Source organism: Rhodococcus sp. SJ-2 (genome assembly GCF_053750035.1).
Map to the genome: position 1 here is coordinate 3,542,821 of NZ_CM132340.1, position 56,568 is coordinate 3,599,388.

The 56,568-nt window shown below is 65.5% G+C and carries 57 protein-coding genes, 1 tRNA gene and 1 pseudogene (2 of these 59 cut by a window edge); 47 read left to right on the forward strand and 12 right to left on the reverse strand.

The annotated features are described in order from the left end of the window. The 15 genes from ACSYG9_RS16675 to ACSYG9_RS16745 all read left to right on the forward strand — a co-directional run. Positions 1–179, forward strand: partial view of a GH39 family glycosyl hydrolase gene (locus tag ACSYG9_RS16675; protein ID WP_454839220.1) — the final stretch only. The gene continues 1,177 nt to the left of window position 1, outside the view; only the last 179 of its 1,356 coding nucleotides appear in the window; its start codon lies off the left edge, out of view; it ends in the stop codon at positions 177–179. Positions 180–375: 196 nt separating this feature from the next. Next, on the forward strand, positions 376–840 hold the full coding sequence (locus ACSYG9_RS16680) for a GyrI-like domain-containing protein (protein ID WP_454839221.1): 465 nt from the start codon (positions 376–378) through the stop codon (positions 838–840). After that, a complete protein-coding gene (locus ACSYG9_RS16685) occupies positions 837–1,262 on the forward strand; it encodes a hypothetical protein (protein WP_440123608.1) in 426 nt (141 codons plus the stop codon). Before ACSYG9_RS16680 ends, ACSYG9_RS16685 begins: the two co-directional genes overlap by 4 nt. A 45-nt stretch (positions 1,263–1,307) precedes the next feature. Beyond that, positions 1,308–2,129 carry a hypothetical protein gene (locus ACSYG9_RS16690; protein ID WP_454839222.1) on the forward strand — a complete coding sequence of 274 codons (822 nt, stop codon included), beginning with the start codon at positions 1,308–1,310 and terminating at the stop codon, positions 2,127–2,129. 56 nt (positions 2,130–2,185) lie between these two features. Then, positions 2,186–4,303 carry an Rv1355c family protein gene (locus ACSYG9_RS16695; RefSeq protein ID WP_454842977.1) on the forward strand — a complete coding sequence of 706 codons (2,118 nt, stop codon included), beginning with the start codon at positions 2,186–2,188 and terminating at the stop codon, positions 4,301–4,303. 12 nt (positions 4,304–4,315) lie between these two features. Beyond that, positions 4,316–6,223: a putative bifunctional diguanylate cyclase/phosphodiesterase gene (locus tag ACSYG9_RS16700; RefSeq protein ID WP_454839224.1), complete on the forward strand. Its 1,908-nt coding sequence runs from the start codon at positions 4,316–4,318 to the stop codon at positions 6,221–6,223. Between the two features lie 92 nt (positions 6,224–6,315). Next, positions 6,316–7,764 (forward strand): sugar transferase, encoded by a 1,449-nt coding sequence (locus ACSYG9_RS16705; RefSeq protein ID WP_440123611.1) that lies wholly within the window; start codon positions 6,316–6,318, stop codon positions 7,762–7,764. A 72-nt stretch (positions 7,765–7,836) separates the two neighbouring features. After that, positions 7,837–8,847 (forward strand): UDP-glucose 4-epimerase GalE, encoded by a 1,011-nt coding sequence (gene galE, locus ACSYG9_RS16710; RefSeq protein ID WP_440123612.1) that lies wholly within the window; start codon positions 7,837–7,839, stop codon positions 8,845–8,847. A gap of 102 nt (positions 8,848–8,949) precedes the next feature. After that, entirely contained in the window at positions 8,950–9,711 is a 762-nt protein-coding gene (locus ACSYG9_RS16715; protein WP_440123613.1) for a lytic murein transglycosylase, read from the forward strand. A gap of 139 nt (positions 9,712–9,850) precedes the next feature. Then, the gene (gene eno, locus ACSYG9_RS16720) at positions 9,851–11,137 is read left to right on the forward strand and encodes a phosphopyruvate hydratase (protein WP_169687755.1); all 1,287 of its coding nucleotides are present in this window, start codon (positions 9,851–9,853) and stop codon (positions 11,135–11,137) included. Positions 11,138–11,145: 8 nt separating this feature from the next. After that, positions 11,146–11,847, forward strand: a complete 702-nt coding sequence (locus tag ACSYG9_RS16725) for a septum formation initiator family protein (protein WP_440123614.1) — start codon at positions 11,146–11,148, stop codon at positions 11,845–11,847. After that, on the forward strand, positions 11,844–12,371 hold the full coding sequence (locus ACSYG9_RS16730) for a DUF501 domain-containing protein (RefSeq protein WP_454839225.1): 528 nt from the start codon (positions 11,844–11,846) through the stop codon (positions 12,369–12,371). Before ACSYG9_RS16725 ends, ACSYG9_RS16730 begins: the two co-directional genes overlap by 4 nt. Continuing rightward, positions 12,368–13,321, forward strand: a complete 954-nt coding sequence (locus ACSYG9_RS16735) for a Ppx/GppA phosphatase family protein (RefSeq protein ID WP_440123616.1) — start codon at positions 12,368–12,370, stop codon at positions 13,319–13,321. Before ACSYG9_RS16730 ends, ACSYG9_RS16735 begins: the two co-directional genes overlap by 4 nt. A gap of 112 nt (positions 13,322–13,433) precedes the next feature. Then, positions 13,434–14,624 (forward strand): lipase family protein, encoded by a 1,191-nt coding sequence (locus ACSYG9_RS16740; protein WP_440123617.1) that lies wholly within the window; start codon positions 13,434–13,436, stop codon positions 14,622–14,624. A 76-nt stretch (positions 14,625–14,700) separates the two neighbouring features. Beyond that, a tRNA-Leu gene (locus ACSYG9_RS16745) sits at positions 14,701–14,774 on the forward strand. Between the two features lie 245 nt (positions 14,775–15,019). On the opposite strand, the pseudogene ACSYG9_RS16750 reads toward ACSYG9_RS16745, so the two are convergent. Both ACSYG9_RS16750 and ACSYG9_RS16755 read right to left on the reverse strand, forming a co-directional pair. Then, positions 15,020–16,132, reverse strand: a pseudogene (locus tag ACSYG9_RS16750) (site-specific integrase); the annotation flags it as partial. Further along, positions 16,129–16,761, reverse strand: coding sequence for a helix-turn-helix domain-containing protein (locus ACSYG9_RS16755; protein WP_454839226.1), 633 nt, complete (start codon positions 16,759–16,761; stop codon positions 16,129–16,131). The pseudogene ACSYG9_RS16750 and the gene ACSYG9_RS16755, both read right to left, overlap by 4 nt. A 159-nt stretch (positions 16,762–16,920) precedes the next feature. On the opposite strand from ACSYG9_RS16755, the gene ACSYG9_RS16760 reads away from it, so the two are divergent. The 11 genes from ACSYG9_RS16760 (at position 16,921) to ACSYG9_RS16810 (ending at position 23,508) form a co-directional block, all read left to right on the forward strand. Then, the gene (locus tag ACSYG9_RS16760; protein ID WP_454839227.1) at positions 16,921–17,145 is read left to right on the forward strand and encodes a DNA-binding protein; all 225 of its coding nucleotides are present in this window, start codon (positions 16,921–16,923) and stop codon (positions 17,143–17,145) included. An 83-nt stretch (positions 17,146–17,228) separates the two neighbouring features. Beyond that, positions 17,229–17,732 (forward strand): hypothetical protein, encoded by a 504-nt coding sequence (locus ACSYG9_RS16765; protein ID WP_454839228.1) that lies wholly within the window; start codon positions 17,229–17,231, stop codon positions 17,730–17,732. Between the two features lie 2 nt (positions 17,733–17,734). Beyond that, positions 17,735–17,980 carry a hypothetical protein gene (locus ACSYG9_RS16770; protein ID WP_454839229.1) on the forward strand — a complete coding sequence of 82 codons (246 nt, stop codon included), beginning with the start codon at positions 17,735–17,737 and terminating at the stop codon, positions 17,978–17,980. Then, positions 17,977–18,387, forward strand: coding sequence for a hypothetical protein (locus ACSYG9_RS16775; protein ID WP_454839230.1), 411 nt, complete (start codon positions 17,977–17,979; stop codon positions 18,385–18,387). Before ACSYG9_RS16770 ends, ACSYG9_RS16775 begins: the two co-directional genes overlap by 4 nt. An 18-nt stretch (positions 18,388–18,405) precedes the next feature. Beyond that, on the forward strand, positions 18,406–19,674 hold the full coding sequence (locus ACSYG9_RS16780) for a hypothetical protein (protein WP_454839232.1): 1,269 nt from the start codon (positions 18,406–18,408) through the stop codon (positions 19,672–19,674). 160 nt (positions 19,675–19,834) lie between these two features. After that, a complete protein-coding gene (locus ACSYG9_RS16785) occupies positions 19,835–20,212 on the forward strand; it encodes a hypothetical protein (RefSeq protein WP_454839233.1) in 378 nt (125 codons plus the stop codon). A 285-nt stretch (positions 20,213–20,497) separates the two neighbouring features. After that, positions 20,498–20,722 carry a hypothetical protein gene (locus tag ACSYG9_RS16790; RefSeq protein WP_454839235.1) on the forward strand — a complete coding sequence of 75 codons (225 nt, stop codon included), beginning with the start codon at positions 20,498–20,500 and terminating at the stop codon, positions 20,720–20,722. Beyond that, positions 20,719–21,498 carry a hypothetical protein gene (locus ACSYG9_RS16795; RefSeq protein WP_454839237.1) on the forward strand — a complete coding sequence of 260 codons (780 nt, stop codon included), beginning with the start codon at positions 20,719–20,721 and terminating at the stop codon, positions 21,496–21,498. The genes ACSYG9_RS16790 and ACSYG9_RS16795 overlap by 4 nt, the downstream gene beginning before the upstream one ends. Beyond that, positions 21,495–22,178, forward strand: coding sequence for a hypothetical protein (locus ACSYG9_RS16800; protein WP_454839238.1), 684 nt, complete (start codon positions 21,495–21,497; stop codon positions 22,176–22,178). The genes ACSYG9_RS16795 and ACSYG9_RS16800 overlap by 4 nt, the downstream gene beginning before the upstream one ends. Before the next feature lie 94 nt (positions 22,179–22,272). Then, positions 22,273–22,884: a M50 family metallopeptidase gene (locus tag ACSYG9_RS16805; protein ID WP_454839239.1), complete on the forward strand. Its 612-nt coding sequence runs from the start codon at positions 22,273–22,275 to the stop codon at positions 22,882–22,884. A 117-nt stretch (positions 22,885–23,001) separates the two neighbouring features. Then, positions 23,002–23,508: a hypothetical protein gene (locus tag ACSYG9_RS16810; protein ID WP_454839241.1), complete on the forward strand. Its 507-nt coding sequence runs from the start codon at positions 23,002–23,004 to the stop codon at positions 23,506–23,508. A gap of 65 nt (positions 23,509–23,573) precedes the next feature. Here ACSYG9_RS16810 and ACSYG9_RS16815 read toward each other — a convergent pair whose 3' ends face one another. Together ACSYG9_RS16815 and ACSYG9_RS16820 are read right to left on the reverse strand one after the other, a co-directional pair. Continuing rightward, complete coding sequence (locus ACSYG9_RS16815; protein WP_454839242.1) at positions 23,574–23,735, reverse strand: hypothetical protein; 162 nt, start codon at positions 23,733–23,735, stop codon at positions 23,574–23,576. A 770-nt stretch (positions 23,736–24,505) separates the two neighbouring features. Continuing rightward, positions 24,506–24,658 carry a hypothetical protein gene (locus ACSYG9_RS16820; protein WP_440123618.1) on the reverse strand — a complete coding sequence of 51 codons (153 nt, stop codon included), beginning with the start codon at positions 24,656–24,658 and terminating at the stop codon, positions 24,506–24,508. Between the two features lie 213 nt (positions 24,659–24,871). Here ACSYG9_RS16820 and ACSYG9_RS16825 point away from each other — a divergent pair, with 213 nt between their 5' ends. Both ACSYG9_RS16825 and ACSYG9_RS16830 read left to right on the forward strand, forming a co-directional pair. Continuing rightward, positions 24,872–26,122 (forward strand): MFS transporter, encoded by a 1,251-nt coding sequence (locus tag ACSYG9_RS16825; RefSeq protein WP_454839245.1) that lies wholly within the window; start codon positions 24,872–24,874, stop codon positions 26,120–26,122. 96 nt (positions 26,123–26,218) lie between these two features. Next, entirely contained in the window at positions 26,219–26,692 is a 474-nt protein-coding gene (locus ACSYG9_RS16830) for a hypothetical protein (protein ID WP_169687748.1), read from the forward strand. A gap of 5 nt (positions 26,693–26,697) precedes the next feature. Here the strand turns inward: ACSYG9_RS16830 and ACSYG9_RS16835 are convergent, their stop codons facing one another. Continuing rightward, a complete protein-coding gene (locus ACSYG9_RS16835; RefSeq protein ID WP_440123620.1) occupies positions 26,698–26,856 on the reverse strand; it encodes a hypothetical protein in 159 nt (52 codons plus the stop codon). Between the two features lie 397 nt (positions 26,857–27,253). Between ACSYG9_RS16835 and ACSYG9_RS16840 the strand changes: the two genes are divergently transcribed. Continuing rightward, complete coding sequence (locus ACSYG9_RS16840) at positions 27,254–28,969, forward strand: hypothetical protein (RefSeq protein ID WP_440123622.1); 1,716 nt, start codon at positions 27,254–27,256, stop codon at positions 28,967–28,969. Between the two features lie 4 nt (positions 28,970–28,973). Here the strand turns inward: ACSYG9_RS16840 and ACSYG9_RS16845 are convergent, their stop codons facing one another. Next, positions 28,974–29,120: a hypothetical protein gene (locus tag ACSYG9_RS16845; protein ID WP_169687747.1), complete on the reverse strand. Its 147-nt coding sequence runs from the start codon at positions 29,118–29,120 to the stop codon at positions 28,974–28,976. Between the two features lie 216 nt (positions 29,121–29,336). Here ACSYG9_RS16845 and ACSYG9_RS16850 point away from each other — a divergent pair, with 216 nt between their 5' ends. Both ACSYG9_RS16850 and ACSYG9_RS16855 read left to right on the forward strand, forming a co-directional pair. Then, entirely contained in the window at positions 29,337–30,797 is a 1,461-nt protein-coding gene (locus ACSYG9_RS16850; RefSeq protein ID WP_440123623.1) for a SulP family inorganic anion transporter, read from the forward strand. Positions 30,798–30,846: 49 nt separating this feature from the next. Continuing rightward, complete coding sequence (locus ACSYG9_RS16855; RefSeq protein ID WP_440123624.1) at positions 30,847–31,041, forward strand: hypothetical protein; 195 nt, start codon at positions 30,847–30,849, stop codon at positions 31,039–31,041. An 82-nt stretch (positions 31,042–31,123) separates the two neighbouring features. Here ACSYG9_RS16855 and ACSYG9_RS16860 read toward each other — a convergent pair whose 3' ends face one another. Next, positions 31,124–31,324, reverse strand: a complete 201-nt coding sequence (locus ACSYG9_RS16860; RefSeq protein WP_169687744.1) for a CsbD family protein — start codon at positions 31,322–31,324, stop codon at positions 31,124–31,126. 183 nt (positions 31,325–31,507) lie between these two features. Here ACSYG9_RS16860 and ACSYG9_RS16865 point away from each other — a divergent pair, with 183 nt between their 5' ends. Further along, entirely contained in the window at positions 31,508–31,669 is a 162-nt protein-coding gene (locus ACSYG9_RS16865) for a hypothetical protein (protein WP_440123625.1), read from the forward strand. A gap of 30 nt (positions 31,670–31,699) precedes the next feature. Here the strand turns inward: ACSYG9_RS16865 and ACSYG9_RS16870 are convergent, their stop codons facing one another. Both ACSYG9_RS16870 and ACSYG9_RS16875 read right to left on the reverse strand, forming a co-directional pair. Continuing rightward, a complete protein-coding gene (locus ACSYG9_RS16870) occupies positions 31,700–32,713 on the reverse strand; it encodes a CorA family divalent cation transporter (protein ID WP_440123626.1) in 1,014 nt (337 codons plus the stop codon). A gap of 18 nt (positions 32,714–32,731) precedes the next feature. Beyond that, a complete protein-coding gene (locus tag ACSYG9_RS16875; RefSeq protein ID WP_440123627.1) occupies positions 32,732–36,229 on the reverse strand; it encodes a protein kinase domain-containing protein in 3,498 nt (1,165 codons plus the stop codon). A gap of 160 nt (positions 36,230–36,389) precedes the next feature. On the opposite strand from ACSYG9_RS16875, the gene ACSYG9_RS16880 reads away from it, so the two are divergent. From ACSYG9_RS16880 to ilvA, 6 genes are all read left to right on the forward strand, one after another. Beyond that, on the forward strand, positions 36,390–36,752 hold the full coding sequence (locus ACSYG9_RS16880; protein ID WP_440123628.1) for a hypothetical protein: 363 nt from the start codon (positions 36,390–36,392) through the stop codon (positions 36,750–36,752). Next, positions 36,743–37,873 carry a methyltransferase gene (locus ACSYG9_RS16885; protein ID WP_440123629.1) on the forward strand — a complete coding sequence of 377 codons (1,131 nt, stop codon included), beginning with the start codon at positions 36,743–36,745 and terminating at the stop codon, positions 37,871–37,873. The genes ACSYG9_RS16880 and ACSYG9_RS16885 overlap by 10 nt, the downstream gene beginning before the upstream one ends. A 137-nt stretch (positions 37,874–38,010) precedes the next feature. Next, positions 38,011–38,862, forward strand: coding sequence for a Bax inhibitor-1/YccA family protein (locus tag ACSYG9_RS16890; protein ID WP_454839248.1), 852 nt, complete (start codon positions 38,011–38,013; stop codon positions 38,860–38,862). A gap of 98 nt (positions 38,863–38,960) precedes the next feature. Next, positions 38,961–40,346: a cystathionine beta-synthase gene (locus ACSYG9_RS16895; RefSeq protein WP_440123631.1), complete on the forward strand. Its 1,386-nt coding sequence runs from the start codon at positions 38,961–38,963 to the stop codon at positions 40,344–40,346. A gap of 15 nt (positions 40,347–40,361) precedes the next feature. Then, complete coding sequence (locus ACSYG9_RS16900; RefSeq protein WP_454839249.1) at positions 40,362–41,513, forward strand: cystathionine gamma-synthase; 1,152 nt, start codon at positions 40,362–40,364, stop codon at positions 41,511–41,513. 71 nt (positions 41,514–41,584) lie between these two features. Continuing rightward, the gene (gene ilvA, locus ACSYG9_RS16905) at positions 41,585–42,808 is read left to right on the forward strand and encodes a threonine ammonia-lyase (protein WP_454839251.1); all 1,224 of its coding nucleotides are present in this window, start codon (positions 41,585–41,587) and stop codon (positions 42,806–42,808) included. 76 nt (positions 42,809–42,884) lie between these two features. Here ilvA and ACSYG9_RS16910 read toward each other — a convergent pair whose 3' ends face one another. After that, positions 42,885–43,883, reverse strand: a complete 999-nt coding sequence (locus tag ACSYG9_RS16910) for an ABC transporter substrate-binding protein (protein ID WP_454839253.1) — start codon at positions 43,881–43,883, stop codon at positions 42,885–42,887. A 120-nt stretch (positions 43,884–44,003) separates the two neighbouring features. Between ACSYG9_RS16910 and ACSYG9_RS16915 the strand changes: the two genes are divergently transcribed. The 6 genes from ACSYG9_RS16915 (at position 44,004) to ACSYG9_RS16940 (ending at position 52,415) form a co-directional block, all read left to right on the forward strand. Next, positions 44,004–45,731: an ABC transporter ATP-binding protein gene (locus tag ACSYG9_RS16915; protein WP_454839254.1), complete on the forward strand. Its 1,728-nt coding sequence runs from the start codon at positions 44,004–44,006 to the stop codon at positions 45,729–45,731. Then, positions 45,731–47,473 carry an ABC transporter ATP-binding protein gene (locus tag ACSYG9_RS16920; RefSeq protein ID WP_454842978.1) on the forward strand — a complete coding sequence of 581 codons (1,743 nt, stop codon included), beginning with the start codon at positions 45,731–45,733 and terminating at the stop codon, positions 47,471–47,473. The genes ACSYG9_RS16915 and ACSYG9_RS16920 overlap by 1 nt, the downstream gene beginning before the upstream one ends. Positions 47,474–47,486: 13 nt before the next feature. Beyond that, a complete protein-coding gene (locus tag ACSYG9_RS16925; RefSeq protein WP_440123636.1) occupies positions 47,487–48,122 on the forward strand; it encodes a TetR/AcrR family transcriptional regulator in 636 nt (211 codons plus the stop codon). Then, complete coding sequence (locus tag ACSYG9_RS16930; protein ID WP_454839255.1) at positions 48,112–48,969, forward strand: siderophore-interacting protein; 858 nt, start codon at positions 48,112–48,114, stop codon at positions 48,967–48,969. Before ACSYG9_RS16925 ends, ACSYG9_RS16930 begins: the two co-directional genes overlap by 11 nt. 29 nt (positions 48,970–48,998) lie before the next feature. Further along, on the forward strand, positions 48,999–50,924 hold the full coding sequence (locus ACSYG9_RS16935; protein WP_440123638.1) for an SEC-C metal-binding domain-containing protein: 1,926 nt from the start codon (positions 48,999–49,001) through the stop codon (positions 50,922–50,924). Between the two features lie 147 nt (positions 50,925–51,071). Next, on the forward strand, positions 51,072–52,415 hold the full coding sequence (locus ACSYG9_RS16940; protein WP_440123639.1) for an NlpC/P60 family protein: 1,344 nt from the start codon (positions 51,072–51,074) through the stop codon (positions 52,413–52,415). 66 nt (positions 52,416–52,481) lie between these two features. Here ACSYG9_RS16940 and greA read toward each other — a convergent pair whose 3' ends face one another. Together greA and ACSYG9_RS16950 are read right to left on the reverse strand one after the other, a co-directional pair. Beyond that, positions 52,482–52,976, reverse strand: a complete 495-nt coding sequence (gene greA / locus ACSYG9_RS16945; protein WP_132471639.1) for a transcription elongation factor GreA — start codon at positions 52,974–52,976, stop codon at positions 52,482–52,484. A gap of 226 nt (positions 52,977–53,202) precedes the next feature. Then, the gene (locus ACSYG9_RS16950; protein ID WP_440127683.1) at positions 53,203–53,631 is read right to left on the reverse strand and encodes a DUF4307 domain-containing protein; all 429 of its coding nucleotides are present in this window, start codon (positions 53,629–53,631) and stop codon (positions 53,203–53,205) included. 160 nt (positions 53,632–53,791) lie between these two features. On the opposite strand from ACSYG9_RS16950, the gene mca reads away from it, so the two are divergent. The 3 genes in view from mca to ACSYG9_RS16965 are tightly spaced (at most 19 nt apart) and all read left to right on the forward strand, a layout consistent with a single transcriptional unit that may run on beyond the window. After that, positions 53,792–54,670, forward strand: coding sequence for a mycothiol conjugate amidase Mca (mca, locus tag ACSYG9_RS16955; protein WP_169687731.1), 879 nt, complete (start codon positions 53,792–53,794; stop codon positions 54,668–54,670). Continuing rightward, positions 54,667–54,981 carry a hypothetical protein gene (locus ACSYG9_RS16960; protein WP_440123640.1) on the forward strand — a complete coding sequence of 105 codons (315 nt, stop codon included), beginning with the start codon at positions 54,667–54,669 and terminating at the stop codon, positions 54,979–54,981. The genes mca and ACSYG9_RS16960 overlap by 4 nt, the downstream gene beginning before the upstream one ends. A gap of 19 nt (positions 54,982–55,000) precedes the next feature. Next, positions 55,001–56,568, forward strand: partial view of a thioredoxin domain-containing protein gene (locus ACSYG9_RS16965; RefSeq protein ID WP_454839257.1) — the 5' portion only. Its footprint extends 424 nt past the window's final position; only the first 1,568 of its 1,992 coding nucleotides appear in the window; it begins with the start codon at positions 55,001–55,003; its stop codon lies beyond the right edge, outside the window.

Sequence of the window (56,568 nt, forward strand, 5' to 3'; positions counted from 1 at the left end):
GGCGGACGGTGCGGTCGGCGGACGGATTGCTCGCGCTCGAGACCGACCTCGCTCGCGTGATCGTCAATACCAGGGACACGACGACGAGTGCTTCCGTCGACGGCAGGCAGTTCGAGTGGTCGGCTTACGAGGTCAGATGGTTCACGGCGGCGGACTCGTGGGGTGGCACTGCGGGCTAGATCCCGCACTCTCGTCCGCATCTGATAGTAAAAAACTCATAAACTCAATAGCCGACTGGAAACATACTTCAGGTTGATTTCCAGGAACGTTTGAAACCGGGCGCTTTTGGACCTAATCTCGAATCGTCCCGGTATTGCGTGCGAAGGGTCGGGCAGCGCGCGTAGGGGAAGTTCGTGCTGCATGGAGGTACACCCGATGCCGTTCCGATTGATCGATCGTAAAGAAACCCTTGTCGCAGGCCTGCCCGTGAGGAGTCCACGCCGGGCGCTCGGCAAGGTGCGCGACCCGCATCTGGAGAAAGCGTGGTTCGCGGTCCTGAACGGAGAGACCACGGGTCCGCTCGCGTCGACCTACACCGATCACGCCGAGGAGGTCGGTTCCTATTACATTCAGACGGTCGGGTACTGCTGCGAGTCGCTCGACGATGTGCCCACCGGATACATGGTCTCTCGTCTGCCTGCGGGTACGTACGCCAAGTTCTCGGTAACGGGCGACGATTTCACCGAGATTTTCCCCCGATTGTGGGAGGAGGTCTGGGAAGCGGAGCGTCGCGGCGAGATCGAGCGGACCTTCACCGGGGACTTCGAATATTATCCGCATGCCTTCGGGGTCGACCTGTACGTGGCCGTTCGGCCTGCGAAGTACGGGGAACCGCAATGACATTCACCATTGTCAAAGTCGGTCCGTATCAGGTGGGAGGGCTCGTGGTGCCGGGTGCCGCGCCCGGGGTCCTCGGCCCTGCCGCAGACCTGATGAACTTCACCCTGGAGCGGCTCTGCGAACGCGGTGTCCGGGACATCACGGTGGTCTACGTCAGGCACCTCGAAGCGGGATGGTCCGCCGTCGCAGGATATCGCTGCGACAACATCGACGAGTTGACGATCGGAGACTCGCTGGTCAGAGTCTCCGAGAACTACGCAGCGCGGTTCGTGCCCGAGGGTGGATCATCCGATCGATGCGAGGATCTGTGGGATCAGGTCGAGGCTGCCGACAAGAGGGGCGAGATCACGCGAGCATTCACGGAGGAGATTCTCGTTCTTCCGGAGCGCGGTGAAGCCGAATTGTATGTGTCCCTGAGATGATTATTCTGCCTCGGAATTCCGGTAACGGTGACGAGTGGTGCCGGAATGGGTGACCATATCGGTGTAACCATGCCACCGGTCGTGGGCGAGCGCGAACGGCGGTTCGTCGAGGTCGTCGACGTGCGGGCGTCCGATGTGTGGTTGTCCGATGCGAAGCACGGCCGCCGAACGGAGGCCGATGTGGACCGCAGAGCCGAAGAGCTGTCTCCGCTGTTCGTGGGGCGAACACTCGAATTCCATGACGAGAATTCGGGATACCGTTTCGTCGCAGCGTCCCCGGCTGCGGAACCGGCTCTGTGGACGGAGTTCGTTGCCGGCGCGCTCACCGCGTACCGGAAGTACGGTGTCGAAACGGCTGTGGAATACGACAAGATCATCGACGGAATCTCGACGACGTATTTCTTCGCCGCCCTCGACGCGGAGGGCGCGGTGGTGGGAGGGTCTCGGGCGTTGGGGCCGTATCGAAGTGTCGACGACGCGCATCCGATGGTCGAGTGGACCGATCCGGTGCACCGGGCCGTGCTCCGCCGGGTGCTCGGCGAATGTCTCACCCACGGGCTGGTCGAATCCAAGATGGGGTGGGTAGCAGCCGGGGTTCCGAGACGACGACAACTGAGCACCTCGGTCGCGCGAACCACGACCTATTGCATGGAGCTCCTCGGTGCCAGATATCTCGTGGGCACTGCAGCCGACAACGCCTTGGAGATGTGGACGCAGTCCGGTGCTCGTATCGTCGAGAGCGTCCCGCCGTGTCCGTATCCGGATTCGCGGTACCGGACACGTCTGCTCCTCTGGGACGTCCTGGAGGGCAGATCATGCGAGCGGACTCGCGAGCTCGAGAAGCTCCTGACATCGGATGTCGGATGAGCGCGGGCCCCATTCCCGGCGGGAGGATCGCAGACGCAGAGCGCGGCGAGGACGAGATGCACACGGCGGTGCTCTTGTCCGAGGAACATTCGGACCATACGGTCGAACTCGAGCGACTGCGCGACGAGCTGGGGGTCGCGCTGGTCGATCGGTTGACGCAGCAGCGTGACGGACTGCGTCGTCTCGGTGGCCTCGCCGTTCCTGAGGAGGCGCCACGGTGGGCGTACTACCCGTGGCGGCGTACCGCGGTCCGGGTACTCGGACCGGTGTCGTTCCGGCGGCTGCGTCTCGATCGCAACCGAAACAAGATCACCACTGCCGAACAGGAGCGGCTGCAGGCCGTGACCGTCGGTGTCGTCGGTCTCAGTGTCGGGCATGCCGTGGCCCACACGCTCGCCCTCGAGGGTGTCTGCGGTGAGATCCGGCTGGCCGATTTCGACGGTGTGGAGTTGTCCAACCTGAACCGGGTGCCTGCCACTTTGCTCGATCTGGGACTCAACAAGGCGGTGGTCGCCGCGCGTCGTATCGCAGAGGTGGATCCGTACCTGCACATCGGGGTGTGGCCGGACGGCGTCGCGCCCCATACCGTGGGCGACTTCCTCGACGGTCTCGACGTCTTGGTGGACGAATGCGATTCGCTGGATGTGAAGGTGCTGTTGAGGGTGGAGGCAGCGCGAAGGCGGATGCCTGTCGTGATGCATACCAGCGACCGGGGTCTGGTCGATGTCGAGCGGTTCGACCTCGTGCCGGAGCGCCGACCGTTCCACGGGTTGCTCGGTGACATCGATGTCGAGGCACTTACGGGGTTGTCCAGCCGAGACAAGGTGCCGCACGTACTGCGAATCCTCGGTGCCGGCGAACTGTCGACGCGATTGGCCGCATCCATGCTGGAAATCGACGAAACGCTCGAAGCGTGGCCGCAACTCGCAAGCGACGTGGCACTCGGTGGCGCGACGGTCACCGAAGTGATCCGACGAATTGCGCTCGGGTACAACGTGGATTCCGGGCGCGGGCGGATCGACCTCGAGGAATCTCTCGGGCAGCTGGAACCACCGGATGCGGAAGCGGCCGAACCATCGGCGCAACCGACCGATCAGCCGGTGCCGACGGGGCCGGTCGACGCGCTGCTGCACGCGGCGGTTCGGGCGCCGTCCGGGGGTAACAGCCAGCCCTGGTCGATCACCGTCGAGCAGCGACGGCTCGTCTTCTCGATCGCTCCGGAGCCTGCTGCGGTACTGATGGACTTGCATCATCGAGGGAGCTGCATCGCGGTCGGGGCAGCTCTGTTCAACGCGAAAGTAGCCGCAGCGGCTCACGGAATCCTCGGTACGGTGAGACTGCCTACCGCCGACAGAATCGATTCGACTCGCCCCGTCGCGATGCTGGAATTCGGCGACGGTGCCGATCCGTACCTCTCGGAGCTGTACGGCCCGATGCTTGCGCGAGAGACGAACCGGCATCCCAGCGATGACTGCGATCTCACGGGCGGGGAGATCGCGGCGTTGCATGCAGCGGCGGCCTTGGAAGGCGGTCGGATCCAAGTCGTGACCGATCCGGCAGCGCTCGACGAGAGCGCCGAGATTCTGGCCGAGTCGGATCGGATCCGTTACCTGACCGGAGAACTCAGACGAGACATGCTGGGGGAGTTGCGTCGGCCCGGAAGCGAGAATGCCGACAGCGGTATCGAGGTGACCTCACTCGGGCTCGATGCAGCGGAGAGCGCCATGCTCGACGTCGTCCTGCGCGACGACGTCCTCGACCAACTCGACCACTGGGGGCTCGGCGGCGGACTCGGACGCATCACCAGAGACCGGGTACGAGGAAGCGCCGCCCTGGTGACGATCGTGACCGAAGGAGGCGCTGCACGCGACTACATCCGTGCAGGCACCGTGGTCGAAAGCGTGTGGGTGCGTGCGCATGCCCTCGGGCTTGCGGTCCAGCCGGTCTCACCGGTCTTCCTGTACGCCGACACGTTCGCCGACCTGGAGCGGCTGTCGCGCAGGCACGCCAGTGCCCTCGATGCGTTGCGCGAAAAGCTCAGCGTGTCGCTGGGAGTGGCGGACGACGACCGAATTGCGCTCGTCCTGCGGGTCGGGAGAACTCGGCACGCCGCAGAACGCAGCCGCCGCCGTGCGGATCGAGTCCGGTACAGGCACCGGAGTGGACAGAGCTGAAGGAGGACAGCGATGCCCGGTACGGAACATACGCTGGATGCGCTGGTCACCCGCATCGCCGCGCACCTGATGCCTGCCGATGCCGCCACTCAGGTGGTCGCGGCGCGGGAAGTGCTCCGCGAGCTTGTCGAACACTTCGGAGTCGACACCGCGTTCCTCCGGTACAACGACCATGACGCCGGTGCCACGCGTCTGGTCGCCGAATGGCCGCAGAGGCCGGTGATCCCGGATCCCGACCCGCTCGGGGTGATCTACTTCCACAATGCGGACCTGATCTTCGCGGCTTCCGCCACGATGAAGGAGCCGTTGCTGAGTCGCCCGCGCACGCAGGCGGCCTCCGACCCCGACTGGGAGGGGTACGAGCACCGGGTCTTCGAGGGGTCGGGGATGCCTAATGTGTCGGTGGCGGCCGTGCCCCTCGTTTCCGGACCGATCACGACCGGCGCATTGGGGCTGATCAAAGAAGGCGATCGGGCCTGGAACGACAACGAGGTCACCACGCTGAAATTGATCGCCGCATTGCTGACCCAGGTGCAGGCACGGATTCGTGCGGAGGAGGATCTGAGGTACGCGGCCTATCATGATGCGTTGACGGGACTTGCGAGCAGGCGCGCTCTGTTCGAGTATCTCGACGACCGATTGTGCGCAGGTAAGCCCGGTCCTGTCGGAGTGCTGTTCCTCGATCTCGATCGGTTGAAGGCGCTGAATGATTTTCTCGGCCATCGCGCAGCCGACACCTACCTGTGCCGGATCGCTCAACGTTTGTCGGACGGAAACGGACGTGACGACATGGTCGCGCGGCTGGGCGGCGATGAATTCGTGGTGGTGCTCGACGGTCCCGCGACACTGGACGAGGTGACCGGTCGGGCAGAAGCGATGCTGCAACATGTCGGAGAGTCCGTCGCTCTGGATGGCCAGACGGTCGGGCGCGGTGTGAGTGTGGGGGTCGCGCTCGGAGTACCCGGCGAGGTCTTGGCGGTCACTCTGCTCAGCCGGGCCGACCAGGCAATGATGTCTGCGAAGGCGCAGGGCGGCAACAGTGTCGGTGTGTTCACCGAAGACATGAACGATATGGGCGAGCGACGAACGATCATCGAGATGAACCTGCGCACGTCGATCGACGACGACCACCTGATGCTCGAATACCAACCCGAGGTCGATCTGCGCACCGGCAGGATACTGGGGCTCGAAGCGCTGGTGCGATGGAACCACCCGGTGCTGGGAAAACTGCAACCGCTGGAGTTCATCGAGGTCGCCGAATCCACCAACCTGGCAGGTGAACTCGGTGCCTGGGTGATCGATACTGCATGCGCACAGCTGGGACAGTGGAAGCGTGATTTCCGAGAACTCGACCTGATCATGAGCGTCAATGTGTCGCCGGTTCAGTTGGTTTCCATGGATTTCGACATCTATGTGAAGCAGGTTCTCGAGCAGTACGGTCTCCTCGGCTCGGAATTGTGCCTCGAGATCACCGAGAATGTGGTTGTCGGTGACCTGCGACGTACGCGGTCCACGCTCTCGAAACTCGAGCGGCTGGGAGTGCGGATCGCAATCGACGACTTCGGAACCGGATACAGTTCTCTCGGTCATCTCAAGTCCCTTCCTGTCGACACCCTCAAGATCGACAAGGTGTTCGTGCAGAATCTCGATCGAAGCGAAGGCGACAGGGTCATCATCGATTCGATCGTCGGGCTGGCCGCGTCCTTCGGGCTCGATGTGGTGGCCGAGGGTGTCGAATCCGTGGGGGCGGTGAGCTACCTTCTCGACGTGGGTTGTGTTCGTGCGCAAGGTTTTGTGATGAGCAAGCCGAAGGGGCCGGAGGAGATCGAGCGATTGCTGGAGGTTGGTGCGCTCGCGTTGCCGTGGAACGTCGATGGGGCCATTTCCCACAGGACTTTTCTCGGGGATGTTGCACGCTGAGTCGGACTTACGGTTTGTTATTGCGAATAAAACAGTCTCAAGGTACGGTTTGAGTGTCGGGGGTCCGACGGCTCCGAACAGGGGTGACCTTGATGTACAAGCGTATCGGCGGGTATGCCGCAGTCGCTGCCCCAGTACGAAACTCGACTGCTCCGGTTCGTGCGTTCGCGGCGCCCGGAATCGTCGTGCCCGACGGCATCGTGCGTCCCGCGCGATGGGAGCGTCGCTACGAAGTCTCGGTGCTGTCCTGCGACCTGCTCTGCCTCGCCCTGGCAATCCTCATCGTCGCCGTCGGATACCACCCGAACGACGCACTCACCGATGGGCAGGGGGTCGCCGTGCTCGCGATCTGCACCGTCGTCACGGTGCTGTCGGTTGCGTTTCAGAAATGCTGGGACAGAAGAATTCTGGGATCGGGCTCGGAAGAGTACCGCAGAATCGTCCGTGCCTATCTCTATGCGATTGCAGCATCGGCGATCCTTGCATACATGCTGGGTGCGGCTCAGGCCGGGATGTACATTTTCGGTGCGCTTCCGCTTGCGCTGGTGCTGACGCTCGCAACTCGAAAGATGATGCGGATCATAGTGTTGCGTCTCCGGAGTCGAGGAAGATGGCTGCGCTCCGTCCTCGTCGTCGGGAATGCGGAAGAGGTCCATGAACTCGTCGGTCGCACGAACGGACCGGAGAAATCCGGTTGGAAGGTGGAGGGCGTCTGCCTTGCTGTCGACGCGGAGGGAGACGCTCCACCCGCACCGCCGGTGGCGATAGACGACGTTCCGGTACTGGGAACCGACGCCGACATCCTCAGGATCGCCGAGATCCACAAGTTCGACGCGGTCGCACTGCTCCCGTCCGACAGGTGTTCGTGTGCGCGAATGCGGACGCTCGACCGCGACCTCGAGAGTGTCGGGGTGGATCTCATCATCGCCCCGATCCTCATCGACGTCGTCGGTCCACGCCTGCACATCTCGCCCCTTGCCGGTCTTCCTCTGCTGCAGGTGAGTGCGCCTCGGTACAGTGGCCCGACATGGGTCGCGAAGAACGTCGCCGACCGGGTGTTCGCATTGCTGCTTCTCATCGTCCTTGCGCCCGTGCTCGCACTCGTTGCTGCGACCATCCGATTCGACGGTTCGGGCCCTGTGCTCCTCGAGCGGGACCGGGTGGGGCGGGACGGTCGCGCATTCGCCGTGTATGCGTTTCGAGACGATCTCCGGACGGGCAGGGTCGGCAGGTTCCTTCGCAGGCACTCCATCGACGAACTACCCGAACTGTTCAACGTGGTGGGAGGCACCTTGGCGCTCGTCGGACCTCGGGTGCCACTCGAGTGCCGGTCCTGGTACGGCGGCCGAAGCGGGGCACACCGACTGGTCGTCAAACCGGGTTTCACCGGATTGTGGCGGATCGGCGGAGCCTGCAATCCCTCGTCGGAGGAAGCGGACCGGGCCGATCTCCGATATGTCGAGAACCGGTCGTTCGTGATGGATCTGTCGATCCTGTGCAGGACCTTCGGAGCTGTCCTCCATGGCAACCGAACATCCTGACCCGCCCGAATCGAACCGAGCAGTACAAGTTTTCGAGTACGTGCAACTCTCCTGGTATGAAGGGTGGTAGCCATGTTGTTGGTGACCGGAGGCGCGGGATACATCGGCACCCATGTCGTGCGCGCACTGCGATCGGGCGGCCGCGAAGTGGTGGTGGTGGACGACCTGTCGGCCGGACATCCGGAACTGCTTCCCGCCGGTGTGCCCGTCGAAGTGGGGAGCGTCCTCGACACGGATTTCCTGATGGACGTGATCGACATGTACGACGTCGATCAGGTGGTGCACCTCGCCGGCCGGAAAGCCGTGGACGAGTCCATCACCCGTCCCTCCTACTACTACCGGCAGAACGTGTACGGCATGCAGAGTGTCCTTGCGGCGATGGTCCGGATGGACGTACGGAGGATCGTGTTCTCGTCCAGCGCCGCGGTCTACGGCACCGTGGGCGACGCGACCGTCACCGAAGAAGCCGTGACCCTTCCTCAATCACCCTACGGGAGAAGTAAACTCATGTGCGAGTGGTTGCTTCGTGATATCGCTGCCGCCGATGGGCTGAGCTGGGCCGCGCTCCGCTACTTCAACGTGGCCGGCGCCGGAGGGAAAGAACTTGCGGACCGAGGCGTCCACAACCTCGTTCCCCGCGTGTTCCAGGCGATCGACCGTGGCGAGGCGCCCGCGGTGTTCGGCGACACCTACGACACACCAGACGGCACCTGTATCCGCGACTACATCCACGTCACCGATCTCGCCGACGCGCACGCCACCGTCGTCGACGCCATGGACGCCGAGGCCATGGGAACCGTCTACAACGTGGGCTGTGGGTGTGGTGCCAGCGTGCTCGACGTGATGCGCGCGGCACGCGAGGCGAGCGGTGTGCCGTTCGACTGGCGGATCGACGATCCCCGTCCCGGCGACCCGGCCCGAGTAGTTGCCGACGCCGGCCGAATCTACGCGGATCTCGGCTGGACGGCGCAGCACGACCTCGACGACATCGTCGGCAGCGCGTGGGAAGCCTGGACGGCGTCGAGGGCGGCCATCGAGACTGCGTCGGAACAGGACGCTGCACTCGCGGTGGGAGCTCGATGACCCCTCGGAGCCCCCACCGTCCGAGTCTGCGCGGGTGATCTTCGCGATCACCCGCGTAGGCGCGTTCACCTGCGGTTCTTCGGGAATGTGGAAGATGGAGATGTGTATCCCGCTCCACGACGTCGTCGCTCGGCCTGGCCGTTGCTCGTATTCAGCGCGTTGGTAGTGGTGGTGATCATCGCGGTGGGTTCCAACCTTCGTTCGCCCCAGCTGCCACGAATAGAGGTTCCCGACGGAGTTCCGCCGGGTCCCGGTGTGCCCGTGCCGCCCGTCGATTTCGAAGGTCCGGGCCGGACCTCTGCCCTCCTGCGCGACTGGGCAGAACCTCAGGCCGAGACACTGGGAATCCCGGTCGTCGCGCTGGAGGCATACGGGCACGCCGCGGCAGTTCTCGCCTCGACGAACAGCGAATGCGGACTGGCGTGGACCACCCTTGCGGGGATCGGCAGCGTCGAGAGCAACCACGGCAGACACGGGGGTGCACGTCTCGACGAGAACGGGACCGCGATACCCGAGATTCGTGGGATTCCGCTCGACGGCGGGCCCGGCCTCGCCGAGATCCGCGACACCGACGGCGGCGAGCTCGACGGCGATCCCGTCCTCGACCGGGCGATGGGGCCGCTGCAGTTCATCCCCGAGACATGGAAGAGCTGGGGTGTCGACGCGAACGGTGACGGTGTCGCCGAACCGGACAACATCGACGACGCAGCTCTCTCAGCGGGACGCTACCTGTGTGATCGAGGCGGGGATCTCACCACTCCGGAAGGCTGGACGAGGGCGTTGATGGCCTACAACTACTCGGGCGACTATCTCGCCCTGGTCCGCGACCGCGCTGCCGCATACAGCGTGGGTGTGCGGCCGTGAGGACAGACCCATCTGCCGAGTCGACGCTCCAGTCCTGCTCCGAGCGGCGCGCCCGTGCATCACTGCCTGGTAGTGACGGTTACGCTGTCCCCAGCGTGCAGACCCCGCAGCGTGAAGTCCATCGAAGGAGAATCAGCCAGTGGCCATCATTGAGCAGGTAGGAGCCCGCGAGATCCTCGACTCCCGTGGCAACCCCACAGTCGAGGTCGAGGTGCTGCTCGAGGACGGAAGTTTCGCCCGCGCTGCCGTGCCGTCCGGTGCCTCCACCGGTGAGCACGAGGCCGTCGAGCTGCGTGACGGCGGCGACCGCTACAACGGCAAGGGTGTCGAGAAGGCCGTCGAAGCCGTTCTCGACGAGATCGCCCCGGCCATCATCGGTCTGGATGCCACCGAACAGCGCACCGTCGACCAGGCGCTGCTCGACGCCGACGGCACCCCCGACAAGGGCCGCCTCGGCGCAAACGCCCTGCTCGGTGCGTCGCTGGCCGTCGCCAAGGCCGGCGCAGAGACCTCCGGCCTCGAGCTGTACCGCTACCTGGGTGGCCCGAACGCTCACATTCTTCCGGTGCCGATGATGAACATCCTCAACGGTGGCGCTCACGCCGATACCGGCGTCGACGTCCAGGAATTCATGGTCGCCCCCATCGGCGCGGCCACCTTCAAGGAGTCCCTGCGCTGGGGCACCGAGGTGTACCACTCGCTCAAGTCGGTACTCAAGGCGAAGGGCCTGGCCACCGGACTCGGCGACGAGGGCGGCTTCGCGCCGGACGTTGCGGGCACCAAGGAAGCACTCGATCTGATCAGCGAGGCCATCGCGAAGACCGGCCTGAAGCTCGGCAGCGATGTGGCACTCGCGCTGGACGTTGCCGCCACCGAGTTCTACACCGAGGGCACCGGCTACGCGTTCGAGGGCAAGAACCGCACCGCCGACGAACTCGCGGACTTCTACGACGAGCTGCTCTCGGCGTACCCGCTGGTCTCGATCGAGGACCCGCTGTCGGAGGACGACTGGGAGGGCTGGGTCGCGCTGACCGACAAGATCGGCAACAAGATCCAGCTCGTCGGCGACGACCTGTTCGTCACCAACCCGGAGCGTCTCGAAGACGGCATCCTCAAGGGTGCGGCAAACGCGCTGCTCGTGAAGGTCAACCAGATCGGCACGCTCACCGAGACCCTCGACGCCGTCGACCTCGCGCACCGCAACGGCTACAAGACGATGATGAGCCATCGCTCCGGTGAGACCGAGGACACCACCATCGCCGATCTCGCGGTCGCCGTGGGCAGTGGCCAGATCAAGACCGGTGCCCCCGCACGCAGCGAGCGTGTCGCCAAGTACAACCAGCTCCTGCGCATCGAGGAGTCGCTCGGCGACGCTGCCCGCTACGCCGGCGAGCTGGCGTTCCCGCGCTTCAACCTCGAGGGCTGAAGTCAGGTATGAGCCAGCGCGGTAGATCCCGGCCCGGCGCCCGCCGCAGCCGAACCGACGGTGCGGCCGGGACCCGCCGTCCCAGTCGGACCCGCCCGTCGGGATCTACCGCACCGGCCGACCTCGGTCCCGAGACCGCGGGCGCACGACCCGCAGGTCGAGAGGATCCTGTTCATTCGTCCCGTCGCGGACGAGGCAGTACGGGCCGTGCCCGGCCCACCCGCGTCGGAGCACCCCGCGACGGTCGTCGTCCCCGCACCGAACGCACCATCCTCGGATTGTCCACCGGACGCGCGGTGATCCTCGCCCTCGTCGTGTGCGGACTCGCACTGACGCTTGCGGTGCCGCTGCGCACCTACGTCAGCCAACGGTCGGAGGCGGAGCAGATCGCGCAGGAACGCGAGCAGCTCGAAGGCGAAATCGCGGCCCTCGAAGCCCAGAAGGCCCACATCGACGACCCCGCCTGGGTCAGGGCGGAGGCACGCAACCGTCTGGGTTTCGTGATGCCGGGCGACATCCCATACCAGGTGCAGCTGCCCGGCGACGTGGCCCTCGTCGACGAGGAGAAGGAGCCGGAAACACCGTCCACCGGCGCCTGGTACAGCGACCTGTGGCTTTCGGTGGTCGAACCGCCACCCGAACCCGAGACCGACCCGGTGCCGCAGCACATGCCCGTGGCACCCCCAGAACCAGGAGATATCCCCGGGTGACCGCTCCCGTTCCACAGGAAGACCTCGACGCCGTCGCCGCCCAGCTCGGGCGCGAGCCCCGCGGCGTCCTCGCCATCGCCTACCGCAGTCCCGACGGAGCTCCCGGCGTGGTCAAGACCGCACCGAAGCTGCCCGACGGCACACCGTTCCCCACGCTCTACTACCTGACCGACCCCCGGCTCACGGCCGAGGCGAGCCGCCAGGAATCGGCAGGCGTGATGCGGGAGATGACGGAGCGACTCAGCACCGACACCGATCTTGCCGCCGCGTACCGACGCGCACACGAGTCGTACCTCGACGAGCGCAACGCCATCGAATCCCTCGGCACCGACTTCACCGGTGGCGGTATGCCCGACCGCGTCAAATGCCTGCACGTGCTCATCGCTCATTCGCTCGCCAAGGGACCTGGCCTCAACCCGCTCGGTGACGAATCGGTCGCGCTCGCTGCCGACGCAGGCCTGCGCGGCACCGCGATCCCCGCCGACTGGCCCACCTACGCCGAACTGCGCGGAGAATCCCAGTGAGCGCTGTTCGTGTTGCAGGCATCGACTGCGGTACCAACTCGATCCGCTTGCTGATCGCCGACATCGCCGAAGACGGAACCCTCACCGACGTCACACGCCTGATGAAGGTCGTGCGACTCGGGCAGGGCGTCGACGCCACCGGCCGCCTCGCCCCCGAAGCAATAGAACGTACCCGCGTCGCGCTCGTCGAGTACGCGGATCTCATCCGCAAGACCGGCGCCACGGCCGTGCGGATGGTCGCGACGTCGGCGACCCGCGACGCACAGAACCGCGAGGACTTCTTCGCGATGACCCGCGACGTGCTCGGTGCCGTGATCCCCGGTGCCGAAGCCGAGGTGATCACCGGCGACGAAGAGGCCCGACTGTCGTTCACCGGTGCCGTGGGCGAACTCGACCCGGCGCGTGGGCCGTTCGTCGTCGTCGACCTCGGCGGGGGCTCGACCGAAGTGGTGCTGGGTGACGAAAATGGTGTGCACGCCGCCTATTCCACCGACATCGGGTGTGTGCGTCTGACCGAGCGGTGCCTGCACGACGACCCGCCCACCGCCGACCAGGTCGCGGCTGCGCGCGTGGTCGCGGGGGAGAAGATCGCCGAAGCGCTCGAACGCGTTCCCGTCGAGGAAGCACGCACCTGGGTGGGTGTCGCGGGAACGATGACCACATTGGCCGCGCTGGCCCACGACCTCGACGTGTACGACCCGGCGAAGATTCACCTGTCGTCGGTCCCGTTCGACCGGTTGAAGGAAGTGTGCGACGGACTCGTCGGCGCGACCCGCGCCGAACGTGCGGCACTCGGGCCCATGCATGAAGGTCGCGTCGACGTCATCGGTGGTGGTTCGATCGTGACCACTGTGCTCGCCGAGGAACTCGGCCGACGTGCCGGAATCACCGAACTTGTTGTGAGCGAGCACGACATCCTCGACGGAATTGCCCTCTCCCTCGTGCGGTAGACCGAAATCCCATTGCCTTCCCACAATGCCGTAATCAAGCGGTAACGAACGACCGGGGCGTGAGTATAGAGCGGTTGGCCGCTGATGATGCGGAAAACCGGGAAGGGTACTCATGCGACAAAGGCTCGGCACGGTGGTGGCAACGGTCCTCGGGGCCGTTCTTGTGGGAATGGGTATGCCGCTCGTCGCGGCTGCCGATCCGATGTACCCGGTTCCCGATCCGGATCCGTTCTACTCCGCACCCGCCGATCTTGCCGCGAAGCAGCCCGGTGACGTCGTCCGCACACGCCGTATCGACACCTGGATGTATCCGAACTCGGACGGTTGGCAGGTTGCGTTCCGGTCGACCAACTCGCTGGGCAACCCGATCCTCGGAGTGACCACGGTGCTGTTGCCCCGCGGTGTCGAGAACCCGCCGTTGGTGTCGTACCAGGCGATCATCAACTCGCTGGGAACCAAGTGTGCTCCCTCGCGCTCGCTGTTCAACATGGAGCTGCAGGAATCGCCCGGAATGATGTTGGGTCTCGAACGTGGCTGGGCAGTGTCCGTCCCCGACCATCTCGGCCCCACCGGAGCGTATGGCGCTGCGAAGCTGGGCGGGATGATCACGCTGGACAGCGTGCGCGCGGTGCAACGTGTCGCCGAGCTCGGTCTGGACGAAAGCCCGGTCGCATTGGCCGGATATTCGGGAGGCGGAATGGCGAGCGCGTGGGCCGCGGCACTGGCCCCCACCTACGCGCCGGAACTGGATCTGACCGCGGTGGTGGCGGGCGGGATACCCGCCGACCTCGAGCAGATGGCCGACGGCCTCGGCCTCAACCCGCACCCGGGATTCGGTCTGGCCTTCGCCGCTGCGATCGGCCTCGAACGCGAATATCCGGAACGCCTGCCCATTTCGGAGCAGCTCAACGACACCGGCATGTGGTTGCGCGACTGGACGGGCAACGAATGCCGACGTTTCCTTCTCTTCCACGGTGCCTTCCGCAGCGCGGGTGAGGTGGCGACGAGCACGAGCCTGCTGGCCAGCCCCGAGGTGCGGGAGATCTTGCGGGAGAACAGCCTGCGTTATTTCGAGGGCGTGCCCACCGCGCCCCTGTACGTGTGGCAGGGAACGATGGACGGCCTCACACCCTTCGACTCGGTCGAGGAGGTGGCCCGGCGCTACTGCGCGGAGGGCGCACCGCTGACCTTCGTGCCGTACGAGATCGCCGAACACATGACGACCGCAGTCGCCGGATTCCCGGACGCCTACGACTACATCGACGCACGGTTCCGCGGTGAGCCTGCGCCGACGAGCTGCTGACGCGACACGGGCGAGGCTGCGGATCCGCGGCCTCGCTCGAAGCGGACGCCTACCACCCGCTAGGGTGATCCGGGCGGCCCCCATAGCCCAATTGGCAGAGGCAGCGGACTTAAAATCCGCCAAGTGTCGGTTCGAGTCCGACTGGGGGCACTGTCAATTCGGCTCTGACCTGCATCGACAGGATCGGTCTCACGGACGGACGTCGGCGGATTCGGGGGAGTGGTCACGGAGTGGTCACCGGGGGATTCGTGGTCACTCGAGGTGTCCTCGCCACGACCGGCGCGGGGGACCAGCGCAGCAGCAGCCGACGCGGCCTGTGCCCCGACACCCTCGAGCATGTGGCTGTAGGTGTCCGACGTGATCGTGATCGTCGAGTGCCCGAGCCGCTTCGACACCACCGCGATGGGGACGCCGGCCGCGAGCATCAGCGACGCTTGCCCGTGCCGGAGGTCATGCAGCCGCACCGGCCGCAGACCCGCCGCCTTCGCTAGCGCCTTGAACGTGTCCGAGACATGCTGCGGTGACAGCGGTGTCCCGTCCTCCCGCGCGAACACCAGACCATGATCTTGGTACGCCTTACCCCACGCCGATCGTTCGGTGCCTTGCGCGAGCTGCTGCGCGAGCAGAACACCCGCGGTCGTCTCGTCGAGGTCGACCACACGATTCTCACCGGACGCTGTCTTGGGAGCACCGAACCCGATACGGCCGTGGCTCTCCTCGCAGTATGGGCACGCGATGCCCTTCACCCCGTCGACGATCTGCTGACGCACAGTGATCCGCCGCCGCTCGAAATCGACGTCATCCCACCGCAGGCCGCACGCCTCACCGCGTCGTAGCCCCGTCATGGCCATCACCTCGTACAGCGATCCGAGCCGATCGGCCGCAGCGTGGTCGAGGAATGCACCGAGTTCGGCGGCCTCCCACGGGCGGACCTGCGGACGTGGAGCGCGGGGGAGCTCGAGGTTCTCCGCTGCGTTGTGGCCCACCAGGTGCTTCCGCTTGGCTGAGGTGAGCGCCGATCGGAGGGTGGCGTGGACACGGCGCACGGTCGCGGGGGACAGGACGGTCTTGTCCTTCCGTGGTGCTGCGATGTCCCGCAGCATCTTCTCCACGTGCGTGGCTCGGAGGTCACCGAGGCGTAGCCGACCGAGGTTCGGGACCAGGTAGCTGTCGATGTGCTGCCGGTAGGAGCGGACAGTGGTCGGGCGGATGCCAGCGGCCGACTTGGTTGCGATCCACTGGTTGAGGTATTCGCCGACGGTGATCCGCTCGTCGTGCGCAACCTGCCCCGTGGCGACGGCGTTCAGGTGCTTGGTCAGTTCCTCGTGCGCGTCGTCGGAGGTGCGGAATCCGGACTTGCGGATCTGCCGGCGCTTCCCGGTCGCGGGGTCGATGCCGAGGTCGGCGACGAATACCCAGCTGCCGTGAGCTTTCTTGCAGGCTTTCCGCCGGCCCTTGCTGTCCTTCTCGACGGGGCACTTGCACCGCTTGTAGACCGAGCCCTTCATGCTTGCTCCCCTATTGTCGGATCGACTTGGAATCCCTTGGCCTCGAGTGCTTCTCGACTGAGCGCCTCGACTTGGTGATACTCGTCGAGCCACGCTTGGATCTCGGCTGTGCTGGCCCTCAGTCGCGAGAGTTTCGCCTCCCCTTCCCGACGTGTCTCGTCGTCCAGGTCCGGGTCTGCGAGACGTGCGTGGGTCACGTCGAGGAGGGCGGATAGTTCGCGGAGGTCGCCGACTGTCTTGGTGTATTGGTCCGTACGTCGGGCGAGGTCGCGTATCAGCCAGAGTGAGTACTCGCGGTCTGCGGGACGGGGGCGAGTCTTGTCGGGGACTTCGCCGGTGAAGCGTCGGAGCGCACGCCACGCGGGGGCCGTTCTGCCGGGCAGGTATTCGACCTCGCCGTTGACCAGTGCTGCGCCGAACAGCAGCTCTACGGGCGGCATATCCAGGGCCTCAGCCAAGACGGCCAACTCTGCGATGCTGACCTCGCTGCGTCGACCGTTCTCCAGGTTCGAGATCGAGTTGCGCGCGATCGGGTGACCGAGCTCGGTGCACGCGTCTGCGAGCTTCTGGGCGCTGATGTTCAGCTCGTCCCGGCGTCGTCGGACCATCGCGCCGATCGAGTCGGCCATCGACTTCGACCATGCGCTGGGCGCGGGCCGAGGGTTTCTACGTGACTGCTCTTGCTCCATGGGAAAGCAACTTACGTGCCTATTGCACTCCCGTCAATGGACGTGGTAGGACTTGATAGCACCTGGTCTACCGGAACAACACTAGGAAGGAATTGCCTTATGGCAAAGCAGTGGAGTCCTAAGTCGGTCGCAGACCTCGGTGTCCGCACGGACATGGAGACATCGAACGAGATTCTCGGCATGAGCCGCGCGTACGGCTACCAACTGGCCAAGGAGGGCAAGTACCCGGTGCCGGTCCTAAAGCTGGGCCGCAAATACGTTGTGCCGGTTGCTGGCCTGCTGAAGGTCTTGGGCATCGAGGACGACACCAAGGCGACCGCGTGATCGAACACCGGTCGTCGGAAAAGAGAACACCGGCGGAGGCAACCGCCGGCGTTCGTGAAACCAACCCACTCCAGGAGATTTCAATGACTAACGATACCCAGCACACCCCCGGCAAGGCCACCGACGCGTGGGACGGTCGATGTGACCGACTGATCGGTGACATGCACATCAACGCCGGTACCGGCGTCGACGAGATCCTCGGCATCCCCCGCCCGAGCTGGGCGCACACGGACGCTGACCGCGTATCGATCGCACCCGAACGGTCCGTCTTCGTCGGTGACGCAGCGCTCGTCCCGCTGACCCGACACCCGGGGGAGCGTCTGCCGGACAGGTCCGTCGTGGTCGCACGGCTGGCCGTGGAACCCCGCCTCGGCGCTGGCGGAGGGTACGTGTGGTTCGAGCGTCACGACGCGACGGCCAGCGGCGACATCGCGTTGGTTCGAGGATCAGGAACCGCGCTCACGGTCACCGAAGCGACCGAGCTCGCCCACACGCTGCTCGCGGCCGTCGACGTCCTGACCGAGACCGAACCGGACCCGGATGTGCCGATCGATCTCGTCATCACCGACCTCGACGGGGAGATCTGACCATGGCCGGACTGCACATCACCACCGAGGTAGGCCTCCGGGCCCGCGCGGCAAAGTCCATCGACCAGGTGGCCGTCGCGCTCGGGACCATCGGCTCGGTCTTCCTCGACGTCGACGAGGCCCACACGCTCATTGACGACCTCCAGGCCGCTCTCCGTGACCTCGCGGCACACCAGCAGGCAACTCGCCCCCTCCAGCGTGACGAGGAAAACATCCGTACGGCAGCCGAGATTCGGGAGGGCCTGTGAACGACCACGACAACGAGCTCCTCGAGGCGGTGCTCGGCGCTGACCCGGGACTAACTCGACCGATCCCCAACTCGACGATCCTCGCCGACTTCGTCATGCCCCACATCCTGAGGATCCGTGACGATGGGCAGGGCAACCTCCGACAGCTCCCCATCCTCGGCACCACGCCGTGGGAGAGCGCAGGGGCCGGCACCCGCTGGGCCGTCGTCGGCACCCTCGCCCTCCAGGGGGTGTGGGCAGCGGAGCGGGGCCCGGACGAACGTGTCGCATACGCGGAGGGTGCCGACCGGATCGACGCCCTCGTCGACTGGGGAGCAGAGGCGTACCGGCAGGGATTCGAGGCCGGTCGTCGCGCTGGGAAACGCCCGCACGCCCGCACACTCCGAACCACCTCGCGCACCGCATAGAAGGACAGGACGACGCACATGACACCCCCCGACCGTGACGTGGACCCTGACGAGGGGTTCTGGACACAGCGTCCGGAACTTGAGCACCTTCGAGCGTTCGCCCGCTCTCGGCGCGCGGCACCGTACGCCACCCTGGCGTGCGTTCTCCGTCGCGCTACCTCGTGCATCGAACCCAACGTTGTGTTGCCACCCACGGTCGGGGGCATCGTGTCCGTGAACCTGTTCACGGCATCGGCCGGCCGATCGGGTCAAGGTAAGGGTGCAGCCGATGCAGCGGGGTTCGACTGCATCAACCTGTGTGACCACAATTCCGACAGTCTCGACGCGCACCGGCCGAACGCGGGATCGGGCGAAGGACTGGCGCGGCTGTTCAAGGGCAGGGGAAAGGACGAACCGGGTATCACTCGCGCGCACCTGATCGTGCCGGAGGTCGGCACCCTCGCTGCCCTCGCAGGGCGTCAGGGTGGTACGTTGCCGAGCGAGCTGCTGAAGGCGTACATGGGTGAGCCGCTCGGGTTCACGAACTCGAGCCGTGAGACCACCACCGCCATCGAGGCACACGCCTACCGTCTGTGCCTCGGTGTCGGTGTCCAGCCGGAGAATGCGGGATTCTTCCTCGAGCGCGAGAAGGACGGGTTTCCGCAGCGGTTCCAGTGGGTGTCCACGATCGACCCGTATGCACCGGAGGAACGACCGGACCCGGTCGACCCCATCGACATCAAGGTCCCGGACTTCGGTCGTGACCGCTATGTGGTGCCGATCCCGGACGAGGCTAGGCAGGAGATCGACGAGCACCGGAGGTTGGTGCTGATCGGTTCGCAGGACGTCGACCCCCTCGACGGTCACCTCATGCTCACGCGGTTGAAGATCGCGTTCGCGTTGGCTGTCCTGTCCCAGCGCAAGGAAATTGACGAGTCGGACTGGAAATTGGCCGGCGAGCTGACCGACATGTCCCAGCGGGTGCGGTCCGACATCAAACTTCTGCTGGCCGAGAAGCATCGCCGGGAGAACGCAGCGAAGGCACACGATCAGGCCGACCGAGAGGAAATCGTCCGCGAGCGTCTGACCGAGAAGACCCACGCGCGCGTACTGAACGCGATTGAGAACAAGCTCCGACGGGTCGAGATCGCGACACGAGGTGACCTCGAGAGGGCGTGCCGCAAGGACATCCGCGACGAGTTCGATTACGTATTCGAGACCCTTCTCGAGGCGGGGTTCATTGTCGAATCGGAGCGGGGCGAGGGACGGGCAGAGCGTTTCGAGTTCGGCCCAGATCTTCGGGAGTAAGTGTGTACGTACACAGTTGTGTACACACCCCATATATAGCCACTGAACTGCACAAATACTGTGTGTACACAACTGTGGACGGTACACACCACACCCCGAAAAACACCACATTCTCACAGGAGGACAAGTGATCCCCAACCCTGAATGGAACCACTGCTACATGAGCAACACCTTGGCGGACGTCGTCGCATGGAACGACGACGGTGAGCCACTCGTGATGAACCACAAGGCCGGCGATCTTCAGGTAGGCATGGGCCCCATCCATCAGTCGCCCGGTGACCGAGTCCGTCAGATCATGCCCGGCACCGGATACACCGTGATCTACCAACCCGGCCAGCCGAGCCAGCTCACGGCACCGCTCCTCGCATGGGGTGTCACCTACGAAGGCAGCGTCATCCCACTCGACACCGACAGTGGCGGCCTCGTCGAGAAGCTGCCAGACGGCGCCCTCGTAATGCCCGACGTCGATGCCCGACGCTGGCTCGCCAGCAACCCCACACCACCGATCGACAAGGACACCGGAGCTGCGACCCCCTGACCAACCGTTGCCTTGAAGGCAACAACTGACCGACGACCCCCTCCGCACCCCAGCGGAGGGGGTCCCTTCTTGTCCAGGCATCTTTTCCTGCGATCCCCAGGAAAAACCTCCGTGACCACCGTGTGACCACACCACCACTGACCAGCACATATGCAGCGACCATCGGATATCAAATCCGCACGGATCGGGGGTCCGGACTGGGTGCGGACCCCGTGCCCTCGGCGCAGGGGTCGACCTGTGCGTACGCACCGGCTGCTGCACCCCAGGCGCATACCGTGCGCGACCATGAACCCGAACGAGATGTCCCCAAAATCCTGGGCCTCGCGCCTCGCTGCCTTCAAGAGCCGGCAGGTCCCCGACGACGATGAGCGCGTGATCGAATGCCGCGCAGCATTGGCACACTTCCGAGCTCTCGGCGCTCTAGGCCCTGAGGTGGTCGAAGCCCTCACCGACGTCAGCAAAGAGATGCTCGTCTCGATCCTCCGCGGCGAAACCGAGGTGACAGCATGACCACCCCGACCTCACCACTCCCTGTCGTCTACTACGCGCCACCAGCTAATCCAGATGGGCACGGTCTATATCAGTCGGCCGCGCTCATCGACCTACCCGAAGGGCAACCCGTCCGCATCATCGGCACCGGGGTCGACCTCGTCCCGTACAACACCGACAGCGGATGGGGCACCTGGCCATCCGACCCCTGCCACAACCCCGACGACGAGGACAACCTCCTCAAGACCGGCGTACGCACCCAGGCAGGCGAACCCTTCGAGCCTCTGACTGTTTGGGGATTCGACTCCTGCGATCCCCTGGAAGGCGAAACGGAGATCACCACCCGAGCCGCACACACGTTGCGGCTGCACGAGCAAGGCATGGCAGAAGCGCACTTCGGTGCCCGACTCCTCACCGACGCCGGCACCCCCACCGCCGTCACGGACGTCCTCGCAGCCATCGGAGAGCTGGAAGTCGAGATCGGCGAAGGCGCAGTCCCCGGCACCATCCACCTATCCAGGCGCTGGCTGCCGTACCTGGAGAACGCGAACATCATCGTCGGCAACGGCTCCCCAATTCCACGCACGCGCCTCGGCACAGCGTTTGCCTTCGGCGCCGCGTACGACGGAGTACTCGGGAACACGATGGTCGCGACGACCGGTGTCACCGTGTGGCGCTCCCCGGTCTTCACCCAGGCCGCACTCGACGCCCCGAACAACACCCTCGCAGCGATCAGTGAGCGCACACTCGTCATCGCATATGAGGCCATCCTCGGCGCTGTGACGGTGACCCCATGACCCGCAGCCGAGACACCCACGGTGTGGGAGCTGCACGCCGCCGGCGGGACACCATGATCGACCGCCTCCTGCGCCGCCAGGCCGACATGCCCGCACCGGTCATTACCCAGACCCAGCAGCGCGAGCGACGACGCCAGCACTTGCCAGTCCACTACACCGGGGCGTTCGACCTCGAGGAAGAGCTCCGCGAGATCCTCGCCCCGCTAGCGCAACGCAACGTCGCCAGATACCCCGGCATCCTGCAGGCGCTCGCCGACGCAGTCCACGACGCACGGCTCGACCTAGAACGGCTCATCGTGCTGCGTGACGCTCGCCGCCGAGTATCCGATCTGCCTTACGACCGAAGAGCTCGGGCTCGTGACCTGATCCTCGCCACATGGAACAAACCCGCCCCGCCGACCATCGACCACAGCAGAGACTGGGCCAACCACCTCGTCGATCACCTCACCCCACTGGCCGCACCTATCGCCGATTACCTGGGTCGCGCAACCCCGCCCGGCCAGACCGGCTCCCAACCATCGATCTCCGAACAGGTCGAGGGTGTCTGCCGCCAGCTGGACAGGGCCGTGGCGTCCGCAATCAAAACCCTCAGCCGCGCTGATGTGAGTCTCACGACGGGACTCACACCACAGCAGCGGGCCGCAGCAGAACTCCGCGCCCTCGGCATCACGACCACCTGACTGCGTTTCTGTTATCCCCTCGGTGCCGGCGGACCGGTCGTGCGCCGCGCCGGCACCGAGGGGAGGTCACCACCACTCGATCGGAGATCACACCATGAAGACACCGCTCGCCGACCGGCTCGCCGAAGCACGCCGCGCGCAGCTCCGCCCCAACACCCTCGCCAATCTCCCCGCAGACGAATACGCCTACGCCTGGACCGCGACCGCGTTCCACGAGGCAGGGCACGCCGTGATCGCAGCCCTCCATGGCCCCCAGATCCAACACGTCGCCGTCACCCCCAACGACCCCGACAACTGGGGCCGCTGCGACTACATCGGTACGCTCACCGCCTCATCTCAGGCCGCCATCTCCCTCGCCGGCCCCGCAGCCGAAGCACGATTCCTGTACGGCGGATCCCCCACGGTCCACGAGATCCGCTCCGTCCTCGATGGGCAATGCGCGGAGGACGGATCGGGGGACCTCGACCATCTCATCGCCTCCGGCGGGCCGCTCCCTATGGACACCGTCAACCTCATCAACAGATGCTGGGAATCACTCAAAACCATTGTCCTGCACATGAATCAACACGGAAGCGCTGACCACGCCGTCGTATGCGCAGCCCTCGGAATCCCGACCGTGAACGGACACCAGTCTGCGCAAGCAGCGTCGATCCGTGCCGGTATCCCACCGACACCCCGCAAACTCCCGACCGGCCGGAACCCATAGCCCGGCCGTCGGTCGAGCCCGGCCCGCGACTCGCGTTGGATGCCCGAGTCGCGGGCCGAGGACCACACAACCCATTCCCCACAGGGCCCTCCCCACGGGCCCACGAAAGGTGCCCCCATGAACATGAACAACACCCCGCAGCCCGACGAACGTGTACGAGCGCAGAAATGCCTCGAACGTCGACTCCGCGGCGACACATACCAGCAGATCGCCGACGAACTCGGCTACGCGGACCGCTCGGGTGCGCGCAAGGCCATCGAAGCTCTGCTCGCACGCCAGGAGTACGAGGCCGTCGCCGAGTACAGAACTGTGCAAGTGTTCCGGCTGGAAGAGGAGCACCGCATCCAGTTCAAGGCGTTGCAGGATCTGGTGACCCTCGGGAAGTTGGAGGCGATCCCGCCGGCCATCTCGTCGCTCGTGAAGATCTCCGATCGCCTGTCGAAGCTGTTGGGTCTGGATGCTCCGCAGAAGCTGGCTGTGGCTCCGGTGCCGGCCGACAGTGAAGACTTCGCGGTCACAGCTGCCCGGCTCATCGCCGAGATCCAGGAGGCCGAGGCGCAGCCGCTTCCCGACTTCCTGACGTCGGGTTCGGAAGCTGAGTCCGAACCCTGGGTCAATACCTGACCTGGATTCTCCCCGGCCGGGTTGTGCAGCTTCATCAGATGAAGCTGCATGGGCATTACGTCCATTCAGGTGCCCTCGGTGTCCCGCAGCGTTTCCACGGCCCGAACCAACTTCCGCATGGCCCGACGCTCGTCTCGCTCATCGTCGGTCAGCGGTCGTCGGGCCGCGATGTTGTCGAGGGCCTGGAGGTCAGCGGAAGCCCAGGCGAGGGTGTCGGTGAAGTTCATACACACCACTGTCCTCGATCGGGTCGACACCAGCTTGTCGACGTCGGCAACGTGGCTGGTCAGGATCTATTTGTCGGCGCCGACAAAAACGCTGGTCAAGTAATTCTCGGGGATCCCGGAAGTTGTGGACGGCCTGTCCACCACTTGCACCGATCCCCGAAAGTGGTCCCCGGCATTCTGGAGAGTTTCCCGATCAAACTCTCCTGGAGGGTGTGCACACTCTGTACCCCCTTTGAGCGTGACGTCCTGTCACTCTCAACCGCCTTGCTCATCGCGGTGGTTGCGCGGTCATTCGGTGACCTCTCAACATCAGTCGGTCTGAAGGTCACGGTCACGATGACCGTGACTCCGATCGGAGTCGGTGACGCGCTGTCACTCACTCCGGGGGGTGTTGCTCATCGACACGACTGCCGACGCGAGGGGAGTTACTCGGAGTAACCCCCTTGCTCTCCTCCCCAGCGTCTTTGCCCCCGACCCTCACCGCGGTCACCGAGTGGTCACAGACGATGTGTGTGACCACATGACGGGGCATCACTCGGTGGCACTCGCACCCCGTTTCACCTGCATGAACCATCCATCAGCATCACACCGAATCACCAGGCGGGACAGGCGGGTTCTGACTTAAAATCCGCCAAGTGTCGGTTCGAGTCCGACTGGGGGCACCGTCACACTGCCGACCTCCGGTCGGAGTGCGCCCACTGAGTTCGAGTAACAGCCCGGCGGTCGCACAGAGCACGCATGCCACCGCTCGTGATGGATCAGCCCTCTGCTCAGCCGGCCCGGTGTATCTCGTCGTCGCCGCCGTCCTCGATCGCCGGTGGAATCTCTTGTTGATCGCGGGCACGGATGACTCGCCCCGCGATCAACGCGACCGCCACGGAGACGACGAGCCAGGCGAGTAGCGCCCACAAAATCCAGTTCACAATTTGAACAACGGACCAACTCGGTCGTATGTTACCGAGAAGTAGGTAATTCACCCTCGGGTTCACCCCGGAAAATCCTGCTGTAAACTCGTCGGGTTGATTCTGGGTCAGGCACGGCGGGAGGCAGGGACGCCGTGCGCGTCTTTCTGCACGCAGAAAGTTCCTGAAAAGGTACTGATGGCCCACAACTCCAACCCCTCTCATTTTCGCGCCATGCACGATCTCGTCGGATCGGCGTACTTTCCGGTATCGGCGTTGGCTCGTCTGACGCTGTCCATGCTCGTCATGGGTGTGTTGACCTACGTCGTCGCATCCTCATCCGACTTCGCTTCCGCAGGCATCGCGGCCGCGGTCACGGGAGTAGGGGTCGCTGTCGGCGCCCCGCTGTCCGGAATCGCATCCGACCGCTGGGGTCAGCGGTGGGCGCTCCTCGTCTCCACCGCGGTCTACGTGCTTGCGGTGCTGGCAGTCCTTGCTGCGGGCGACCCGGGCGGCGACGCCCCGGCGTTGTCGCCGGGCCTGCTCGCGGCGGCATTCGTCGCAGGAATCGTGGTGCCGCAGTGTGGCCCGATGACCCGCGTGCGGTGGATTCGTGGGCTGTCGAGCCGCGGCTCAGAGCACGCCGTCGGGGAAGCCCAAGGATACGAGGGCACGATGGACGAACTCGGATTCGTTCTCGGCCCGGCGGCCGTGGGCATCGTTGCTGCGCTTTTCGGTGCTGCGGCGCCGCTGTACGTCCTCATCGCGCTCACGGTGATCGTGGTGCCATGGTTCGCGTTGCATCCCAGCGCACAGTTCGCAGCACCTGCCGACGGCGTCGACCCTTTGGGCGAGGGGGAGTTCTCCTCCGCGAAAGTGTCGTGGGCTCCGGTATCGGTCCTCTTCCTCGGGATGCTCGGCATCGGAACCATTTTCGGCTCGCTGGCCACCACCACCGCGGTCTTCGCCGATGAGACCGGCCACCCGGGAAGTGGGGGCCTGATCTACGCCGCACTCGGCTTGACCTCGGGCGCAGCCGCATTGAGTGTGTCACGGTGGAGTGGACGTCTGAGCGCGTCGGTGAGGTGGACTGCATGTGCGCTCGTGCTGATTCCTGCTCTGGCATTGATGTGGTTGCCGAGCGTTCCGTGGCAGATGGCGGTCGTCCTGCTGTTCGTCGGCGCACCGATCGGCCCGATCCTCGTGACGATCTTCAAGGTCGCAGGCGATCACACCCCTGCGCGACGTCTCGGATTCATCATGACCCTGCTCAGTGCCGGAATCACCCTGGGCACCTCGATCGGGAACTGGGTCGCTGGTGAGGTTGCGAACGCGGGCGGTCACTCGGCCTCCACCTGGGTGGCCTTCGGCGCGGGAATGGCACTGCTCGCGTGCGGCGTGTTGTTCACCGTTGTTCGATTTGCACCCGCGAATGCGGCAACTCCACGGCCGCCTGCACAGGACGTACTCGAACCACTCGGCTGACCACACCGGTATCGATGAGAAACACGATCACGCGGACGGCGTCGACCTGATCATGGTGCACTGGGTGGACAATCCGTCCACGAGAAAGGTGCATGTATGTCTTTACGAGCCCTCCGCCGCGTCGGCGCCGCCACATTTGTCGCCGCAGGCATGCTCACGGGACTCGCAGTAGGAACCGGGACGGCCGCGGCCGACACGGTCGAGGTGCCGATGGATCGGTGCTGGGGCGTGAGCCCGTACATCCTCGATCAGCCCTACGCCCCGGCCCGCCTGTTCGGTTACCAAACCGAATCGGGCAGCATCCAGCTCCAGATGCCCGACGTGTCGAGCCTGTGGTTCTTCGCCGGTGGATATCAGACCGACGTGAAGTTCGACTGGCACAACATCGCCACCGACGAGCGCGGCACCCTCACCGACACCGCGACCGTCGCGTACCCGGGCGGTGACGTGGTGACGTTCGATCTGAACTCGGGTCCCGGACCCGTCGAGTTCACGGTGAGCGCGGTCAACAGCATTCCGCTGTGGAGCATCCCGACCACATCGTGCGGTGGCGTCGTCGACGTGTGGTGAGCGAGCTACGCAGCAACCGGCACGCGGCAACCACACCGGACGGCACGTCGGTGTTCGTCGTCGTCGAGCCGGCCGTACTCGTCGCACTGCCCGCACTTGGGTGCCAACGGCATCCGGGGCGCGGGCAGTGCGCGCCACAGGCGCAGCCAGCCGTGCACGTGCATCGTCGGATTCGAAGGCCGGTGCGCGGTTTTCGCAGCAGACGCGAGGACGTCGACGCCGTGTAGCGCGGCCTTCTCCGGCTCACATGTGGTCTATCCGCTCGTAGTGCTCGAGGGTCGGGAAGGGTTCGTAGAAGTCGTGCAGCAGTGAACGCCGCTGCTGGTACTCGGGTGATTCACGGAATCCCTGGGTGTGGTCCTCGAGCGTGTCCCACTCGACAAGACCGACCTCGGCGGCTGTGCCGCACGGCCACAACGCCAGCGGACAGAAGCGGCCTGCCTGAACTGTTGTATCTGTCTGCAGACCATGTTCGTGTAGCCGACCCCGGCGCCCTTCCCGCTGAAGTAGCCGAATTTCCCGTCGAAGCCTGGGCGTGTCCTTATTGTGTACGCATCACTGATGATGGGGGCAGCGATGGGCAGCAGTGCAATCCGGGTGGTTCTCGCGACAGCAACGGCATTCGCTGTCGGTATCGTCGTCGCGCCGTACGCCTCTGCTCAGGACGGCAGGATCGAGGTGCCGTACACGTCGACCGCGCCGCTCGCCGACATGGTGATCGGTTCGGTCGTGTCCATTCCGGCTCCGCTGCCCGAGAGCGCCGGCGCGCGACCGGCCCAGTGCGATCGCTTGTCCTACCTTCGGTGGCGGTCGGTCGACGGCCCGGCAGATTCGACGCGCGCCGACCGCATCTTCGTCGCCCAACCGGGAATCTTCGAGGGCGCAGGGGCATTCGAAAGCGTTGCGCGCAACACCGTCGTTGCGGCCGCTCGACGAGGTGCACACGTCGAATTCTGGGCGCTGGACAGGCGATCGAACTGCCTCGAAGACCACACCGGAGTGCAGACAGCTCTCGCGACCGGCAGCCTCGACACCGCCACCGACTACTACTTCCACGACGCCGAGATCGATGGGTCGCGCTTCGCGGGCTACGCCTCGGGCGACGACACCGCGTGGCTCGTACACGTCGGACTCGAACAGACGCTCCGGGACCAGTACGACCTTCTACGACACGAACTTCCCGACCCGGGGCTCCGCAAGGACAAGGTTCTGTGCGGCGGACACTCTTTGGGCGGCTTCATCACGGGGTTCTTCGCTGAATGGGACTTCGACGGAAACCCGCAGACCCTCGGCGACGCCGGATTCAACCAGTGCTCGGGGTATTTCGCGCTCGATACCGTGATCGCAGCGAAATCTCCCGCACCGGTGGGCGGATCCTTCCCAGGGATCCCCGACATCGTGAAGACTTCGCTCGATGCAGCGACGGGAGCTGTCGTCGGCGACATGCCGGTTCTGGCGCTGCCTGCGGTGATCAATCCGGAGACCACGAATCTGCTCGCATTGGCCGGTCTCGCCGCGCGCCTCGCCCCGGAGGGCGTCAACGACCTCGTCGAACGGCTGCCCGACAACCCCAACGTCGACTGGACGCTCCGATCCCTGCTGGCGAAGGACGCCGCGATGTTCGCGACGGGGACACCGGATGTGCGCATCCTCAATGCCACCAACGAGGCCGTACTCGGCGCGATACTCGACGACAATTCGCAGCCGTTCGGCTTCTTGCAGGTCAGCGTCGGATTCATTGCCGGAGCTCCTGTGCAGGACAAGCTGTTTCCGGTGCCGAGCACAACCGAGGTGTTGTCGACGGGAATGTTCGGCGACGCACCGAAAGCGTCGCCCGCAGTGTACGGCGCGGATGTGCTCTACAGATGGCTCGACTACGACGAGGTCGCGGCAGCAGACTCGCTTTCGAACGAGGCGCGCTACACGAACCCGGCGAGCGAGGTCACCTCGATCGCCGAACTGGCGCGTAATCTGTCGGAACCCCCGTTGGACTTCACGGAGTGGTACTTCCCGACTCGGCTGCCATCGGATCTTGCGCTGTCGTCGGCTCCGTCGTTCGCGACACACCACATCCACAGGGACGGGGTCGCGCGGAATCCGATACTCACATTGGTGGGAAGCGGCGGAATCTCGCTACCGGATTCGGATCACCCGGACGACGTGCCCATTGTTCTTCCGGGCTACAACCACATCGACGTGCTCACCGCTGCGGGCGCGACCCACGACGGCCGCACCGAACCGGTATCGGCGGCGCTGGCCGACTTTGCGAGGAGATAGTGAGTCAGGCTCCGCGCGAAGAGAAGATCGACGTGTAGTCGAATGGCTCGGTCGACGTCTGGTGCTCGGCCTCCACAACCGCCGGTTCGGTGTTGTTCGGGTCCACCGGCTGCAGGAACAGCGGGTTGTTGTCTTCGGTGTGCTGGCTCATGTGAGTCCTTTCAGGTACTGCTTCGAACACTTCAGGTGTTGGCGAGGAACACGCGGGCGCGGGGTACGCGAAACCAGGAGCGTGCAGCTCGGGGGAGGATCATCGAGGTTCGTATCGGGAAGATGTCCGGAGGTATCGAACCGGTCGATGGTCCAACACTACACCCGGCACCGCTGCGAGGCGCGACGCCACGACGGGCGCGCCTAGACTTCAGCGGTGAATACCGTTCGTTCGACCCTCCGATCGCCTCGGAGATTGACAACTGAGATCCTCGCGGGGCTGGTCACCTCCCTGGCCCTGATTCCCGAGGTCGTCTCGTTCGCGGTCATCGCGGGAGTCGACCCGAAAGTCGCGTTGTACACGTCCTGTGTCATGGCCATCACCATCGCGTTCGTGGGTGGGCGGCCTGCGATGGTGTCGGCCGCAGCCGGCGCGACAGCCCTGGTCATCGCGCCGCTGGTGTCGTCGCACGGGCTCGACTACTTGATTGCCGCGGTCTGGCTGGCAGGAGCGTTGCAGATCGTACTGGCGCTGGCAGGCGTCGCACGTCTGATGCGCTTCATCCCCCGTTCGGTGATGATCGGATTCGTCAATGCGTTGGCCATCCTCATCTTCAGCGCCCAGCTGGGGCACCTGTTCGACGTGCCGTGGCTCGTCTACCCGCTGGTCGCGTTCGGCATTGCGATGGTGGTGTTCATTCCGAAGCTCACCACCGCGGTGCCCGCCGCGTTGATCGCGATCATCGTGCTGACCGGTATCGTCGTGCTGTTCGGCGTGGATGTCCCCGACGTCGCCGACCAGGGTGAGCTTCCCGGAGGCTTCCCGAGCTGGATGATCCCGGACGTACCGCTCACACTCGAAACCCTCCGGATCATCGCCCCGTATGCGGTGGGCCTGGCGCTGGTGGGATTGATGGAGTCGTTGATGACAGCGAAGCTGGTCGACGACATCACCGACAGTCACTCGGACAAGACCCGCGAGGCTTGGGGCCAGGGCGTCGCGAACGGCGTTGCCGCGCTGTTCGGCGGCATGGGTGGGTGCGCGATGATCGGCCAGACCATGATCAACGTCAAGGAAGGTCGCGCGAGGACCCGGATCTCGACGTTCTGCGCGGGGATGTTCCTTCTTCTCCTGTGCGTCACCGTGGGAGATGTGGTCGGAGCGATCCCGATGGCCGCATTGGTCGCGGTGATGATCGTGATCGCGGTGACCACGTTCGACTGGCACAGCATCGCCCCCCGGACCCTGAAACTCATGCCGGTCAGCGAAACACTCGTCATGCTCGTGACGGTGATCGGAACGCTGGCCACCGACAATCTTGCGGTCGGTGTGGTCGCGGGTGTACTCACCGCCATGGTCGCGTTCGCGCGGCGGGTCGCGCACATGACGCGCGTCCGCGCCCTCGACGTGGACGGCGTGCGCACCTACAAGGTATCGGGCGAGTTGTTCTGGGCATCGAGCAATGATCTGGTGTACCAATTCGATTACGTCGACGACCCCGAGCGTGTCGTCATCGACCTCACCGACGCCGAGGTGTGGGATGCGTCGACCGTGGCGACATTCGATTCGGTGCTTCACAAGTACTCCGAGAAGGGGAAGTCCGCGACAATCGTGGGTCTGGAGGGCGCCAGCCTGCGCCGGGTCGAGATGCTGTCCGGAAACCTCGGCGACAGCTGATCGGGGTCGGCGACGTTTGGCTGCCGTTCCTCCCGGGAAGCCCATCCCCATGGCAACCTACAGAGTGATCGACCCCAACGGGGATGTAGTGGACACCAAGGACATCGACAGCGCCGACGACGCCCACGCGTGGTTCGTCGATACTCGCGCCGACAACACCGAGCTCGGCTGGCGCATGGAAGCGCAGCACGAGAACGATGGCACGTGGCACTTCTTCGACAGCACCGAAGGGACCTCGGAGTAACGGAGTAACACTCCACAGAGAGGGCCGGTGTACGGAAACTTCCGTACACCGGCCCTCTTTCGGATCTGTGTGCTGCCGGCACCTACTTGTTCTTGAACGCGTCCTTCACGTCCTCCACAGCGTCGGAGACCTTGTCGCCGGCCTGCTTCATGCCGCTCGAGGCGCGGTCGCCCTTGCCTTCGGCTTCGAGATCGCGGTCGTCTGTGGCCTTGCCGGTCTGTTCCTTGACCTTGCCGGTGGCTTCTTCCACCTTGTGCTTGGCCTTGTCGATGAAGTCTGCCATCGATCCTCCTCATGCTTGCCGATGGATCTTCGTGCCATGAAGAGATACCCGCGGGATCGGGAGGCAAACGTCCACACCTCCGGGGACTTCGCGTGCAAGACTTCCTGGGTACGCAGTCGTTGATCACACCGCAGTCCCTGATCGCACAGCAGTCCCTGATCACACGAGGACCCGGGAGGTGTCATGTCTCGAGCGAACGACGAAGACCCCATCGGTGATGCGCCGGACGCCGACCCGGAGCTGGTGCGCAGCGGCGCGGGCAGGCGTCGTGCGTCCGTGGCGTCGGTGATCGCAGCAGTCATCGTCGTAGTACTGATCATCGTCTTGATCCTCGTACTCATCTGAGTGCGCCGCTCGGATCGGAAGATGCAGTGATCAGAGCCAGTCGCGCCGCTTGAACAGCAGATACAGCAGTCCGGCCGATCCTGCGATGACGCAGGCGCTGACGAGTACACCCCACCCGTGACCGAAGCCCGGGTAGGGCACGTTCATGCCGTACCAGCCCGTGACTGCCGTTGGCACGGCGATGATCGCGGCCCACCCGGTGAGTTTCTTCATGACCGTGTTCAAGCGCGCATCCTGCAACGACAGGTTCGTTTCGAACAACGTGGTCACCATGTCGCGCAGCGATTCGGTCCATTCCGTCGCCCGGATCACGTGGTCGTAGAGATCGGTGTACCAACCGTCGAGTTCTGCATGGTTGCCGGTCTCGGCGCGGTGGCGCATCACCGCGGTCACGACCTCGCGCATCGGAAGTACGATGCGTCTGAGCTGGACCAGTTCCTTGCGCAGGCGGTAGATGCGGTGCTGGGTCTCGCGAGTCATCGGCGTGTCGCCGAAGAGTCCGTCCTCGATGCCTTCGATCGCGTCGTCGAGGGCCTGGATGGTGTCGAACTGGCCGTCGACGATCACGTCGAGCAGACCGTGGAGCAGGGCGCCGGTGCCGAACTGCAGGAGGTCGGAATGCTCGTCCCACCGGCGGACGACCTCGTCGATGTCGAACTGTCCACCGCGACGCACCGTCACGATCCCGCGCGGCAACACGAACGCCGAAACGCGGGTGGTGTGTAGCCGTGATTCGACTGTGCTGAGCGCATCGGAGTCCCGTTCGAGCTCGGTCGCGTACACCGTGAGGAAGGTGTGCGTGGGGTAGTGGGTGGTCTTGGTACGTTCGCCGCGCGCAATCGCGTCCTCGACCGCATGAGCGTCCAGTGTCAACTCGGTGGCGAGCGCGCTCAGCTGATCGTGCCCGGGGTCGTGCAGGTCCACCCACACGAGCGCTCTGTCGTCCGCGAGATGCTCGGACACCTCGTCGAGCGAAAAATCGTCCGCGACGAGCACACCATCGCGCCACAAGCGGGTACGTACCTCTCCGGGGAGATCGTCCATGCTCGAAGTGTGCCGTATTCAGAGCTCGGTGCTGGTTTCTCCGGTTTCGGTGAGTCGCAGCATCTCGTCGACGAACGCCGCATCGACGACCGGCCAGCCCGTAGGCCATCGATCCTCGTGCAATCTGCCGCGGAGGGAGACGAGTACGTCGACGACGTGCGCCCCACCGTCGACGAGGTACCGGAGCATGCCGCGGTCGCCGCAGATCTCGATGGCCGGTGCGAGGATCTCTTCTGCCTCCTCGAGGCGTCCCGCTGCGTGCAGACATGCGGTGAGTAGCCGTGTGGCCTGCAGATGTGCACGTCGTCGTCCGTTGTAGTCGGTGCGCTGCTGCCACAGTCGAGCCCACTCGACAGCCCGCGCAACCGAATCAGGGTCTCCGGTGCGATACAACAGGCGGATCGCGGTGGCATCCTCGATCTGTTCCGTGACTTCGACGATCCCGTCCGGGTCGGGTTCGAGGGACTCCGGCATCGAACGTGCGGCTTGCGGGGCAACGGGCAGACCGAGCCGGGCGCGTTCGTTCTCCACACGGGCTCGGAGCCGGGGCAGGCCGAATTCGGTGGCTGCGCGCACGCCGTCGTTCAGCAGCGCCGCCGCGTCGTCATGCCTTCCGCGCAGAATCTTCAGTCGTGCGCCGATGACGAATCTCGCGATCATGAAATCGGGCACCCCGCCCTGGATCCCGAGTTTCTGGCTCTCGTCGAGCAGGGTTTCGGCTTCGGCGATCCGGCCGGATTCGTACAACAATTCCCCGAGCATCGCTGCTGCGAGGCGAGCTGCGTGCGAGTGGATCCCACCGTTGCGCCGAGCCAGCTCGAGACCCTTGCGGAAATGGGCTTCAGCGTCCTGGATGTCGAGCAGTTCACTTGCGGCGATACCGGCCAGGCATTGGCCGTAAACGGCGGTGAACGCGCCGCGGGTGCGGGTGTGGAACTGCTCGGCCCATTGCTGGCGCCTTCGTGCATCATCGAATTCGAACCGGTAGATCTCGACGAAGGTGGCGACGTTCGCCGCGGCGGAAACGATCCACGGCGAGAGGGTGTCGGCGGCGTCGAGGGCGGGTGCGACGAGTTTCTGGACACCGACGATACGGTCGGAGTAGATCGCCATGGCCCCGTCGACGACGTCGGCCTCGATGAGCATGGCCTCGGCCTCGGTTTCTCCGGGGGCGTTGTGCCCGAGGAGGTTTCGTGCGGTGTCGAGGGCTGTCTGGGCCTCGGCCTGCCTATTGAGTGCAACCAGCGCCCATGCCGACACCAGTTGCAGCCGGGCGTTCGCCGCAACCGCGCGCGGCGGCAGCTTTCCCATCAGCACGAGGAGCGTCGACATGCGTGAATGTTCCATCAGAAACATGCCGTCGGTGGCGACGAGGTCCACTGCGCGTTGCTCGTCGCCTGCCGTGAGGGCATGGTCGACGGCTTCGCTGAGCATGTGGTGACGTTCGAACCACGCTGCTGCTTTCCGGTGCAGTTCCGGGATCGTGTCGGGCCGATCGCGTTCGAGGCGGCGGCGGAGGAAATCGAGGAACAGGTGGTGATACCGGAACCAGATGCGTTCGTCGTCGATGTGTCGGAGGAACAGGTCACGCTGTTCGATCTCCTCGAGCACAGCCTGCGCTCGTGGATGCCCGGTGAGTGCCGAGGCGAGGCTGCCGCTGATGGATTCGGTGATCGAGGTGTCCAGCAGGAACTCGTAGGTCTCGGGTTCGAGCGTGGACAGGACGTTGTCGGCGAGGAACTCGCCGATCGCATGGTGTCGTCCGGTGATGCTTTCGATCATCCCCGTCGGATCATCGCTGTCGCGCAACGACAGCGAGGCGAGCTGCAACGCCGCGGCCCATCCTTCGGTGGACTTGTTGAGGTCCTGCACGTCCTCGCGGTCCAGGTGAAGGCCGCTGACTTCGCGTAGGAACGAATCGGATTCGTCCGTGTCGAAACGCAGGACACTCGAATCGAGTTCGACGAGTTCGTCCCGCATCCGCATGCGACTCAAGGGCAGCCCGGCCTGAGACCGGCTGGTCACCACGATCTGCAGGTGGTGGCAACCTCGTTCGAGGAGGAAGTCCAGCGCGGCGATCGTTTCGGGTGAGGTGACCCGGTGCCAGTCGTCGATCATCAGGGTCATGTGCACGTCGGCGCGGTGCAGATCGTCGATCATGGTGCTCAGGACGTAGCGTTCGGCGTTGTCGCCGTGTGACTCCAGGATCTGCGCGAGTTGCCTGCCGAGCGGTGCTCGTACCTGTTTGACCGCTTCGATCAGATGGGTCAGGAACCACAGGACGTTGTTGTCGTCGCTGTCGACGGCGAGCCACGCGACCTGGATACCGTCGCTCGTGAGCACGTCGCGCCACTGTGCCGCGAGGGTCGACTTACCGAAACCGGTGGGCGCGTGGATCGCGGTGAGTCTGCGCCGCCGGCCCGCTCGCAGCAGATCGATCAGCCGGGTGCGGTCGATCAGTGGCCTGTTGGCGGCCGGTGGACGGAAGCGAGTCGCAGGTGAGGTCGACGGCGATGTGAACGACGTCGACGGGAGGCGTCCCGAATCGCTTGTCGAGGAGGTCGACGGTAGCGCTGCGGGAAGGGAGTGCCCGGGAGCGTCCTCGGGTAATGCCATGTCGTCGACGGGCAGACCGAAGCTGCGTTCGAGTTGCTGAAGCTCCTCCCCGAAGTCCATGGCGGTCTGTGGACGCCCTGCGGGGTCGGTCGACATTCCGCGTTCGAGTACTTCGCAGAGCGAGTCGGGGAGCCCGCCGCCCCGGAGATCCGGGATGGGCTCCGACGTGATCCGAAGGAATTGCGCAACGACCTTCTCACCTTCCCGGCGCTCGTATGCGGCATGGCCGGTGATCGCGCAGAACAGGGTCGCCGCGAGCCCGTAAACATCGGCCGCGGCGGCGGGAGTGTCGCCGCGCAGAATCTCGGGAGCTGTGAACGCGGGCGATCCGGTGATTGCTCCGGATGAGGTGCGAAAACCCCCGCCGACTCGTGCGATGCCGAAATCGGTGAGTTGAGGTTCGCCGTATTCGGTGATGAGGATGTTGCCCGGTTTCACGTCGCGGTGCAGTACGTCGTTCCGGTGGGCGGTTTCGAGCGCTCCCGCGACCTTGATTCCCAAGCGCACGGCTTCCGGCCACTCGAGTGGGCCGTGTCTGCGGATCCGTGCCTCGAGGGAGTCGTGCGGGTGGTAGTGCATCACGAGGTACGGCAGCCCGGTGTCGCCGGTGCCTGCTTGGAGCACGGTGACGATGTGCGGATGGCCGGACAACCGGCCCATCGCGCGTTGCTCCCGCAGAAACCGGTCCATGTTGTCGGGATCAAGGGTGGTGCTGAGAATTTTCACCGCCACTGTCCGGTCGAGCGATTCCTGACGGCATCGGTAGACCACACCGAAACCGCCTCGACCGATCTCTTCCGGATCGGTGAATCCGGCAGCGGCCAGTGCCCGAACGGTGTCGGCCTCGTTCGCGGTCAGGACCGGCGCGGCTCGGGTGGCGAGCGGGTCGTTTTCGGTCATCAGGGTGCCTCGTTCAGGGGTTTCTCCAGGATAGTCCCGCTGGGTGCACGCCCGGCGCTTATCTCTTCACCGGCCTCGATTACCTTTGTGCCGCCGGGGCGCGTCGACGAAGCCGACGACCCGGACGAAAACGACACTGCGACGAGAAGTGGACACACACATGAAGAAGACTCTCGCGGCGCTGCTCGGTGCGGGCGTGGTCCTGCTGGCGGCGGCGTGCGGATCCTCGGACGAGGCATCCGACTCGGCCGAGGACACCACCACCACGACCACCTCTGCATCGGCCGAGTCCGGTACTCCGAGCAGCCCCGCGGTGAACCTCGGCGACAGCTACGAGGACAACTGCGCGGCCATGCTCCCGTACCTCGACGAGCTAGAGGAATGGGGTCAGGATCGCGCTGCGGCTGCGGCCGCGGTCGCGGAAGCTCAGCAGCAGCTCCCGGAATGGGAGAACCTGAGCGAGGAAGAACAGGCCGATACCCTCAAGGCCATCGAGGACGCCGGTAAGGGGCAGTGCTCATAAACAGCGAGTTGTTCGACAGGTTGCGGCGCTTCCCCGACGTGGAAGCGCCCAATCTGCTTGCTGTCGACGCGGCGGACCGCCTGATTCTCGACGAGGCGGACGCCGCGCTCGTGGCCGCGCCCGACGGATCCGTCGTCGTGATCGACGACCACTTCGGTGCGCTCACACTCGGCACCGCTGCCCGGCACGATGCGTCCGGATTGCGCGTTCACCAGGATTCGATCGTCGCCGAACGCGCATTGGCCGCGAACGCCGACCGTGAAGGCATGCTGGACCGCTTCACCTCCGGCGGCCTGAGCGAGGAGCTCCTGACCGGCGCGCAGGTGGTTCTTCTGCAGCTGCCTCGATCGCTCAGCGCTCTCACCGAGATCGCGGAAGCCGTCGCCCGGTATGCAGCACCGGAGGTCACTCTGTTCGCGGGTGGACGGGACAAACACATCACAGTCGCCATGAACGATGTCCTCGGCCAGTCGTTCGGCGAGGTCCAGGCATCGCGGGGAAGGCAGAAGTCGAGGGTCCTCAGAGCCCGGAAGCCGATTCCCGGCGCGCCGACCTATCCGGTCGCCGAGACACTGACCGACCTCGATCTGACCGTTGTCGCGCACGGTGCGGTCTTCGCAGGCCCGCGCCTCGACATCGGGACCCGCTACCTCCTCGACTTCCTGCGTCAGACCCCGCGGGACATCGGCGTGGCGGTGGACCTCGGGTGTGGCACCGGAATCCTCGCCGCGGAGCTGGCCAGGCTTCGGCCTTCGGCGCGAATCATCGCGACCGACCAGTCCGCCTCGGCAGTGGCCTCCGCCGCGGCGACCGCCGCTGCGAACGGTCTGGCCGACCGCATCGAGACTCTTCGCGACGACGTCGCATCCTCGCTACCCGATGCGTCCGTCGACGTCGTGGTGTGCAACCCGCCGTTCCACATCGGTGCTGCGGTGCACACCGGTGTCGCGGTCAAGATGTTCGAATCGGCCGCCCGCATCCTGCGTGACGGCGGCGAATTGTGGACCGTGCACAACTCCAACCTCGGCTACCACCGCAACCTGCAAGAACTGGTCGGCCGAACAACCGTTGCGGGTCGTAACCGCAAGTTCACCGTGACCCGATCGGTCCGCACCCGGTAGAGTCCGGTTTGTCCGGGGCCGCTTCGCGGCATCGAAGACGGTCCGCTCCGCGGTGGGGAACTTTCGTCGCGGCTGCCTCGTTCAATGGACAACCAGGTTCAACGGACAGAAGCGAACCATCAGAAGGGAAGTGCACGGTGCGCACCACCAGCAATCCGGTGTTCCGCAACCTGCCCAAGCAAGAGGGCGGCGGATACGCCTCATTCGGCTCTGCGACAGCGGGCGCCGCTCAGGTAACCCAGCAATTCGGACAGCCGCAATATGCGCCTGCAGATCCGTGGGCGCGTCCCACCGATCAGCGGTCCATGACGATCGACGACGTCGTCACCAAGACCGGCATCACGCTCGGCGTGCTCGCCGTCACGGCGCTGATCTCGTACGTACTGGTCAACTCCAATACCGGTCTGGCTGTGCCCTTCGTGGTCGGCGGCGGACTGATCGGTCTCGTCCTCGTCCTCGTCGCCACGTTCGGCCGGAAGATGGACAACCCGGCCATCGTCCTGGCCTACGCGGTCGCAGAAGGCTTCTTCCTCGGCGCGCTGTCGTTCATGTTCACCGACATCACCTTCGGGGGCGCCGGCGGCTCGACGCTGATCGCTCAGGCGGTCCTCGGCACCTTCGGCGTGTTCTTCGGCATGCTCGTCGTCTACCGCACAGGCGCGATCCGCGTCACCCCGCGGCTGACCCGCATGATCGTCGGCGCCCTGGTCGGTGTCCTGGTTCTCGCACTCGGCAACCTGGTCGCGAGCTTCTTCATCGACGGCGGACTCGGCCTGCGCGACGGCGGCGCTCTCGCCATCATCTTCAGCCTCGTGTGCATCGGCATTGCCGCATTCAGCTTCCTGCTGGACTTCGACGCCGCTGACCAGCTGATCCGCGCCCAGGCGCCGGAGAAGGCTGCGTGGGGCGTGGCCTTCGGTCTCACCGTCACCCTGGTCTGGCTGTACGTCGAGATCCTGCGACTGCTCAGCTACTTCCAGAACGACTAGTCTTCAGCCGCACAGCGGCCGGACCACCTAGTAGGTGGTCCGGCCGCTGTCGTATGGCCGAGAGGCCCTCGACAACCGATGTCTGAGAACATGGTGGTATGCGCATCGCGGATTCTGTTGTCGACCTCATCGGAAATACCCCCCTGGTCAAACTCAACTCGGTGGTCAAACCCGGATCGGCGCTGGTGGCAGCGAAGATCGAGTACCTCAACCCCGGCGGTAGCTCGAAAGACCGCATCGCCGTCAAGATGATCGACGCCGCCGAGGCCTCGGGCGAACTGAAGCCCGGCGGCACGATCGTCGAACCGACCTCCGGAAACACCGGGATCGGTCTGGCTCTCGTCGCCCAGCAGCGCGGATACAAGTGCGTGTTCGTCTGCCCCGACAAGGTCAGCGAAGACAAGCGCAACGTGCTCAGGGCCTACGGCGCCGAAGTTGTGGTGTGCCCGACCGCGGTGCCGCCGGAGCATCCCGACAGTTACTACAACGTCTCCGACCGGCTCGCCCGCGAGATCCCCGGTGGCTGGAAGCCGAACCAGTACTCGAACCCGGGCGGTCCCGAGAGTCACTACGAGACCACCGGCCCCGAGATCTGGAACGACACCGACGGCAAGATCACACACTTCGTCGCAGGTGTCGGCACCGGCGGCACCATCAGCGGCACCGGCCGCTATCTCAAGGAGGTGTCGGGCGGCAAGGTCAAGGTCGTCGGCGCCGACCCGGAAGGCTCCGTGTACTCCGGCGGCACCGGCCGCCCGTACCTCGTCGAAGGCGTCGGCGAGGACTTCTGGCCCGCCGCATACGACCCGGCCATCCCCGACGAGATCATCGCCGTTTCCGACGCCGACTCGTTCGAGATGACCCGCCGCCTCGCCCGCGAGGAAGGCATGCTCGTCGGCGGCTCGTGCGGGATGGCGATGGTCGCGGCCCTCGAAGTCGCCGAGCGAGAAGGTCCCGAGGCCGTCGTCGTGGTGCTGCTGCCCGACGGTGGTCGCGGATACCTGTCGAAGATCTTCAACGACAAGTGGATGGCGTCGTACGGCTTCCTCCGCGCCCCGCTCGACGGCAAGCCCGACGACTCCACAGTCGGCGACGTGCTGCGCGGCAAATCCGGCGACCTGCCCGCACTCGTGCACACCCACCCCTCCGAAACTGTGCGCGACGCAATCGAGATCCTCCGCGAATACGGCGTCTCGCAGATGCCCGTCGTCGGTGCCGAACCACCCGTCACCGCGGGCGAGGTCGCCGGTTCGGTCAGCGAACGCGAACTGCTCAGCGCCGTCTTCGAAGGACGCGCGAATCTCGCCGACTCCGTCGAGAAGCACATGAGCCCGCCGCTGCCCAACATCGGTGTCGGCGAGTCGATCGCTTCCGCGACAAAGGCGTTCGGCGACACCGACGCGCTCATGGTGATCGACGACGGCAAACCCGTCGGCGTCATCACCCGCCACGATCTGCTTGGTTTCATCTCCGAAGGCCGATAGGACACCGATTTCACAATGACGGACAACACACAGCACGGCTTCGCCACACGCGCCATCCATGCAGGCTTCGAGCCCGACCCGCAGACCGGCGCGGTCAACGTGCCGATCTATGCGTCGTCGACGTTCGCTCAGGACGGCGTCGGTGAAATGCGCAACGGCTTCGAATACGCGCGCACCGGCAACCCCACTCGTCGCCCACTCGAAGCGAATCTCGCAGCGCTCGAAGGCGGCGCCTACGGTCGCGCGTTCGGTTCGGGTATGGCGGCCACCGACTGCCTGCTGCGTTCGACGCTGCGGCCCGGCGACCACCTCGTCATCCCCAACGATGCCTACGGCGGCACGTTCCGGCTCATCGACAAGGTATTCACGCAGTGGGGTATCGAGTACACACCCGCCGCGGTCAACGATCTCGACGAGGTGCGCGCGGCCCTGCGGCCGAATACCAAGCTCGTGTGGGTCGAGACCCCCACCAACCCGCTTCTCAACATCGGTGACATCGCCGCGCTCGCGGACATCGCACATACCGGCGGCGCGAAGCTCGTCGTCGACAACACGTTCGCGTCGCCGTACCTGCAGCAGCCGCTGTCACTCGGCGCCGACATCGTGCTGCACTCGACCACCAAATACATCGGTGGTCACTCCGACGTCGTCGGGGGAGCGCTGGTGGCGAACGACGAGGAACTCGACACGGCGTTCGCGTTCCTCCAGAACGGCGCAGGTGCGGTGCCCGGGCCGTTCGACGCCTTCCTCACGTTGCGGGGCATCAAGACCCTCGCGGTGCGGATGGAGCGGCACAGCGACAATGCCGAGAAGATCGTCGACGCGCTCTCCGGGCACAAGGCGGTCACGTCGGTGCTCTATCCCGGTCTCGAGTCGCATCCCGGTCATGAGGCCGCTGCCAAGCAGATGCGTCGTTTCGGCGGCATGATCTCGGTGCGTCTGGCAGGCGGGCGGGAGGCTGCGCTCGACTTCTGCAAGCGCACGCAGATCTTCACCCTCGCCGAGTCGCTCGGCGGCGTCGAGTCGCTGATCGAGCACCCGGGTGCCATGACGCACGCGTCGACGGCGGGCTCGGCGCTCGAAGTGCCGGACGATCTCGTGCGGCTGTCCGTCGGCATCGAGGATGTTGCGGATCTGCTGGCCGACATCGAGCAGGCTCTGGGATAAGTCCCGGCGACACGCGAGGAGGCGCCCGCCTGGGCGCCTCCTCGCGCGTTCGAGTCCCCTACGCTGAGGCGATGGGTGCATTCGATCAGGCGCGGATAGGAGAACCGGAGATCCGTGCGGCAGCGGAAGTGCTTGCGCCCGTCATGCGGAGAACACCGGTGTTGCCGTCGCGTGTGCTCTCCGAACGTACCGGCGTCCCCGTGTGGTTCAAATGCGAGAACCTCCAGCACACCGGCTCGTTCAAACCGCGGGGTGCGTACAACCGGATCGCGAGGCTCGCAGCGGACGAGCGGGCGCGCGGTGTCGTTGCGGCGAGCGCGGGCAATCATGCGCAGGGAGTCGCGTGGGCGGCGACCGGGCTCGGCATCGCCTCGACGGTGTTCATGCCGGTCGGTGCGGCCCTGCCGAAGGTCGCCGCGACCCGTGCCTACGGCGCCGACGTCCACTTCGCCGGCCACACGATCGATGACGCGCTCGTAGCGGCGCAGGACTTCGCGGCGGAGACGGGCGCGGTGTTCATCCACCCGTACGACCACGAGGATGTCGTGGCCGGACAAGGCACCGTCGGACTCGAGATCGCTGCGCAGCTCCCCGATGTGAGCGCTGTGGTTGTTCCGACCGGTGGCGGCGGTCTGCTGGCAGGAGTCGCAGTGGCACTCGCTGCTGTCCGGCCGGGGGTTCGGGTGATCGGTGTGCAGGCCGAGGGCGCGGCCGCATGGCCGGGTTCGTTGCAAGCGGGGCACCCCGAACGGGCCGAGGCGATGTCGACCGTCGCTGACGGTATTGCCGTGGGAATGCCTGGGTCCGTACCGTTTCCGCTCGTGCAGGGCCACGTCGAGGGCGTCGTCACTGTCAGCGACGACGCCCTCGCCAGAGCGTTGGTGCTGTGCATGGAGCGGTCCAAGCTCATCGTCGAGCCCGCGGGAGCTGCTGCGGTCGCTGCGCTGTCCACCGCGGGACTGGAGCTCGACGGCCCGGTGGCCGCGATCCTTACCGGCGGCAACATCGATCCGCTCGTTCTGACTCATGTGATCGGACATGGCCTGCGAGCAGACGGTCGGTATCTTGCTGTGCGCGTGTCGATCCCGGATCGGCCCGGTGCTCTGGTCGGATTGCTGAGCGTTGTCGGAGATTCCGATGCCAGCGTCGTCGACGTCGTACATTCGCGTACGGCGGGGCAACTCGCGCTCGACGAGGTGCAGGTCGCACTGACGATGGAAACCCGTGGTGCGCAACACCGCAGTGAGGTACTCGATGCGCTGCGCGACGCCGGTTACGTGCTGCAGATCGAATAGGCCGGTGGTCTGGCCGTCTCGGAGGACGACCAGGCCGATCGGTCGACGCCGTTGCGGTGGTGTGTTCGGTGCCAGCTCAGCCCTGCTGGGACTCGAGTGTCGTGAGTGCTTGTTCGAACAGGTCGAGGTTGTAGTTCGCGTCCTCGAATCCGCCCACGGTGTCCTTGCCGCCGGGGAACACGGTGTCGTTGACGACCGCCGGTACCGCCTCGAAGAGTGGTTCGGCCATGACAGCCTCGAGCTCTGCGTTCGGCTCGCCGCGAAGGTTCGTCACGTGGAGCAGCACTGTGCCGTCGAGCACGACCGGAAGCTGCTCGACGCTCAGTTCGGCTTCACCGGCCGACTCTGCGCCTGCGACTGCTTGCTCGGCGGGCGCGATGCGCGCGCCGGCCTTCGTGAACACACTTCCCCAGATGCTCTCGCCGCTGTAGGTGTTGAACGTGCCCGCATTCCAGGAGCCGAGCAGCGCCGCGAAGGTCTCGGTGTCGAGGGCGACGCGGTGTGTTTCAGCGATACGTGCGGTGCGCTCGTCGAAGTCGGTGACCAGCTGCTCGTAGGTGTCTTCCTTGCCGAGTGCCTGCGCGACAAGCTCGACGCGTCCTTGCCAGTCGGCGCGACCGGGTCCGGCGATGTCGAGCACCAGCACGGGTGCGATCTCGCGCAGTGGGGCCAGGTCACTGTCCTCGATGCGGTTGTGGGCGATGATCAGGTCCGGCTCGAGAGTGGCGATCTGCTCGATATCGGGTTCCGATCCGTTGGATACCACCGGGACGTCCTCGATCTGTTCCCAGGTTTCCGGTGTGACGGACGTTTCATCCACGGCGCCGCGCCCGACGGGGACGACACCGAGATTGATCAGAGGCTGCGTCGCGATGTGATGGATGGTGACGATGCGCTCGACGTCGACGGGGATTTCCACCTCGCCGGAGCCGTCGGTCACCGTGCGGACGGCAGCCTCCGTCGGTGCGGTCTCGGCGGGTTCGGGTGAGCTGCATCCCGTCAGGATCATGGCCAGGCTTGCTGCGGCGACCAGTGCACCGACTCCGAATCTGCGGCGTGAACGTGTGGCGAACATGGGACCTCTCGTGGGGACAGGACAACGCGGCACCGTATGGACGCGCGTAATTGCGAAAACGTTTCGCAATTGGCTAAGGTTAACCTAATCAATGTCGTTCGGGAAAGGTGCATGCAACCTATGGCTACGGGATCAGGCATTCGGAGCCTGCTGTATCCGGTACGCGTTCGCCTCCTGATTTCCGGTGCGCTGCAGGTGTTCTGTGCGATCGGAACGGTGCTTCCGTTCATTGCGATAACCGAGGTGACGCGGGAATTGCTCGGCGGCGGAGTTGTCCCCTGGGGTTGGGTGTGGGCCGCGGTGGTAGCCCTGGTGGTGACGCCGCTCGTTCACAGTTGCTCGTTCTCGCTCAGCTTCGGGGCGAGCCGCGACACCCAGTACCGGACACGGCGGAACCTGGTCGGTCATCTCGCGCGGGTGCCGCTCGGTTGGTTCGGTGGCGTCACCGGGGGTGGACTACGCAAGCTAGTGAGCAGCGACGTGGCCGCTCTGACCGGGCTGATCGGTGAAGCGATTCCGCTCGCACCCCGGTTTGCCGCTGTCTCGGTCCTCGCGATCGCCTACCTCGCCTGGATCGACCCGCTTTTCGCGATCGTGATCGCCCTGCCGGTGGTCATCGCTTCTGTACTCCTGGTCCGCCGCCCGCCGATAGCTCCCGACCTCGAACGGGAGTACCGTCGCGCCGCTCGGGGGTTGAGCGAGCGCGCGACCGAACTCGGCCAGGGTATGGCCGTCTGGAAGGTGTTCTCGGGCACTCGCATCGCCGACGACAGATTCGTCGATGCCATCGACCAGCGCACCCGCTCCTACCTCGCGACCGAACGCGCCCGGGACAGGCGGGGGCGCCTTCCGCTGACTCTCTCGTCATGGTCGTTCATCCTGGTGTGGACGACCGTGTGGGGCGTGGTCTTCGTCGCGACCGACCTGCTGGTGCCGGCGGATCTCATCCCCTTCCTGCTGATGTGCTGGATCGTGTCGCGCGCTGTGTGGCTTGTGCCGACGTTGCGGACGCTGGTGAGTCGCAGCCGTGCCCTTGCCGAGTCGCTGGACCGCGCGTTCGCGACCCCGGAACTCCCGACGGGAGACCGGACTCTTGCCGCACGCCGCAACATCACCATCCGTTTCGCCGACGTCACATTCGAATATGACAGAGGCAGAACGGTTATCGAAGATTTCGATCTCGAGCTGACCCCCGGTACGGTGACCGCCGTGGTAGGCGCGTCCGGGTCGGGGAAATCGACGTTGACCCGCCTGCTGCCACGATTCTGGGACGTCACCGGAGGCGCGATCACGGTCGACGGGGTCGACATACGCCGGTTGGATCCTGCCGAGCTCTACCGGCTGATCGGATTCGTCTTCCAGGATGTGCGGATGCTGCGACGAACCGTGGCCGACAACATCCGCCTCGCGGATCCCACGGCGAGCGACGAGCGGGTCCGAGCTGCGGCGCGCGCGGCGCGTATCCACGACCGGATCCTGGAAGAGCCGCTCGGATACGACGCAGTCATAGGAGAGCACGTCTCGTTCTCCGGGGGCGAGGCCCAGCGCATCTCGATCGCGCGGGCGATCCTCGCCGATCCGCCGGTTCTCGTTCTTGACGAGGCGACGTCGGCGGCGGATCCCGAATCCGAATCCCTCGTCCAGGACGCGATCGCAGCACTGAGCCGAGACAAGACCGTGCTGATGGTGGCCCATCGATTGGAGACCGTCGTGAATTCCGACGTGATCGTGGTGATGGAGTCCGGCCGCATCGCCGAGCGCGGCACTCACACCGAGCTGATGAACCGAGGCGGACGATACGCAAACATGTGGCGATCGGGCTTCGCGACGACGGGGGCTGCAGGGTGATGCTCACCGCTCTCGGTCGGGCCATCGGCCCCGCAGCAGTCGTGCGATTGCGCCGCACGTTCGTGGCGACCGGCGCTATCGCGGTACTGGAGGCAGTCGGGCTCGCGATGCTGGTGCCGTTGCTCACCGACCTGTTCGCCGACAACTTTCCCCGCGTGTGGTTGTGGACCGCGCTGCTGGTGGTGATCGTCGCTACGGCAATGGTGGCACAAGACGTGGTGACCACCCGGCGGCGTCGCGACACCTCGGAGTCCGTGGCCGCGCTGCAGAGGCGTATCGCCGACCACGCCACCACATTGCCGCTGGGGTGGTTCGGTGCCGCGAACCAGGACCGCCTGACGCGCATCGTCACCGATGCGGGTGAGGCACTGACACTGACGGTCAACGGTATCATGGCAATCAACCTGCGCGCATTGGTTCTCGGCGCATCGCTGTGGTTCGTGCTCGTGTGGATCGACTGGCCTACTGCGGCCGTCGGTGCGGCCGGACTCGTGCTGCTCGTGGTTCTGTACAGGGTCGCCATCCGGTTGCTGCGCGGTGCCACAGCCGCGCAGGAGCGCGCGGCCGAGGACATCAACGGCAAGATCGTCGAGTTCGCGCAGAACCAGCCTGTACTACGCGGATACGGGCGAGTGGGCGACGCCGACACGGAGCTGTTGTCTGCGATCGACGAGATGCGTCGCGGTGCGGCGAAGTATTTTCGCGGTGCGATCGTCGGTGCCGTGCTGTTCGCGATCGGCACCGGTGTGTTCTTCTCCGGTGTTCTGGTGGTGGCTCTCCAGCGGGCCGACGGCGGGAGTCTCGCCGTGGCCTCTGCCGTGTGCGCAGTTCTGTTCGCGGCGCTGCTGGTCGATGCTGTCGCGGCGCTCGGACGGACCGGAAGTGTCATCCGTGAAGCAGAGGGGATCCTCGCTGAGGCGGGCGACCTGCTCCGGGTGCCGGCGCTGCCCGAACCCGCCGTGCCCGTCCCGTCCGGGCACGACAACTCCCTCGCATTCGATGACGTTTCCTTCTCGTACATGTCGGGACGTGCGGTACTGCGCGGGGTCGGGTTCGACGTTCCTGCCGGCACCACGTGCGCCGTGGTGGGGCCCTCGGGATCGGGGAAAACCACGCTGGCACGATTGGTCGCGCGATACTGGGACGTCGAAGCGGGCTCTGTGCGCATCGGGGGAGTCGACGTCCGTGACATGGCGACGGCAGACCTGATGGCGCGCGTGTCGCTCGTATTCCAGGATGTATACCTGTTCGACGGCGCCATTCGGGAGAATATCGGCATTGCCGATCCCGGTGCATCGGATGCCGATTTCGAGCGTGCGGCCCGGTTGGCGCGGGTCGACGATATCGTCGAACGGCTGCCCGACGGGTGGAACACCCGGGTCGGTGATCACGGATCGTCCCTGTCCGGTGGTGAGCGACAACGTGTCTCGATCGCGCGCGCGTTCCTGCGCGATGCCCCCATCGTCGTCCTGGACGAGCCGACGTCCGCGCTCGATCGCGAGAACGAGACGGCGATTCTTGCTGCTCTCGGCGAATTATGCCGCGACCGCACGGTTCTCGTCATCGCCCATCGTCTGCATACCGTCGTGAATGCCGACCGCATCGTCTTCCTCGAGCACGGTGAGGTGACAGAGACCGGGAGTCACGACGAGCTGATGGCGGCCGGCGGACGCTACGCTGATTTCGAGGCGACTCTTGCGCGTAGGCACCGGCCGATCGTCACCGCGGGGTCCCCGGAATGACGGTGTCGACGCGATGATGTTTCCATACCGCAAACCTGGGCCGAAGGCCCGATTGTCGCGAGAGGTGATCCTGCGTGCTGCGCTGGCGACCTCGAGAGAGATCACCATCACCGGGATCGCCGAGCAGCTGGGGTGCTCTGCAGCGGCGCTCTACCGGCATGTCGAGAGCAAGGACGACATCGTCATCGGGGCTCTCGAACTGCTCATCGCCGAGACGCCACGACCGGATCCTGCCCGAGGCTGGCGCGGTCTCCTCGAGCAGGAGTGCGACGTTCGCTGGCGGCTGTACGAGGGACATCCCGAACTGTTCGCAGCCTGGCCCAGAACAGGGCGACCTGTCATTGCATCGGTACGCCGCAACGAGTGGGTGGCGCTCCGTGTCGCCGACGCCGGCTTCGACCTCGCAGACGCCCGCGGAGTCGTCGCAGCCATCGCCGCAGCCGCCGCGGATTACGGCCTGCTGCTTGCATTCCAGCAGCGGCCGGGCGCGGTGCAGGCCCTGGATGCGCGCCTGGGAGTTCTCGGCCCCGAGATGCGCGCCGTCGAACAGGACAGGTTGTCGCGACCCCGACATCATTTCGACAGGCAGCTGCGGATCCTGCTGGACGGATTCGCAGTCCATTACGAAAGGGCAATAGATGAGTGCTGATTCTGGACCGGCCGTGACCGAAGAACGTCGTGAGATCGAACTGATCATGCATGATCTGACTCCGCGGGTACTGAAGGTTGTCCGTGTGGAGAATCTCTCGCGGACGATGCGTCGCGTCGTAGTCGGGGGTGCTGCGCTGCAGGGGTTTCCGTACGTGACGATGGCTCCCGATGACCACGTGAAGCTGTTCTTTCCGGATGCCACGACCGGACGAATTGCGATGCCCGAGATCGGCCCGGACGGGATGCGCATCCCGGCTCAGGGACCTCGGCCCGAGGCCCGTGACTACACCGTCCGTGCATTCGATCGTGAATCGCTGGAATTGACAATGGACTTCGTACTCCACTCCCACGGCATTGCGGGCACGTGGGCGTCGAAGGCTACGCCGGGTGACGAGGTCGGTGTGCTCGGACCGCGTGGTTCGCACGTCTATCCGACGGGGTACGACTGGTATCTGCTCGTGGCCGACGAGACCGCGCTTCCTGCGCTCTGCAGGTGGATCGAAGAACTGCCCTCGGACACGAGAGTGGTGGCCTTCGCCGAAGTCGCCGACGAGCACTCCGAACTGATTGCATCGGGACGAGACGGTGTCGAGCTCACCTACCTGCATCGGCACTCGGCGGAACCGGGTACGACGACACTGCTCGCGGACGCGGTCCGCGCGTGCGAGTTCCCGGACGGCGAAATGTTCGCGTGGGTGGCGGGTGAGGCGGGATCGATCAAGCCGATCCGTTCGTATCTCACCCGCGAACTGGGGCTGGCACGGGGCCGGGCGAAGGTCGACGGGTACTGGCGTCTGGGCAAGGCGGACCACGATCATCATGAGGTGATCGAGGAGGACGACTGACCGGGCGTCCGGACCGTACGATCGCACCCGTGACCGACTTCGACTACGACCTCGCCGCCGATGACGCACTGATCGCCGCCGTGCTGACTCTGCTTCGGGAGCACGGCCCGCTCACACTCGACGAGATAGGGGAGCGACTCGCGTCGGGCCACGATGCCGACGACCTGGACTTGCCCGTCGATGAACTCCCCGAGCATCCGATGCTGGCCTACCTGAGCGACGGCCGATACGCGGCATTCGACGCGCTTCTCGGCGGACGTGTCCTGACGCATCGGCTCACCGAAGCCGAGGTGGCGTCGGCGGTGCTTCCCATCGACGAGATCTACCCTCTGCTCGTGTTCGTGACCGGCGACGAGGGATACGACCTCGTCGAGATCGATCACGAACCCGACCGGCTCGACGATCGCGGCATCACCGATCTCGCACCATTCGGCAGTGAGGTGCTCGTGTTCCCCCGGGGTGCATTCGCCGAGTTGTCCGCCGGGGACCTCGTGGCCGCGACCGTGACGGAAACGGGATTGATGGTCGCGCCGGCGACCGCCGAGGTCGATGTCGTTCCCGAATTGACCGCGGTGCTGGGGGAGGCGCTCGCGTCCGGCGACCCGGCGTATCTCGAATCGTCGGTGTACGCCGTGATGGTGGAGGCACCCACGTCGTTCACCGTTCCGACCCTTCCGTTGTCGGAACAGATCGAGGCGGCGGGGCTCGAGGTGTCGGGCGGCCTCGTGGCGCCGCCCGGGTTCGATTTCGCAGGGTATCTTGCGCAGAGTGCAGTCGATTCCTACGCCGAGCAGGTCGGAGTACCGGTCGAGGCGGTGCCGGGGGTCGTGTTGTTCGCGTCGCTGGTCGATGCGATCGATTCCGGGGACGACCACGATCTCGAATCGCGGTTCTCGGAGGGCAAATCCGGGTTGTTCGCAGTGTTGGCCGACCCCGATGTCGCGTCGACGGTTCTCGACGAACTCCTCGAGCAGGCGATCGATCCGAAGGCGATCGAACGGGCGGCGTTGTGGATGAAAGACCACGGACCGCGGAAGGTCGACGCGGCGGCGTTCTGGATGGCGGGCAAGGCCGCAGAAACCGATGCGCGCGTCGACGAGGCGGCTCGCCACTTCGAGCGTTCGACGGACCTGGATTCGGAGTTCGATCCGGCGCTAGAGGACCTCGCCCGGTACGTCTCCGACAGCGGGGACGCGGTCCGGGCGCTGTCGTTGCTGGGCCGGTCTCTCGACGGTCCGGATCATCCGCTGTATGCGGTGTTGGAGGCTTTCCAGCCTGTCGAGCGCCCCGATCTGGGTCGCAACGATCGGTGCTGGTGTGGTTCGGGGCGCAAGTACAAGGCGTGCCATCTCGGCAAGGCCGAGTATCCGCTGGAGGCCCGCGCGCCCTGGCTGTACTTCAAAGCCTGCATGCAGACGACGCAGGTCTCGTGGCGGGACCATCGCTTCGCCCTTGCGGAGGCACGCAGCGGCTACAGCGACAACGACGACGACCTGTTCGAGGCTCTGTCCGATCCGTTGCTCGACGACGTCATGCTCGGTGAAGGCGGAGGGTTGGTCGAGTTCGCTCAGGTGCGTGGGCATCTGCTGCCCGACGACGAACGCGAACTTCTCGCGCAGTGGCTGCCGGTGGAGCGGTCGGTGCACGAGGTCGAGGCTGTCCGGCCGGGGGAGGGGCTGACGCTGCGCGATCTGCGTTCGGGTGAGCGGCGCGACCTGACCGCGCCGGAGGTGGGCGAGGACGTTCCCGTCGGCGGGCTGTTGTGCGCGCGAGTCGTACCGGTCGCCGGCACCTGGAGGATTCTGGGGGCTGCCACACCGGTGACTCAGGAGCAGGGCGACGCGATTCTCGGGCTGGTCGATGACGACGGCGAGCGGGCCGACGAGTACGCAGGCGTCGTCATCGTGGAGTTACTGACCGATCCCTCCCTCTCCACGCAGGCAACAGACGGATAACGGCGAGTACCTCCAGTCACACTAATCCCACCCGCCACTCAACTAGAACGTGTTCCTAAATATATGTGATATCAAGTAGCGGAAGCCGTGCTCGTGACCGGCATCACAAGTACGGTTGGGGTCGTTCAGGATGGATGGGGGTTGCGGATGTCGGTAGACCCGTCTGCGGTCATCGTGGCAGTGGCCACGGCAGCGAGTGCGCTCGTGCAGGGAGCGGACGTACCAGCAGAAATAAAAGATCAAGTGACACAAGCGATCGAGTCGTTCGAGGCGGGGGCACCGGACACCGACAAGCAGGTCGAGGACTTCGTCGCGTCGCTACCCGAGCAGGTACAGGGACAGGCCCAGCAGGTGGTCGCCGACACCACCGACTCGGTCGCGGCGGCCATCGAGCCGCACTTGCCGGAGGAGGCGATCGAGGCGCTCCGACCGCAGGAGCCCGCACCGGAATCTCCGATCGCACCGGCGGCCCCGGCCCCGCGACCGAGCGCGTTCGGAATCGCGCCGGTGCCCCAGGCGCCGGTACCCGGCCCGCAACCGACCGCCACGATCGGTGGCGTCACCCTCCCTTCGATCCCGGCGATCCTGCCCGGTACAGGTCTTGCGCCCATCGGTGCGATCGCGGTGTTCGCCCCGTGGTTGCGCAAAGCCGGGGAAATCTGCGACGGCATCACCGCACCGGTCCTCGCAGCTCTGTACTCGGCAGAGAACGGCTTCCGGTTCGGAGCCACCGCGCCCGTGTCGCCCGTGGGTGCGAAGGGGCCGGGACAGTTCATGCCCGGTACATGGCGCGAGTACGGCAAGGACGCCGACGGGGACGGCAAGATCGACATCCTCGGTATCGCCGACCCCGTCATGGCCTCCGGCAACCTGCTGTGCGACAACTACAAGCAGATCGACGACTGGAAGAAGCGCGGGCTCGTCGAGGGCAACACGTTGGATCTCACGCTCGCGGCCTACAACGCGGGTGCGGGTGCCGTCCGTCGGTCGGGCGGCATGCCATCCGGGTCGCCCGACTACGAGAACCAGACCAAGCCGTACGTCGCGAAGATCCGGGCCACCGAGGCGGCGTTCTCCCGACTGCTGTCGCCGTTCTTCGGCCTCGGTCTGGGAGGTACGAGCGACGTCGGCAACCGTGTCGTCGATCTCGCCTTCAAGTTCTTGGGCCTGCCGTACGTCTGGGGTGGAGGCAACATCAACGGCCCCTCCGGAGGCGGCTTCGACTGTTCGGGCCTGACGTCGTACGCGGTGCACGCCGCGACCGGCATCACCCTGCCCCGCACCTCGGAAACCCAGTGGCACGTGGGCACCGAGATTCCGCTCGAGCTCGCCCGCCCGGGCGACCTCCTGTTCGGCAACTGGCAGGCCGGCGGCCCGGGCCACGTCGCGATCTACATCGGCGGCGGCCAGATGGTGCACGCCCCGACCACCGGTGACGTGGTGCGCGTCGGCACGGTGTTCCCCGACATGAAGGCGCGTCGGATCATCTGACGCGGTGAGAACGCAGCGATGCCCGGCCGGAAACACCGGCCGGGCATCGCTGCGTGTACGTCGGAATCAGCCGTGGTACGGCTCTGCGGAAACCAGCGTCACCTTCATCGTTTTGCCGTTGGGCAGCGCGTACTCGCGTGTCTCGCCGACCTTCGCCTCGATGAGGGCCTTGCCGAGCGGGGAGCTGGGCGAGTAGGTCTCGAGCTCGCTGTTGCGCGCGCCTTCTTCGCGGGTCGCGATGAGGAACGTTTCCTTGTCGGATTCGTCGCCGTCGTAGTACACCGTGACGACCGAGCCGGGCAGCGCGACACCGGACTGCGTAGGTGCGACGCCGACCTTCGCGGCGCTCAGCAGCTCCTGCAGCTGACGGATGCGTGCTTCCTGCTGACCCTGTTCTTCGCGGGCGGCGTGGTAACCACCGTTTTCCTTGAGGTCACCTTCTTCACGCCGCTCGTTGATCTCGGCCGCGATGACGGGACGATTGGCGATGAGCTGGTCCAGTTCCGCCTTGAGGCGGTCGTGGGACTCCTGTGTCAGCCAGGTCACCTGGGTCTCGGTCATCATCGATCACTTCCTTCGGGTTGGAGCCCCCGGCTCCGTGGACAAGTCGTGCATACGCAACGACCGCAACAGCACGACCCGCGTCGTTCCCCCCTGGAATGTGGCGAACGGGGTCGTACTGTCTCTAATGCAGCAATACACGGCCCCAATGGGTGGAACCGTGTATTGGCATATTCTAGCACCAGATCTGGATTACGCGCGGAAAGCGCAGCGTAACGGCATCAGATCAGGGTGCGCGCAGGTATTCCGGAACGTTGAAACTGCAGCCGTAGCCGTCGCCCATACCGGGGCGCTGTGACGTCTTGACCGTCGAATCCAGAACCACCGTCGATGAGTCCGACGCCGGGATGAGGACTTCACGCCGCCCGGTTTCGCTGCCGTCCCGCGACCGCGCACGGACGATGCACACCGCCTCCTGCGACGGGTCCTGCCGCGTGACCGACAGCTTGATATCGAGGGTGTCGTCGTCGACGACGTTGAACGCCACCACTTCGTATTCGATCTCGGCGGGTCCGAACTGCTGGTACATCACGAATCCGAGCCCGATTCCAGCGAGGACGCCGAGGGCGGTGAAGCCCCACTTCTTGCCGCGCGTCGTCCGTGCCTTCGACGGGTATCTCGCGCTGCGTCGGGGTTGTTCTGCAGTATCGGTCATCATTTTCTTTCAGGCCCGGGCCGAAGTTCGGGTGCTCCCGTGGGGCCACGGCTGACGGAGGAGCGCTCAGGTGGAACTATAGGGGAGGGATCCGGACGGCCCGCACCGGCGGTCGCCGCCCTGTCCCGAGATGTACACGACGGTGAGGTGGAGGAAACACGTGAGCGGACTACGGCTCATGGCCGTGCATGCCCATCCCGATGACGAGTCGAGCAAGGGTGCCGCCACTACGGCCCGCTACGCGGCAGAGGGGAACGACGTGCTCGTCGTGACCCTCACGGGTGGCGAACGAGGAGACATCCTCAATCCTGCGATGGACGTGCCCGGTATCCGGGATCGTATGCCCGAGGTTCGGCGCGAGGAGATGGCGACGGCAGCGCGTCATCTCGGCGTGCAGCATCGCTGGCTCGGTTTCATCGACTCCGGTCTTCCGGAGGGCGATCCCAAGCCGCCGCTGCCCGACGGGTGCTTCGCGGTGGTGCCACTCGACGAGCCCACACGCAAACTCGTCGAGGTCATCCGAGAGTTCCGCCCGCACGTCATGACCACGTACGACGAGAACGGCGGCTACCCGCACCCCGATCACATCCGTTGCCATGAGGTGTCGATGGCGGCGTACGAGGCGGCAGCAGATCCGAACTACCATCCCGAGCTCGGCGAGCCGTGGGAAGTGAAGAAGGTCTACTACTCGCACGGCTTCATCCGCAAGCGCATCGAACTGTTCCGCGACGAGTACGAACGCCGAGGCGAACCGTTCCCGATGGAGGAGTGGCTCAGCCGGTGGCGCACTGAGCAGGGCGATCTCATGGCACGGGTGACCACCCAGATAACCTGTGGTGACTACTTCCCGAACCGCGACGACGCGCTTCGGGCACACGCCACCCAGATCGATCCGAACGGGTCGTTCTTCGCGGTGCCGCTGGACATCCAGCAGAAGGTGTGGCCGACCGAAGAGTTCGAGTTGGCAAAGACCCGCGTCACCACGACGATCCCCGAGTCGGATCTTTTCGCGGGTATCGAGGACGGACAGGTGAGATGACGTTAGGCACGCTGGCAATCGAGGTTCTTGCACAGGAACCCACCGGCCCCGAGTTCGGTAAGGCGTCGCCGGTCGGGTTGGCACTTGTGCTGGTACTGCTCGTGGCCATCGCCCTGCTCATCTGGAATATGAACAAGCGGCTGAGCAACCTTCCCGAAAGTTTCGATACGGACAGTCCCGAGGCAGACCAGGCCGCAGACGAAGGCACCGACCGCGGCGCCGCCGCTGTGAACATCACGAAGACGGACGAGGCTTCTGCAGAGACGGACAAGGCGAACAAGACGGGACACAGCACCCCCGAGACGAGCTGATCGCACGTAGCGTGAGGGGATGGCGAACAGGCTTGCCGAGTCCCTCAGCCCGTACCTCCGTCAGCACGCGGGCAATCCCGTGCACTGGCAGGAATGGGGCGGCGACGCGCTCGCCGAGGCTCGCGACCGGGATGTGCCGATCCTTCTGTCCGTCGGCTACGCCGCGTGTCACTGGTGTCACGTCATGGCGCACGAGTCGTTCGAGGACGACCACACCGCTGCGCTGATGAACGAGCATTTCGTGTGCATCAAGGTCGACCGGGAGGAACGTCCCGACATCGACGCGGTGTACATGAACGCAACAGTTGCGATGACAGGGCAGGGCGGGTGGCCCATGACCTGCTTCCTCACACCGGGCGGGGAGCCGTTCTACTGCGGCACCTATTACCCGAAGGCGCCGCGCGGTGGGATGCCGTCGTTCACTCAGTTGCTCGGTGCGATCGCGGATACGTGGCGCAACCGCCGCGACGACGTCGCGAAGGCTGCCGCGGCGATCGTTGCCGAACTTCAGCGCAGCAGTGGCGGACTGCCACCGGGCACCAGGATGATCGGCCCGGAGCTTCTCGACGCGGCTGCGGCGTCGGTCGCGGGGGACGAGGACAAGATCCACGGTGGCTTCGGTGGCGCACCGAAGTTCCCGCCGTCGAACCTGCTGGAGGGCTTGCTCCGCGGATACGAACGCACGGGGGATGCGGAGACGCTGGGGCTCGTCGAACGCACCGCCGAGGCCATGGCGCGCGGAGGCATCCACGACCAGCTCGGCGGCGGATTCGCCCGCTACAGCGTCGATTCCGGTTGGGTCGTGCCGCATTTCGAGAAGATGCTCTACGACAACGCGTTGCTTCTGCGCGTGTATGCGCACCTGGCTCGGATCACCGATTCGACCCTGCCGCGCCGTGTCACGGAGGGAATCGCCGGCTTCCTGCTCCGCGATCTCCGTACCGGAGAGGGGTGTTTCGCGTCGGCACTCGACGCCGATACGGACGGCGTCGAAGGCCTGACCTACGTGTGGACGCCGCAGCAACTTGTCGACGTTCTCGGCGACGAGGACGGAGCGTGGGCAGCGGGAGTGTTCGCGGTCACCGACACCGGGACGTTCGAAGCCGGTGCGTCCGTCCTGCAGTTACCTGCCGATCCGGACGATCAGGCACGTACCGATTCGGTTCGTGTGCGGCTGTTCAGGGCGCGGTCGACCAGGCCGCAGCCGGGTCGCGACGACAAGGTGGTCACCGCATGGAACGCCTTGGCGATCACCGGTCTCGTCGAGGCCGGCCTTGCGTTGGGAAGACCGGGCTGGGTGGACGCCGCCGCAGCCTGCGCACGTGCACTACTGAGCCTGCACCTGGTCGACGGCCGCCTCCGGCGCGCATCGCTCGGCGGATCGGTGGGAGCGCCCGCCGGTGTGCTCGAAGACCACGGCGCCTTGATCACCGCTCTGCTCGCGCTGTATCAGGCCACCGGTGAGGTGCGGTGGCTCGACCCTGCCCGGCAGTTGGCCGACACCGCGCTGACACACTTCGCCGATCCGGACAGGCCGGGAAGCTGGTTCGATACCGCGCACGATGCCCAACAGCTCGTGGCGCGGCC

Coding starts and splice junctions, on each gene's coding strand:
- ACSYG9_RS16680 (WP_454839221.1), top strand. CDS start 376: ATGCCGTTCCGATTGATCGATCGTAAAGAAACCCTTGTCGCAGGCCTG.
- ACSYG9_RS16685 (WP_440123608.1), top strand. CDS start 837: ATGACATTCACCATTGTCAAAGTCGGTCCGTATCAGGTGGGAGGGCTC.
- ACSYG9_RS16690 (WP_454839222.1), top strand. CDS start 1,308: ATGGGTGACCATATCGGTGTAACCATGCCACCGGTCGTGGGCGAGCGC.
- ACSYG9_RS16695 (WP_454842977.1), top strand. CDS start 2,186: ATGCACACGGCGGTGCTCTTGTCCGAGGAACATTCGGACCATACGGTC.
- ACSYG9_RS16700 (WP_454839224.1), top strand. CDS start 4,316: ATGCCCGGTACGGAACATACGCTGGATGCGCTGGTCACCCGCATCGCC.
- ACSYG9_RS16705 (WP_440123611.1), top strand. CDS start 6,316: ATGTACAAGCGTATCGGCGGGTATGCCGCAGTCGCTGCCCCAGTACGA.
- galE (WP_440123612.1), top strand. CDS start 7,837: ATGTTGTTGGTGACCGGAGGCGCGGGATACATCGGCACCCATGTCGTG.
- ACSYG9_RS16725 (WP_440123614.1), top strand. CDS start 11,146: ATGAGCCAGCGCGGTAGATCCCGGCCCGGCGCCCGCCGCAGCCGAACC.
- ACSYG9_RS16740 (WP_440123617.1), top strand. CDS start 13,434: ATGCGACAAAGGCTCGGCACGGTGGTGGCAACGGTCCTCGGGGCCGTT.
- ACSYG9_RS16755 (WP_454839226.1), bottom strand. CDS start 16,761: ATGGCCGACTCGATCGGCGCGATGGTCCGACGACGCCGGGACGAGCTG.
- ACSYG9_RS16760 (WP_454839227.1), top strand. CDS start 16,921: ATGGCAAAGCAGTGGAGTCCTAAGTCGGTCGCAGACCTCGGTGTCCGC.
- ACSYG9_RS16765 (WP_454839228.1), top strand. CDS start 17,229: ATGACTAACGATACCCAGCACACCCCCGGCAAGGCCACCGACGCGTGG.
- ACSYG9_RS16770 (WP_454839229.1), top strand. CDS start 17,735: ATGGCCGGACTGCACATCACCACCGAGGTAGGCCTCCGGGCCCGCGCG.
- ACSYG9_RS16780 (WP_454839232.1), top strand. CDS start 18,406: ATGACACCCCCCGACCGTGACGTGGACCCTGACGAGGGGTTCTGGACA.
- ACSYG9_RS16785 (WP_454839233.1), top strand. CDS start 19,835: ATGAGCAACACCTTGGCGGACGTCGTCGCATGGAACGACGACGGTGAG.
- ACSYG9_RS16790 (WP_454839235.1), top strand. CDS start 20,498: ATGAACCCGAACGAGATGTCCCCAAAATCCTGGGCCTCGCGCCTCGCT.
- ACSYG9_RS16795 (WP_454839237.1), top strand. CDS start 20,719: ATGACCACCCCGACCTCACCACTCCCTGTCGTCTACTACGCGCCACCA.
- ACSYG9_RS16800 (WP_454839238.1), top strand. CDS start 21,495: ATGACCCGCAGCCGAGACACCCACGGTGTGGGAGCTGCACGCCGCCGG.
- ACSYG9_RS16805 (WP_454839239.1), top strand. CDS start 22,273: ATGAAGACACCGCTCGCCGACCGGCTCGCCGAAGCACGCCGCGCGCAG.
- ACSYG9_RS16810 (WP_454839241.1), top strand. CDS start 23,002: ATGAACATGAACAACACCCCGCAGCCCGACGAACGTGTACGAGCGCAG.
- ACSYG9_RS16815 (WP_454839242.1), bottom strand. CDS start 23,735: ATGAACTTCACCGACACCCTCGCCTGGGCTTCCGCTGACCTCCAGGCC.
- ACSYG9_RS16825 (WP_454839245.1), top strand. CDS start 24,872: ATGCACGATCTCGTCGGATCGGCGTACTTTCCGGTATCGGCGTTGGCT.
- ACSYG9_RS16830 (WP_169687748.1), top strand. CDS start 26,219: ATGTCTTTACGAGCCCTCCGCCGCGTCGGCGCCGCCACATTTGTCGCC.
- ACSYG9_RS16835 (WP_440123620.1), bottom strand. CDS start 26,856: ATGCACGTGCACGGCTGGCTGCGCCTGTGGCGCGCACTGCCCGCGCCC.
- ACSYG9_RS16840 (WP_440123622.1), top strand. CDS start 27,254: ATGATGGGGGCAGCGATGGGCAGCAGTGCAATCCGGGTGGTTCTCGCG.
- ACSYG9_RS16845 (WP_169687747.1), bottom strand. CDS start 29,120: ATGAGCCAGCACACCGAAGACAACAACCCGCTGTTCCTGCAGCCGGTG.
- ACSYG9_RS16855 (WP_440123624.1), top strand. CDS start 30,847: ATGGCAACCTACAGAGTGATCGACCCCAACGGGGATGTAGTGGACACC.
- ACSYG9_RS16860 (WP_169687744.1), bottom strand. CDS start 31,324: ATGGCAGACTTCATCGACAAGGCCAAGCACAAGGTGGAAGAAGCCACC.
- ACSYG9_RS16865 (WP_440123625.1), top strand. CDS start 31,508: ATGTCTCGAGCGAACGACGAAGACCCCATCGGTGATGCGCCGGACGCC.
- ACSYG9_RS16870 (WP_440123626.1), bottom strand. CDS start 32,713: ATGGACGATCTCCCCGGAGAGGTACGTACCCGCTTGTGGCGCGATGGT.
- ACSYG9_RS16875 (WP_440123627.1), bottom strand. CDS start 36,229: ATGACCGAAAACGACCCGCTCGCCACCCGAGCCGCGCCGGTCCTGACC.
- ACSYG9_RS16880 (WP_440123628.1), top strand. CDS start 36,390: ATGAAGAAGACTCTCGCGGCGCTGCTCGGTGCGGGCGTGGTCCTGCTG.
- ACSYG9_RS16895 (WP_440123631.1), top strand. CDS start 38,961: ATGCGCATCGCGGATTCTGTTGTCGACCTCATCGGAAATACCCCCCTG.
- ACSYG9_RS16900 (WP_454839249.1), top strand. CDS start 40,362: ATGACGGACAACACACAGCACGGCTTCGCCACACGCGCCATCCATGCA.
- ilvA (WP_454839251.1), top strand. CDS start 41,585: ATGGGTGCATTCGATCAGGCGCGGATAGGAGAACCGGAGATCCGTGCG.
- ACSYG9_RS16910 (WP_454839253.1), bottom strand. CDS start 43,883: ATGTTCGCCACACGTTCACGCCGCAGATTCGGAGTCGGTGCACTGGTC.
- ACSYG9_RS16915 (WP_454839254.1), top strand. CDS start 44,004: ATGGCTACGGGATCAGGCATTCGGAGCCTGCTGTATCCGGTACGCGTT.
- ACSYG9_RS16920 (WP_454842978.1), top strand. CDS start 45,731: ATGCTCACCGCTCTCGGTCGGGCCATCGGCCCCGCAGCAGTCGTGCGA.
- ACSYG9_RS16925 (WP_440123636.1), top strand. CDS start 47,487: ATGATGTTTCCATACCGCAAACCTGGGCCGAAGGCCCGATTGTCGCGA.
- ACSYG9_RS16930 (WP_454839255.1), top strand. CDS start 48,112: ATGAGTGCTGATTCTGGACCGGCCGTGACCGAAGAACGTCGTGAGATC.
- ACSYG9_RS16940 (WP_440123639.1), top strand. CDS start 51,072: ATGTCGGTAGACCCGTCTGCGGTCATCGTGGCAGTGGCCACGGCAGCG.
- greA (WP_132471639.1), bottom strand. CDS start 52,976: ATGACCGAGACCCAGGTGACCTGGCTGACACAGGAGTCCCACGACCGC.
- ACSYG9_RS16950 (WP_440127683.1), bottom strand. CDS start 53,631: ATGACCGATACTGCAGAACAACCCCGACGCAGCGCGAGATACCCGTCG.
- ACSYG9_RS16960 (WP_440123640.1), top strand. CDS start 54,667: ATGACGTTAGGCACGCTGGCAATCGAGGTTCTTGCACAGGAACCCACC.